General features: G+C 63.3%; 53 protein-coding genes and 1 tRNA gene (2 of these 54 cut by a window edge). 30 read left to right on the top strand and 24 right to left on the bottom strand.

Annotated features, from left to right (window positions below):
- The 9 genes from ftsW to lpxC all read left to right on the top strand — a co-directional run.
- On the top strand, nt 1–175 hold the 3' portion of the coding sequence (ftsW, locus tag AWB65_RS15635; RefSeq protein WP_087668015.1) for a putative lipid II flippase FtsW. The gene continues 1139 nt to the left of window position 1, outside the view; only the last 175 of its 1314 coding nucleotides appear in the window; its start codon lies off the left edge, out of view; its stop codon occupies nt 173–175.
- On the top strand, nt 172–1314 hold the full coding sequence (murG, locus tag AWB65_RS15630) for an undecaprenyldiphospho-muramoylpentapeptide beta-N-acetylglucosaminyltransferase (protein WP_087668014.1): 1143 nt from the start codon (nt 172–174) through the stop codon (nt 1312–1314). The genes ftsW and murG overlap by 4 nt, the downstream gene beginning before the upstream one ends.
- Nucleotides 1311–2702: a UDP-N-acetylmuramate--L-alanine ligase gene (gene murC / locus AWB65_RS15625; RefSeq protein WP_087668013.1), complete on the top strand. Its 1392-nt coding sequence runs from the start codon at nt 1311–1313 to the stop codon at nt 2700–2702. Before murG ends, murC begins: the two co-directional genes overlap by 4 nt.
- Before the next feature lie 29 nt (nt 2703–2731).
- Nucleotides 2732–3673: a D-alanine--D-alanine ligase gene (locus AWB65_RS15620; RefSeq protein WP_087668038.1), complete on the top strand. Its 942-nt coding sequence runs from the start codon at nt 2732–2734 to the stop codon at nt 3671–3673.
- A gap of 18 nt (nt 3674–3691) precedes the next feature.
- Complete coding sequence (locus AWB65_RS15615; protein ID WP_087654786.1) at nt 3692–4444, top strand: cell division protein FtsQ/DivIB; 753 nt, start codon at nt 3692–3694, stop codon at nt 4442–4444.
- 27 nt (nt 4445–4471) lie between these two features.
- The gene (gene ftsA / locus AWB65_RS15610; protein WP_087654785.1) at nt 4472–5704 is read left to right on the top strand and encodes a cell division protein FtsA; all 1233 of its coding nucleotides are present in this window, start codon (nt 4472–4474) and stop codon (nt 5702–5704) included.
- Between the two features lie 133 nt (nt 5705–5837).
- On the top strand, nt 5838–7037 hold the full coding sequence (gene ftsZ / locus AWB65_RS15605; RefSeq protein WP_087668012.1) for a cell division protein FtsZ: 1200 nt from the start codon (nt 5838–5840) through the stop codon (nt 7035–7037).
- A gap of 274 nt (nt 7038–7311) precedes the next feature.
- The gene (locus AWB65_RS15600) at nt 7312–7815 is read left to right on the top strand and encodes a peroxiredoxin (protein WP_087668011.1); all 504 of its coding nucleotides are present in this window, start codon (nt 7312–7314) and stop codon (nt 7813–7815) included.
- Between the two features lie 287 nt (nt 7816–8102).
- A complete protein-coding gene (lpxC, locus tag AWB65_RS15595) occupies nt 8103–9020 on the top strand; it encodes a UDP-3-O-acyl-N-acetylglucosamine deacetylase (RefSeq protein WP_087668010.1) in 918 nt (305 codons plus the stop codon).
- 54 nt (nt 9021–9074) lie between these two features.
- On the opposite strand, the gene AWB65_RS15590 is transcribed toward lpxC, so the two are convergent.
- Nucleotides 9075–9569: a DciA family protein gene (locus AWB65_RS15590; protein WP_087668037.1), complete on the bottom strand. Its 495-nt coding sequence runs from the start codon at nt 9567–9569 to the stop codon at nt 9075–9077.
- 262 nt (nt 9570–9831) lie between these two features.
- On the opposite strand from AWB65_RS15590, the gene secA reads away from it, so the two are divergent.
- From secA to AWB65_RS15570, 4 genes are all read left to right on the top strand, one after another.
- The gene (gene secA / locus AWB65_RS15585; protein ID WP_087668009.1) at nt 9832–12633 is read left to right on the top strand and encodes a preprotein translocase subunit SecA; all 2802 of its coding nucleotides are present in this window, start codon (nt 9832–9834) and stop codon (nt 12631–12633) included.
- 168 nt (nt 12634–12801) lie between these two features.
- The gene (gene argJ / locus AWB65_RS15580; RefSeq protein ID WP_087668008.1) at nt 12802–14043 is read left to right on the top strand and encodes a bifunctional glutamate N-acetyltransferase/amino-acid acetyltransferase ArgJ; all 1242 of its coding nucleotides are present in this window, start codon (nt 12802–12804) and stop codon (nt 14041–14043) included.
- A gap of 7 nt (nt 14044–14050) precedes the next feature.
- Nucleotides 14051–14914 (top strand): ATP-binding protein, encoded by an 864-nt coding sequence (locus tag AWB65_RS15575; RefSeq protein ID WP_087668007.1) that lies wholly within the window; start codon nt 14051–14053, stop codon nt 14912–14914.
- A complete protein-coding gene (locus AWB65_RS15570) occupies nt 14911–15327 on the top strand; it encodes an NUDIX domain-containing protein (RefSeq protein WP_087654777.1) in 417 nt (138 codons plus the stop codon). Before AWB65_RS15575 ends, AWB65_RS15570 begins: the two co-directional genes overlap by 4 nt.
- A 7-nt stretch (nt 15328–15334) precedes the next feature.
- On the opposite strand, the gene AWB65_RS15565 is transcribed toward AWB65_RS15570, so the two are convergent.
- The 7 genes from AWB65_RS15565 to AWB65_RS15535 form a co-directional block, all read right to left on the bottom strand.
- Nucleotides 15335–15526, bottom strand: a complete 192-nt coding sequence (locus AWB65_RS15565) for a DNA gyrase inhibitor YacG (protein WP_087654776.1) — start codon at nt 15524–15526, stop codon at nt 15335–15337.
- 28 nt (nt 15527–15554) lie between these two features.
- A complete protein-coding gene (gene zapD / locus AWB65_RS15560) occupies nt 15555–16310 on the bottom strand; it encodes a cell division protein ZapD (RefSeq protein WP_087668006.1) in 756 nt (251 codons plus the stop codon).
- Nucleotides 16311–16483: 173 nt separating this feature from the next.
- On the bottom strand, nt 16484–17101 hold the full coding sequence (coaE, locus tag AWB65_RS15555) for a dephospho-CoA kinase (RefSeq protein ID WP_087668036.1): 618 nt from the start codon (nt 17099–17101) through the stop codon (nt 16484–16486).
- 14 nt (nt 17102–17115) lie between these two features.
- The gene (locus AWB65_RS15550; protein WP_087668005.1) at nt 17116–18009 is read right to left on the bottom strand and encodes a prepilin peptidase; all 894 of its coding nucleotides are present in this window, start codon (nt 18007–18009) and stop codon (nt 17116–17118) included.
- Nucleotides 18010–18040: 31 nt separating this feature from the next.
- Entirely contained in the window at nt 18041–19237 is a 1197-nt protein-coding gene (locus AWB65_RS15545; protein WP_087668004.1) for a type II secretion system F family protein, read from the bottom strand.
- Nucleotides 19237–20424, bottom strand: a complete 1188-nt coding sequence (locus AWB65_RS15540; protein WP_087668003.1) for a GspE/PulE family protein — start codon at nt 20422–20424, stop codon at nt 19237–19239. Before AWB65_RS15540 ends, AWB65_RS15545 begins: the two co-directional genes overlap by 1 nt.
- 74 nt (nt 20425–20498) lie before the next feature.
- On the bottom strand, nt 20499–21788 hold the full coding sequence (locus AWB65_RS15535) for an HlyC/CorC family transporter (protein ID WP_087668002.1): 1290 nt from the start codon (nt 21786–21788) through the stop codon (nt 20499–20501).
- 428 nt (nt 21789–22216) lie between these two features.
- On the opposite strand from AWB65_RS15535, the gene AWB65_RS15530 reads away from it, so the two are divergent.
- Genes AWB65_RS15530 through AWB65_RS15520 form a run of 3 tightly spaced genes read left to right on the top strand, consistent with a single transcriptional unit; the run spans nt 22217 to nt 25081 of the window.
- Nucleotides 22217–22996: an acetoacetate decarboxylase gene (locus tag AWB65_RS15530; RefSeq protein WP_087668001.1), complete on the top strand. Its 780-nt coding sequence runs from the start codon at nt 22217–22219 to the stop codon at nt 22994–22996.
- 26 nt (nt 22997–23022) lie between these two features.
- On the top strand, nt 23023–23805 hold the full coding sequence (locus AWB65_RS15525; protein WP_087668000.1) for a 3-hydroxybutyrate dehydrogenase: 783 nt from the start codon (nt 23023–23025) through the stop codon (nt 23803–23805).
- Nucleotides 23806–23818: 13 nt separating this feature from the next.
- Nucleotides 23819–25081 carry a DUF3734 domain-containing protein gene (locus AWB65_RS15520; RefSeq protein WP_087667999.1) on the top strand — a complete coding sequence of 421 codons (1263 nt, stop codon included), beginning with the start codon at nt 23819–23821 and terminating at the stop codon, nt 25079–25081.
- 169 nt (nt 25082–25250) lie between these two features.
- Here the strand turns inward: AWB65_RS15520 and AWB65_RS15515 are convergent, their stop codons facing one another.
- From AWB65_RS15515 to AWB65_RS15505, 3 genes are all read right to left on the bottom strand, one after another.
- Nucleotides 25251–26126, bottom strand: a complete 876-nt coding sequence (locus tag AWB65_RS15515; RefSeq protein ID WP_087667998.1) for an SDR family oxidoreductase — start codon at nt 26124–26126, stop codon at nt 25251–25253.
- A gap of 132 nt (nt 26127–26258) precedes the next feature.
- Nucleotides 26259–26335 (bottom strand) — tRNA-Pro (locus AWB65_RS15510).
- A gap of 39 nt (nt 26336–26374) precedes the next feature.
- A complete protein-coding gene (locus AWB65_RS15505) occupies nt 26375–27367 on the bottom strand; it encodes a polyprenyl synthetase family protein (RefSeq protein ID WP_087667997.1) in 993 nt (330 codons plus the stop codon).
- Nucleotides 27368–27629: 262 nt separating this feature from the next.
- Here AWB65_RS15505 and rplU point away from each other — a divergent pair, with 262 nt between their 5' ends.
- The 4 genes from rplU (at nt 27630) to proB (ending at nt 30702) form a co-directional block, all read left to right on the top strand.
- Nucleotides 27630–27941: a 50S ribosomal protein L21 gene (rplU, locus tag AWB65_RS15500; protein WP_035927503.1), complete on the top strand. Its 312-nt coding sequence runs from the start codon at nt 27630–27632 to the stop codon at nt 27939–27941.
- 18 nt (nt 27942–27959) lie between these two features.
- Entirely contained in the window at nt 27960–28220 is a 261-nt protein-coding gene (rpmA, locus tag AWB65_RS15495; RefSeq protein ID WP_087632317.1) for a 50S ribosomal protein L27, read from the top strand.
- 202 nt (nt 28221–28422) lie between these two features.
- Nucleotides 28423–29529: an Obg family GTPase CgtA gene (gene cgtA, locus AWB65_RS15490; protein ID WP_087667996.1), complete on the top strand. Its 1107-nt coding sequence runs from the start codon at nt 28423–28425 to the stop codon at nt 29527–29529.
- Nucleotides 29530–29583: 54 nt separating this feature from the next.
- Complete coding sequence (gene proB / locus AWB65_RS15485; RefSeq protein WP_087668035.1) at nt 29584–30702, top strand: glutamate 5-kinase; 1119 nt, start codon at nt 29584–29586, stop codon at nt 30700–30702.
- Between the two features lie 49 nt (nt 30703–30751).
- Here proB and AWB65_RS15480 read toward each other — a convergent pair whose 3' ends face one another.
- Together AWB65_RS15480 and AWB65_RS15475 are read right to left on the bottom strand one after the other, a co-directional pair.
- Nucleotides 30752–31309 (bottom strand): CNP1-like family protein, encoded by a 558-nt coding sequence (locus tag AWB65_RS15480; protein WP_087667995.1) that lies wholly within the window; start codon nt 31307–31309, stop codon nt 30752–30754.
- Between the two features lie 124 nt (nt 31310–31433).
- Entirely contained in the window at nt 31434–32081 is a 648-nt protein-coding gene (locus AWB65_RS15475; RefSeq protein ID WP_087667994.1) for an RNA pyrophosphohydrolase, read from the bottom strand.
- A 217-nt stretch (nt 32082–32298) separates the two neighbouring features.
- On the opposite strand from AWB65_RS15475, the gene AWB65_RS15465 reads away from it, so the two are divergent.
- Both AWB65_RS15465 and AWB65_RS15460 read left to right on the top strand, forming a co-directional pair.
- Complete coding sequence (locus tag AWB65_RS15465; protein WP_087667992.1) at nt 32299–34035, top strand: proline--tRNA ligase; 1737 nt, start codon at nt 32299–32301, stop codon at nt 34033–34035.
- 1 nt (nt 34036) lies between these two features.
- Entirely contained in the window at nt 34037–34636 is a 600-nt protein-coding gene (locus AWB65_RS15460; RefSeq protein ID WP_087654759.1) for a MarC family protein, read from the top strand.
- A 46-nt stretch (nt 34637–34682) separates the two neighbouring features.
- Here AWB65_RS15460 and AWB65_RS15455 read toward each other — a convergent pair whose 3' ends face one another.
- Nucleotides 34683–35234, bottom strand: coding sequence for a hypoxanthine-guanine phosphoribosyltransferase (locus tag AWB65_RS15455; protein ID WP_087667991.1), 552 nt, complete (start codon nt 35232–35234; stop codon nt 34683–34685).
- 119 nt (nt 35235–35353) lie between these two features.
- Nucleotides 35354–36721 carry a signal recognition particle protein gene (gene ffh / locus AWB65_RS15450; protein ID WP_087667990.1) on the bottom strand — a complete coding sequence of 456 codons (1368 nt, stop codon included), beginning with the start codon at nt 36719–36721 and terminating at the stop codon, nt 35354–35356.
- Nucleotides 36722–36823: 102 nt separating this feature from the next.
- Between ffh and AWB65_RS15445 the strand changes: the two genes are divergently transcribed.
- The 4 genes from AWB65_RS15445 (at nt 36824) to AWB65_RS15430 (ending at nt 42218) form a co-directional block, all read left to right on the top strand.
- Entirely contained in the window at nt 36824–37735 is a 912-nt protein-coding gene (locus AWB65_RS15445; protein WP_087667989.1) for a cytochrome C assembly family protein, read from the top strand.
- Nucleotides 37736–37765: 30 nt separating this feature from the next.
- Complete coding sequence (locus AWB65_RS15440; protein ID WP_087667988.1) at nt 37766–38089, top strand: PP0621 family protein; 324 nt, start codon at nt 37766–37768, stop codon at nt 38087–38089.
- Nucleotides 38086–38688: a 1,6-anhydro-N-acetylmuramyl-L-alanine amidase AmpD gene (gene ampD / locus AWB65_RS15435; RefSeq protein ID WP_087667987.1), complete on the top strand. Its 603-nt coding sequence runs from the start codon at nt 38086–38088 to the stop codon at nt 38686–38688. The genes AWB65_RS15440 and ampD overlap by 4 nt, the downstream gene beginning before the upstream one ends.
- Nucleotides 38689–39233: 545 nt before the next feature.
- A complete protein-coding gene (locus tag AWB65_RS15430) occupies nt 39234–42218 on the top strand; it encodes a ribonucleoside-diphosphate reductase subunit alpha (RefSeq protein WP_087667986.1) in 2985 nt (994 codons plus the stop codon).
- Nucleotides 42219–42721: 503 nt separating this feature from the next.
- On the opposite strand, the gene AWB65_RS15425 is transcribed toward AWB65_RS15430, so the two are convergent.
- From AWB65_RS15425 to AWB65_RS15410, 4 genes are all read right to left on the bottom strand, one after another.
- Complete coding sequence (locus AWB65_RS15425) at nt 42722–44455, bottom strand: two-partner secretion domain-containing protein (protein ID WP_087667985.1); 1734 nt, start codon at nt 44453–44455, stop codon at nt 42722–42724.
- 249 nt (nt 44456–44704) lie between these two features.
- Entirely contained in the window at nt 44705–46363 is a 1659-nt protein-coding gene (locus AWB65_RS15420; protein WP_159907642.1) for a two-partner secretion domain-containing protein, read from the bottom strand.
- Between the two features lie 108 nt (nt 46364–46471).
- Complete coding sequence (locus tag AWB65_RS15415) at nt 46472–48061, bottom strand: ShlB/FhaC/HecB family hemolysin secretion/activation protein (protein WP_159907637.1); 1590 nt, start codon at nt 48059–48061, stop codon at nt 46472–46474.
- 323 nt (nt 48062–48384) lie between these two features.
- On the bottom strand, nt 48385–49782 hold the full coding sequence (locus AWB65_RS15410) for an MFS transporter (protein ID WP_087667982.1): 1398 nt from the start codon (nt 49780–49782) through the stop codon (nt 48385–48387).
- A 150-nt stretch (nt 49783–49932) separates the two neighbouring features.
- Here AWB65_RS15410 and AWB65_RS15405 point away from each other — a divergent pair, with 150 nt between their 5' ends.
- The 4 genes from AWB65_RS15405 to AWB65_RS15390 all read left to right on the top strand — a co-directional run bounded on the left by AWB65_RS15405 (nt 49933) and on the right by AWB65_RS15390 (nt 53089).
- Nucleotides 49933–50145, top strand: coding sequence for a DUF3820 family protein (locus AWB65_RS15405; RefSeq protein WP_087654751.1), 213 nt, complete (start codon nt 49933–49935; stop codon nt 50143–50145).
- Between the two features lie 501 nt (nt 50146–50646).
- Nucleotides 50647–51888: a ribonucleotide-diphosphate reductase subunit beta gene (locus AWB65_RS15400; protein WP_087667981.1), complete on the top strand. Its 1242-nt coding sequence runs from the start codon at nt 50647–50649 to the stop codon at nt 51886–51888.
- A 101-nt stretch (nt 51889–51989) separates the two neighbouring features.
- Entirely contained in the window at nt 51990–52304 is a 315-nt protein-coding gene (locus tag AWB65_RS36940; protein ID WP_087654749.1) for a hypothetical protein, read from the top strand.
- 29 nt (nt 52305–52333) lie between these two features.
- Complete coding sequence (locus AWB65_RS15390) at nt 52334–53089, top strand: histone H1-like repetitive region-containing protein (RefSeq protein ID WP_087667980.1); 756 nt, start codon at nt 52334–52336, stop codon at nt 53087–53089.
- Between the two features lie 206 nt (nt 53090–53295).
- Here the strand turns inward: AWB65_RS15390 and AWB65_RS15385 are convergent, their stop codons facing one another.
- The 5 genes from AWB65_RS15385 to prmA form a co-directional block, all read right to left on the bottom strand.
- Entirely contained in the window at nt 53296–53772 is a 477-nt protein-coding gene (locus AWB65_RS15385) for an outer membrane lipoprotein (RefSeq protein ID WP_087667979.1), read from the bottom strand.
- Nucleotides 53773–53788: 16 nt separating this feature from the next.
- The gene (locus tag AWB65_RS15380) at nt 53789–54727 is read right to left on the bottom strand and encodes a carbohydrate kinase family protein (RefSeq protein ID WP_087668034.1); all 939 of its coding nucleotides are present in this window, start codon (nt 54725–54727) and stop codon (nt 53789–53791) included.
- A 143-nt stretch (nt 54728–54870) separates the two neighbouring features.
- Nucleotides 54871–55371 carry a thiol peroxidase gene (gene tpx / locus AWB65_RS15375; RefSeq protein WP_087667978.1) on the bottom strand — a complete coding sequence of 167 codons (501 nt, stop codon included), beginning with the start codon at nt 55369–55371 and terminating at the stop codon, nt 54871–54873.
- Nucleotides 55372–55471: 100 nt separating this feature from the next.
- Nucleotides 55472–56938 (bottom strand): DUF3426 domain-containing protein, encoded by a 1467-nt coding sequence (locus AWB65_RS15370; RefSeq protein ID WP_087667977.1) that lies wholly within the window; start codon nt 56936–56938, stop codon nt 55472–55474.
- 47 nt (nt 56939–56985) lie between these two features.
- On the bottom strand, nt 56986–57671 hold the 3' portion of the coding sequence (gene prmA / locus AWB65_RS15365) for a 50S ribosomal protein L11 methyltransferase (protein ID WP_087667976.1). The gene runs 217 nt beyond the window's last position; 686 of the gene's 903 nt are visible here — the last part of the coding sequence; its start codon lies beyond the right edge, outside the window — the gene reads right to left on this strand; its stop codon occupies nt 56986–56988.

Below are 57671 nucleotides of genomic sequence, written 5' to 3'. Positions count from 1 at the left end.
CGCGCAGACCTTCATCAACATGGGCGTGAACCTCGGCCTCCTGCCGACGAAGGGCCTCACGTTGCCGCTCGTCAGTTACGGCGGCTCGGGCATCTTGCTGAATTGCGTCGCGCTCGCGGTGCTGATGCGCGTGGACTACGAGAATCGAGTGCTGATGCGCGGAGGGAAGGTATGAGCGCATCGGGCGCACGCGGCTCGCGCACGCTGATGGTGATGGCGGGCGGCACCGGCGGACACGTGTTCCCGGGGCTCGCGGTCGCCCACTGGATGCAGGCGCGCGGCTGGCGCGTGGTCTGGCTCGGCAACGCGGCGGGCATGGAAGCGACGCTCGTCCCGAAGCACGGCATCCCGATGGAATACGTGCGCTTCGGCGGCGTGCGCGGCAAAGGCATCACGACGAAGCTGATGCTGCCCGTGAACCTCATGCGCGCATGCTCGCAAAGCCTCGCGGCGCTGCGCCGCGTGAAGCCGGACGTCGTGCTCGGCATGGGCGGTTACATCACGTTCCCGGCCGGCCTGATGACGAAGCTCGCGGGCTGCCCGCTCGTGCTGCACGAACAGAATTCGATCGCGGGACTCGCGAACAAAGTGCTCGCGCATCTTGCGAAACGCGTACTGGTTGCGTTCCCGAACGCGCTGCCGAACGCCGAATGGACCGGTAATCCGATTCGTGCGGAACTTGCGCGCGCGTTGTCACCCAAAGAACGCTACGCCGCTCGCTCCGGGCCGCTTTCCGTGCTGATCGTCGGCGGCAGTCTGGGCGCGGCGGCGTTGAACGAAACGGTGCCTAAAGCCATCGCCCTGCTCGATCCTTCGATGCGTCCGCGCATCGTGCATCAGGCGGGCGCGAAGCATATCGAAGCGCTCGAAGCGAACTACGCGGCGGCCGGATTGCAGCGCGGCGAAGACCTGCAACTTGTGCCGTTCATCGAAGACATGGCGAGCGCCTACGCGGCCGCCGATCTCGTGATCTGCCGCTCGGGCGCGATGACGGTCTCCGAGATCGCGGCGGTCGGCGTGGCGGCGCTCTTCGTGCCGTTCCCGTTTGCCGTCGACGATCACCAGACCACGAATGCCGCGTTCCTCGAAAAGAACGGCGCGGCGCAACTGATACAGCAACGCGACCTCACGGCGGACACACTCGCCGGTTGGTTGCAGAGCCAGACGCGCGCATCGCTCGCCGAAATGGCCGTGCGTTCGCGCGAACTGGCGAAACCCGACGCGACCGAGCGCGTCGCCAAGGTATGCGCCGACGTCGCCGGCATGAGCATGGGCGTGGGCGAAAGCGCCGAAGCGCTGAAGGATTCGAAATGAAACACATCGTCAAGCATATTCACTTTGTCGGAATCGGTGGCGCGGGGATGAGCGGCATCGCCGAAGTGCTGCTCAACCTCGGCTATCAGGTGAGCGGCTCCGATCTCTCGAAGAACGCGGTCACCGAGCGGCTGATCGGGCTCGGCGCGCGCGTCGCCGTCGGGCATGACGCGCAGAACATCGAAGGCGCGAACGCGGTCGTCGTGTCAACGGCCGTGCGGTCCGACAATCCCGAAGTGCTCGCCGCGCGCCATCGCCGGATTCCGATCGTGCCGCGCGCAGTGATGCTCGCTGAACTGATGCGCCTGAAGCAGGGCATCGCGATCGCCGGCACGCACGGCAAGACCACGACGACCTCGCTCGTCGCGAGCGTGCTCGCGGCGGGCGGGCTCGATCCGACCTTCGTGATCGGCGGGCGCCTGATCAGTGCGGGCGCGAATGCGCGGCTCGGCACGGGCGACTTCATCGTCGCGGAAGCCGACGAGTCGGACGCATCGTTCCTGAATCTCTTTCCGGTGATCGAAGTAATCACGAACATCGACGCCGATCACATGGACACCTACGGCCACGACTTCGCGCGGCTCAAGCAGGCGTTCATCGAATTCACGCACCGGTTGCCGTTCTATGGCATCGCGGTGCTGTGCGTCGACGATCCGAATGTGCGCGAGATCCTGCCGTTCGTGTCGAAGCCGATCATTCGCTACGGTCTCGGCGCCGAGGCGCAGGTGCGCGCGGTGAACGTCGAGGCGCGCGACGGCCGCATGCACTTCACGACGCTGCGCGAAGACGCGCCGCCTCTCGACATCACGCTGAACCTGCCGGGCACGCACAACGTGCAGAACGCGCTGGCGGCGATCGCGATCGCGACCGAACTCGAAGTCGCGGATGCCGATATCCAGCGTGCGCTAGCGGAATTCAACGGCGTGGGCCGGCGCTTCCAGCGCTACGGCGAAGTGAAGGTGAACGGCGGCGCGTACACGCTGATCGACGACTACGGCCATCACCCGGTCGAAATGGCCGCGACGGTCGCGGCGGCGCGCGGCGCGTTTCCCGGCCGGCGGCTCGTGCTTGCGTTCCAGCCGCATCGCTTCACGCGCACGCGCGACTGTTTCGAGGACTTCGTGAAAGTGCTCTCCACCGTCGATGCGCTCGTGCTCACCGAAGTCTATTCGGCGGGGGAAGCGCCAATCGTCGCCGCCGACGGCCGGGCGCTCGCGCGCGCGATTCGCGTCGCGGGGAAGGTCGAGCCGGTGTTCGTCGAAACGGTCGATGAGATGCCGGACGCGCTCGCCACTATCGCGCGTAACGGCGACGTGGTGATCACGATGGGCGCGGGGTCGATCGGCGGCGTGTGCGGGCGCATCACGCAAGAACAGCAATCGCAATAACTGAAATGAACGAAACAACGGGCCAAAGCGTGAATCAGATCGATCCGAAAGCATTCGGCAAGGTGGCAGTGCTCCTCGGCGGCAATTCGGCCGAGCGCGAGGTGTCGCTCAATTCCGGACGCCTCGTGCTGCAAGGCCTGCGCGACGCAGGCATCGACGCGCATCCGTTCGATCCGGCCGAACGTCCGCTCTCGGAACTGAAGGCTGAAGGTTTCGTGCGCGCGTTCATCGCGCTGCACGGCGGGTATGGCGAGAACGGCCAGTTGCAGGGCGCGCTCGATTTCTACGGCATCCGCTATACGGGCAGCGGCGTGCTCGGCTCGGCGCTCGGCATGGACAAGCTGCGCACCAAGCTCGTGTGGCAGCAGACCGGCGTGCCGACGCCGCCGTTCGAAACCGTCCTGCGCGGTGACGACTACGACGCGCGCGCGCATGAGATCGTCGCGAAGCTTGGCCTGCCGCTCTTCGTGAAGCCGGCAAGCGAGGGATCGAGCGTCGCGGTCATCAAAGTGAAAAGCGCCGAGGCGCTGGCGCCGGCGCTCATCGAAGCGGCGAAATTCGACAAGATCGTGATCGTCGAGAAGAGCATCGAAGGCGGCGGCGAGTTCACCTGCTGCATCGCGGGCGATCTCGATCTGCCGGTCATCAAGATCGTGCCGGCGGGCGAGTTCTACGACTACCACGCGAAGTACATCGCGAACGACACGCAATATCTGATTCCCTGCGGCCTCACGCCTGCCGAGGAAACGCGCATGAAGCAACTGACGCAGCGCGCCTTCGACATGCTCGGCTGCACCGACTGGGGCCGCGCCGATTTCATGCTCGATGCGGACGGCAATCCGTATTTCCTGGAAGTGAACACGGCGCCTGGCATGACCGATCACTCGCTGCCGCCGAAGGCAGCGCGCGCGGTCGGGATCAGCTATCAGGACCTCGTCGTGAAGGTGCTGTCGCTGACGCTGAAAAACTGAAAGGACTGAAGCCGAAACATGTGGAACAACGCTCGCCAACTCAACCTCGCCGCCAATGCGCTGCACGTGCTGCTCGTGCTCCTGCTGCTGGCCGCCGCGGGGTACTGGGCGATCCAGCGTCCCGAGTTTCGCCTCCGCGAGATCCAGATCGACGGGGATACGTCCCACATCAATTCGCCAACGGTGCGCGCGAGCGTCGTCGGGCGGCTGAAGGGCAACTTCTTCACCGTCGATCTCGATACGGCGCGCACCGCGTTCGAACAGATGCCGTGGGTGCGTCACGCGAGCGTGCGCCGCGTGTGGCCGAATGCGCTCGCCGTGACGCTCGAGGAATTCAAGCCGCTCGGCACGTGGGGCAGTGATCAGCTCGTGAGCGTCGACGGCGAGCTTTTCACGGCGAACCAGGGCGAGCTCGACGACGACTTGCCCGCGTTCGACGGCCCGGAAGGCACGGCGAAGGAAGTGGTCGCACGGTATCGCGATTTCACGAAGTGGTTCGCGCCGCTCGACGCGCATCCGGACGAAGTGATCCTGTCGCCGCGTTTCGCGTGGACGGTGAAGCTCTCGAACGGCACGCAGGTCGAACTTGGCCGCGAGCGCAATCAGGACACTTTATTCGACCGCAGCCGCCGTTTCGTGTCGGCGTGGTCGTCGGTGACGGGGCGGTGGGGAAATGACATCGAATACGCGGATTTGCGCTATCCGAACGGCTTCGCAATACGGGCTGCCGGCATGCGTTTCATCAGCGACACCGACAAAGCCAAGAAGTAAGCAGACATCACAGGCAATGAGCACGCTATGAGCAAAGACTACAAAGACCTGCTGGTCGCCCTCGACATCGGGACGTCGAAGGTGGTGGCGATCGTCGCCGAATTAAAGGGCGAAGGCCACTACGAGGTGATCGGACTCGGCCAGAACGATTCGAAGGGGTTGAAGAAAGGCGTCGTGGTCAATATCGAGGCCACGGTGCAGTCGATTCAGCGCGCGCTCGAAGAAGCGGAACTGATGGCCGATTGCAAGATCACAAACGTGTTCACCGGCATCGCGGGCAGCCATATCCGCAGCTTCAATTCGAGCGGCATGGTCGCGATCAAGGACAAGGAAGTCACGCAGACGGACGTCGCGCGCGTGATCGAGACGGCGAAGGCCATCAACATCCCGACCGATCAGCAGGTGCTGCACATCCTGACGCAGGAATTCATCATCGACGGCCAGGAAGACGTGCGCGAGCCGATCGGCATGAGCGGCATCCGGCTGGAAGTGAAGGTGCATATCGTCACGGGCGCGGTGAGCGCGGCGCAGAACATCGTGAAGTGCGTGCGCCGTTGCGGGCTCGAAGTGAACGACCTGATTCTGCAACCGCTCGCGTCGTCGCTGGCGGTGCTGACCGAGGACGAGAAGGAACTGGGCGTCGTGCTCGTGGATATCGGCGGCGGCACGACCGATATCGCGATCTTCAGCGAAGGCGCGATCCGTCACACGGCCGTGATCCCGATCGCCGGCGACCAGATCACGAGCGACGTCGCGATGGCGCTGCGCACGCCGACGCCCGACGCGGAAGACATCAAGGTGAGCTACGGCATCGCGAAGCAGGCGCTGGCCGACCCGGACGAAATGATCGAAGTGCCGGGACTCGGCGAGCGCGGTCCGCGCACGCTGTCGCGGCAGGCGCTGGCGGCGGTGGTGGAGCCGCGCGTCGAGGAGCTGTTCTCGCTCGTGCAGCAGGTCGTGCGCGAGTCGGGCTACGAGGAGTTGCTGAGCAGCGGCGTCGTGCTGACCGGCGGTGCATCGATGATGCCCGGCATGGTCGAGCTCGGCGAAGACATTTTCCTGAAGCCGGTGCGCATCGGCGTGCCGGAGTACGCGGGCGGTCTCGCGGATGTCGTGCGCAATCCGCGTTATTCGACGGCAATGGGCTTGCTCGTCGAAGGACGCTCGCAACGCATGCGCGGCCGCAAGGTCGCGGTGCAGTCAGGATCGATGGGACAGGTGTTCACGAGGATGAAGGACTGGTTCCTCGGGAACTTCTAAAAAAAAGCATCACTGAGAGTTGTAACGAAAAACGCAGCAAAAAAATACGCGCTGGTGCCGGCGGCTGGCGCGCGACAAGGGGTTGCCCGATCCCTCGCCGAATAACGCCGCTTTTCATCTTGACGGAGGCAACATGGATTTCGAAATGCTGGAAACGGAAACCAACGGAACGATCATCAAGGTCGTCGGAGTTGGTGGCGCTGGCGGCAATGCCGTGCAGCATATGATCAACCGCGGCGTGCAGGGCGTCGACTTCATCGTCATGAACACCGACGCGCAAGCGCTCGCCCGTTCGCGCGCGACCACGGTAATCCAGCTCGGCAATACGGGTCTCGGAGCGGGCGCCAAGCCGGACATGGGCAAGGCCGCGGCTGAAGACGCACGCGAGCGTATCGCCGATGCACTGCGCGGCGCGCACATGGTGTTCATCACCGCCGGCATGGGCGGCGGCACGGGCACGGGCGCCGCGCCGGTCGTCGCGCAGATCGCGAAGGAAATGGGGATTCTGACGGTTGGTGTCGTCAGCAAGCCGTTCGAGTTCGAAGGTGGCCGCCGCATGCGCGTCGCTGAAGCGGGCTCGCAGCAACTGGAGGATCACGTCGATTCGCTGATCGTCGTGCTGAACGACAAGCTGTTCGAGGTGATGGGCGACGACGCCGAGATGGACAAGTGCTTCCAGTGCGCCGACGACGTGCTGAACAACGCTGTGGCCGGCATCGCGGAAATCATCAACGTCGACGGTCTGGTCAACGTCGACTTCGAAGACGTGAAGACGGTGATGGGCGAGCAGGGCAAGGCGATGATGGGCACGGCGACGGTCGCCGGCGTCGATCGCGCGCGTCTGGCTGCCGAGCAGGCTGTCGCAAGCCCGCTGCTGGAAGGCGTCGATCTGTCGGGTGCGCGTGGCGTGCTGGTGAACATCACGTCGAGCCGTTCGTTGCGTCTGTCGGAAACGCGCGAAGTGATGAACACGATCAAGAGCTATGCTGCTGAAGATGCCACTGTTATTTTTGGCGCGGTCTACGATGACGCAATGGGCGACGCTCTGCGCGTGACGGTGGTGGCGACGGGTCTCGGCCGCGCGGCGAAGAATAAGCAGCAAGCCGCACCGATGACGCTGCTGCGCACCGGCACCGACAACCAGCCGATCTCGCATTCGCCGCAGCACAGCTACGCGCCGCAGCAATCGCACGCGACGGATTACGGCGCGCTGGATACCCCGGCGGTGTGGCGTTCGACGCGTGAAACGGCGGCTTCGCACGTTCAGGCGCTGCAGGAAAAGGGCGTCGATACGTATGACATTCCGGCGTTCCTGCGCAAGCAAGCCGACTGAGAAAGCTGAAGAAAGCTGCACGTTTCTTGCTGACTCGGTGTGGTGCGGCGCACTGCACGCGTGAAGCGGAACGCGGAGCCTGACGAATCGGGCTGATGGGGCGACTGTCCAAGGCCGCGTCCTTTTCTGGACGCCAGGCCGTGGCCAGCCGACCTCCACGGATGGCGCTTGATTTGCACGACGAGCGTTTGATCTGAAGCCGATTCCGTCTCGCTCTTGCGGCATAAAGTTGTTTCGCGAGGTTGCGAAAGCACTGACGAGCTAAGGACCGAGCATGATCAAAGTGGGTGACACGTTGCCGGATGCACGCCTCTTCGAGTTTGTCGAAGTCGCGGGCGAAGGCTGCGCCGTGGGACCGAACGGGTTCCAGGTGCGCGAACGGACAGCAGGCAAACGCGTGGTGATCTTCGGATTGCCGGGCGCGTTCACGCCAACCTGTTCTGCGAAACACGTACCGGGTTATGTCGAAGCGGCGGAGCGGTTGACCGCCGCTGGCATCGACGAAATCTGGTGCGTTTCCGTCAACGACGCGTTCGTGATGAGCGCGTGGGGACGCGATCTTCAAACCTCGGGCAAGGTGAAGATGATCGCCGACGGCGCCGCGCGTTTCACCCAGGCACTCGGTCTGGATCAGGATTTGTCGGAGCGTGGCATGGGAATCCGTTCCCAGCGCTACGCGATGGTGGTCGACAACGGCGTGGTCAAGACGCTCAATGTCGAAGCGCCCGGCAAGTTCGAAGTCAGCGACGCTGAAAGCATCCTGGCGACGTTGCGCTGATCGCAGCGGTGTCTCGTTGGCCTGCGTTGTAGCGGGACAACAAAAAATGACACCCTCGTCATCATCGTGACTTTGGGCCGATGACCGGAAATGCCTCCATTCCGGTCATCGGCCCGTTCTGCTTCCTCAATCCGCGCCGTTGGGCATTAGCGGGCGTAACACAGGGAAACAGATTCACACGCTCCCTTTCAAGACGCGCCGCAGCGGATGGAGTATAATTCGTGCTATTGAATGCATATTTACGATTAATTCTCTTTATAGGGAAAGTTAATCGAAGCGGAAAAATCATGTTGAAGCAAAGAACAATCAAAGCTGTCGTGAAGACTGTCGGTATCGGCCTGCATTCGGGCCGGAAGGTCGAGTTGACGCTGAAGCCGGCGCCGGCTGGCACCGGTATCGTGTTTTCGCGTATCGACCTGCCTACGCCGGTCGATATCCCCGCGTCGGCCATGGCGATCGGCGATACACGTCTTGCGTCCGTGCTGCAGAAAGACGGCGCGCGCGTTTCCACGATCGAGCATTTGATGTCGGCGTGCGCGGGTCTCGGCATCGATAATTTGTATGTCGATGTGACTGCTGAAGAAATCCCGATCATGGACGGAAGCGCCGCTTCGTTCGTGTTTCTGATTCAATCGGCAGGAATCGAAGAGCAGAATGCTCCGAAAAAATTCATCAAGGTGACGAAGCCCGTCGAAATTCGCGACGGCGATAAATTCGCGCGCCTCGAACCGTATTTCGGTTTCAAGCTGCAATTCACGATCGATTTTCGTCATCCGGCCGTCGATAAAACCGGTCAGGCGCTGGAGGTCGATTTTGCCCATACGTCATATGTCCGTGAAATCGCGCGTGCTCGCACATTTGGTTTTGCGCATGAAGTCGAGATGATGCGCGAGCTGGGCCTCGCGCGCGGCGGCAGCATGGATAACGCGATCGTGCTGGACGAATACCGCATTTTGAATAACGACGGCCTGCGTTACGACGACGAATTCGTGAAGCACAAAATGCTCGACGCAATCGGCGATTTGTATGTGGTTGGTCATCCGCTGCTTGCGTCGTACACCGCTTACAAGGGCGGTCACGCGCTGAACAACATGCTGCTGCGCGAATTGCTGGCGCATGAAGACGCCTACGAAATCGTCACGTTCGACGACACGCAAAAAGCCCCGCGCGGTTTTGGCTTCGACACGCAGACGGCATTCGCCTGAATTTGAATCTAGCTGGGAAGTCAGTCGAGGAATGAGCGGCAGCGAAAGCGCCGCTCATTTTTTTTGCGCTTTCGCCTGATGACGCGCGGCCATCTTCGCGAGCGCCTCCTGAAGCGGCGACGGTTCGAGCGTCTCGGCGAGGTGCTGCAGGGCGTCGGCGCCAGCCGCCGACATGCGCGCCTGCTTCGGCGGCGCGCTCTCCTTCATCGACTGCGGACGCACACGAATCTTCAGCGAATCCACCGCCCAGCCGCGCTGCTGCAAGTCGGCGAGAAGACGCGGTTCGATATGCCGCAAGCGCGCCGCGAGTGCGTTGTGGCCTGCAAAGAGCGCCAGAACGCCGTCCTTGATAAACCCCGGCTCGACGCTCGACGCCAGATAATCCGGCAGCAGCGTCGATAAGTCGCGCTGCAGCGCCGCCATCTGCTCGACGCCCGCGCGCAAAGCGCGAAACGCGTCAGTCCGGCCGAGCAAATCCGACACGGCTTGCGGTTTGCGGGGATCGAATCGCTGCGGCGGCGGCCTTGAATTCGGCGAAAAACGGCTCATTTTCTGGGTCTGTGGGCGCGAGCGCGACCCATCGATTGTAACGCGCGGGGCAATCGCAAAGCGCTCGGCCATCCGAAGCTTTCGAGCCTCTGACGGCGGCGGCCCGCTGGACGCGCCGCCCCACGCGGACACAGGCTCCGCCGGGCTCGCGTGCTAAAATCCCCCGTTAAATTTCACTAATGGACTTAAGCCGCCGAGGTCCGCCGTACTCGGGCGCACCCCGCGTGCGCCCAGCCGACACCGCGACGCAGACACTGATCCGATGACCACCGGTTTCCTTCAAAAGATTTTTGGCAGTCGCAACCAGCGGCTGGTCAAGCAATACCAAAAGACCGTTGCGGCGATCAATGCGCTCGAACCGACGATCGAAAAGTACACGGACCAGCAACTACGCGCGAAGACCGACGAATTCCGTCAGCGCGTCGCAAGCGGCGAATCGCTCGACGTTCTGCTGCCAGAAGCATTCGCCGTCTGCCGTGAGGCCAGCAAGCGCGTGCTGCACATGCGCCACTTCGACGTTCAGCTCGTCGGCGGCATGGTGCTGCACTACGGCAAGATCGCGGAAATGCGCACGGGCGAGGGCAAGACGCTCGTCGCCACGCTCGCCGCGTATCTGAACGCGCTTTCGGGGCGCGGCGTGCACGTCGTGACCGTGAACGATTACCTCGCGCAGCGTGATGCCGAATGGATGGGCCGGCTCTACAACTTCCTCGGGCTGTCGTGGGGCATCAACCTGTCGCAGATGGAGCACAGCCAGAAGCAGCAGTCCTACTCCGCGGACATCACCTACGGCACGAACAACGAATTCGGCTTCGACTACCTCCGCGACAACATGGTCTACGAGACCGAATCGCGCGTGCAGCGGCCGCTGAATTTCGCGATCGTCGACGAAGTGGACTCGATCCTGATCGACGAAGCGCGTACGCCGCTGATCATCTCCGGCCAGGCCGAGGATCACACTGACCTCTACGTGCGCATGAACGCGCTGCCGCCGCTGCTGGAAATGCAGATCGGCGAGGAAAAGGCGGACGGCACGGGCGTCGAGAAGGCGGGTGACTACACGCTCGACGAAAAAGCCCGTCAGGTCTTCCTCACCGAACAGGGTCACGAAAAGGCGGAACGCCTGCTCGCCGAGTGGGGCCTGATCGGCGAGGGCGAGAGCCTCTACGCCGCGCAGAACATTACGCTGATGCACCACGTGTACGCCGCGTTGCGCGCGCACACGCTGTTTCATCGCGACCAGCATTACGTCGTGCAGGGCGGCGAAGTCGTCATCGTCGACGAATTCACCGGGCGCATGATGACCGGCCGCCGCTGGTCGGACGGGCTGCATCAGGCCGTCGAGGCGAAGGAACACGTCAAGATCCAGAACGAGAACCAGACGCTCGCGTCGATTACGTTCCAGAACTATTTCCGCATGTATTCGAAGCTGTCCGGCATGACCGGTACGGCCGATACCGAAGCGTACGAATTCAACGAGATCTACGGCCTGGAAACGGTCGTGATCCCGACGAATCGTCCGCCGAAGCGAAGCGACAAGCAGGACCAGATCTACAAGACCGCGAAGGAACGCTACGACGCGGTGATTCGCGACATCCACGATTGCGTGAGCCGCGGCCAGCCGACGCTCGTCGGCACGACGTCGATCGAGGCGTCGGAATTGCTGTCGGGGCTGCTCACGCAAGCCGGCATCAAGCACGAAGTGCTCAACGCGAAGCAGCACGCGCGTGAAGCCGCGATCGTCGCGGAAGCGGGGCGGCCGAGCGTCGTCACCATCGCGACAAACATGGCTGGTCGCGGTACGGATATCGTGCTCGGCGGGAACGTCGAGAAACAGGCGTCGTTCATCGAAGCCGATTTGTCGATTCCCGAAGACGAAAAACAGCCGCGCATTCAGAAGCTGCACGACGAATGGCAGGCGCTGCACGATCAGGTGAAGGCTGCGGGCGGGCTGCACATCATCGGCACGGAACGCCACGAGTCGCGCCGGATCGACAACCAGTTGCGTGGCCGTGCGGGCCGTCAGGGCGACCCGGGTTCGTCGCGCTTCTATCTGTCGCTGGATGATCCGCTCCTGCGCATTTTCGCCGGCGACCGCGTGCGTTCCATCATGGACCGCCTGAAGATGCCGGAAGGCGAGCCGATCGAAGCGGGCATCGTGACGCGTTCGATCGAAGGCGCGCAGCGCAAGGTCGAGGCGCGCAACTTCGATATCCGCAAACAATTGCTCGAATACGACGACGTTTCGAACGATCAGCGCAAGGTGATCTACCAGCAGCGCAATGAACTGCTCGAAGCCACCGACGTGCAGGAAACGATCGCCGCGATGCGCCATAGCGTGCTCAGCGAAGTCGTGCGCACGTTTGTGCCGGCGGGCAGTATCGAAGAGCAGTGGGACGCGCCGGAACTCGAGGAAGTGCTGCGCAACGAGTGGTCACTCGATCTCGCGATCCAGGAGATGATCAACGAGTCGAATTCGATCGACGCCGATGAAATCCTCGAAGCCGTGCTCGCCGCTGGCGACGAAGCCTACGAGGCGAAAGTCACGCTGGTGGGTCGCGAATCGTTCAGCGCGTTCGAGCGCTCGATCATGCTGCAAACGCTCGACAGCCGCTGGCGCGAGCACCTCGCCGCGCTCGATCACCTGCGCCAGGGCATCCATCTGCGCGGCTATGCGCAGAAAAATCCGAAGCAGGAATACAAGCGCGAGGCGTTCGAACTCTTCGCAGCAATGCTCGATTCGGTGAAGCAGGAAGTCACGCGCGTCGTGATGAACGTGCAGATTCAATCTCCGGAGCAACTCGAAGAAGCCGCCGAGCAGTACGAGGAAAAGGGCAGCCACCTCGAAAACGTCGCGTTCACGCACATGGACTTCGCCGAGGCCGCCGCGGCGCCCGCACCGGCCGACGCAACCGCGCAAATGGTCAACCAGGCGATGGCCTACGGCGACGACACCACCGTCGCCACGCGCGCCGGTGACGACGTGCCGAAGGTCGGCCGCAACGATCCGTGCCCGTGCGGCAGCGGCAAGAAGTACAAAAACTGTCACGGCAAGCTGGTTTAATCGCCGACGGTTCACGGTTGGAACAAGCGACGCAGCGATGCGTCGTTTGTCTTTGCAGGACCGGTTTTTCCTGGCGTCTGTCTTAAGGCGTCTGTCTATTCATCTCGCGCCGACGCAGCGTGTCTCACAACAAGCGCCGGCGCGCGCCACATTCAGCGAGTCGCGAACATGGCCGTCAATTTCCCCTCGATCGATCCCGCAGCGCTTCATCCCATCGCCGGCGTCACGCTCGGCTGGGCCGAAGCCCACATTCGCAAGCCGAATCGGAAGGATCTGCTCGTCATCCAGCTCGAAGAGGGCGCGGCCGTCGCGGGCGTGTTCACGTTGAACCGGTTTTGCGCGGCGCCCGTCACGGTTTGCCGTGAGCATCTCGACGCGGTGCGCGCGGGCGGCAAGGGTATTCGCGCGCTCGTCGTGAATACGGGCAACGCGAATGCGGGCACCGGCGAGCCGGGCATGGCGCACACGCGCGAAACCTGCGCGGCGCTCGCGCAGCTTCTCGGCCTCGACGCGCGGCAAATCCTGCCGTTCTCGACCGGCGTGATTCTGGAGCCGCTGCCGGTCGATCGTCTGAAGGCGGGCTTGCCGGCCGCGCTCGCCAACCAGAAGGCCGCGCACTGGTTCGACGCCGCGCAGACCATCATGACCACCGACACGCTGCCGAAAGCCGCGTCGCGCCAGGTGCAGATCGATGGCCACACGGTGTCGCTGTCGGGCATCAGCAAGGGCGCCGGGATGATCAAGCCGAACATGGCGACGATGCTCGGCTTCCTCGCGTTCGATGCAACCGTCGCGCAGCCGGTACTCGATCAGCTCGCGAAGCACGTCGCGGACCGCTCGTTCAACTGCATAACCATCGACGGCGATACGTCGACAAACGATTCGTTCATCCTGATCGCGTCGGGCAAGTCGAGCCTGCCGGCGATCACGTCGACGGATTCGCCCGCGTACACCGCGTTGTGCGACGCCGTGACAGCCGTCGCGCAGGAACTCGCGCAATTGATCGTGCGCGATGGCGAAGGCGCGACGAAGTTCATGACGATCACGGTGGAAGGCGGTGCGAACGTCGCCGAATGCCGTCAAATCGCTTACGCGATCGGCCATTCGCCGCTCGTGAAAACGGCGTTCTACGCATCCGATCCGAACCTCGGCCGCATTCTCGCGGCGATTGGCTACGCGGGCGTGTCAGACCTCGACGTGGACAAAATCGATCTCTATCTCGATGACGTGCTCGTTGCGAAAGCAGGCGGTCGCAATCCGGAATACCGCGAGGAGGACGGCCAGCGCGTGATGAAGAAGAGCGAGATCCTGATTCGTGTGATGCTCGGCCGTGGCGACGCGCAGGCGACCGTCTGGACCTGCGATCTCTCGCACGACTACGTGAGCATCAACGCCGACTATCGCTCATAAAAACATCATGGACAAACTTGAACAATTTCTGACTCGCGCCGAAGCCGTTCTGGCGCGCATCGAAGGCATGCTGCCGCCGACGGCGCCGCAGATCGACTGGAATGGCGCCGTCGCGTTTCGCTGGCGCAAGCGTCAGGGGCGCGGCTATCTGCAACCCGTGCCGTCGATTTCCCTCATTTCCTTCGACGATTTGCAAAACATCGATCGCCAGAAGGGTCTGATCGAGCAGAACACGCGGCAATTCGTCGCGAAGCTCCCGGCGAACAACGTGCTGCTGACCGGCGCGCGCGGCACCGGCAAGTCGTCGCTGATCAAGGCGTGCCTGAACGCGTATTCGAAGGACGGCCTGCGCCTGATCGAAGTCGACAAGGACGATCTCCACGATCTCGGCGATATCGTCGATCTGATCTCGGCGCGGCCGGAGCGCTTCATCGTGTTCTGCGACGATCTCTCGTTCGAGGAAGGCGAATCGGGTTATAAGGCGCTGAAAGTCGCGCTCGACGGCTCGGTCGCGGCGCAGTCCGACAACGTGCTGATCTACGCGACGTCAAACCGGCGGCACCTGATGCCCGAGTACATGAGCGAAAACGAGACCTACAAGCATACGTCCGATGGTGAGATTCACCCGGGCGAAGTGGTCGAGGAGAAGATTTCGCTGTCGGAGCGTTTCGGGCTGTGGGTCAGCTTCTACCCGTTCAAGCAGGACGACTACCTGTCGATCGTCGGCCATTGGCTGAAGCACTTCGGCTGCGAGCAAAGCGAAATCGAAAGCGCGCGCGGCGATGCGCTTGTCTGGGCGCTGGAGCGCGGGTCGCGCTCGGGACGCGTCGCGTGGCAGTTCGCGCGCGACTGGTCGGGGCGCAAGGCATGACGGAAATCGCCGCGAACGGGCGCAAGGTCACCGAGGTGGCCGTCGGCGTGATGGTGCAGCCGGACGGGCGCTATCTGCTCGCGCAGCGGCCGGAAGGCAAGCCGTACGAGGGCTACTGGGAGTTTCCGGGCGGGAAGATCGAGGCGGGTGAGAGCGTGGAAGCGGCGCTCGGGCGCGAACTGCATGAGGAACTCGGCATCGATGTCACCGCGAGCGAACGCTGGCGCACGCTCGAACACGATTATCCGCACGCGTATGTGCGGCTTCATTTCTGCAAGGTGACGCACTGGACCGGGACGCCCGCCGGTCGCGAGGGTCAAGCGCTCGCCTGGCAACACTTGCCAGCCGACGTCGGGCCGCTGCTTCCGGCGACCATTCCCGTGCTGGAATGGCTCGCAGCGGAAGCAAGCTAGAAACTCTTTAGTTCAGGCCGCCGCGCGAATCGTCGTCGGGCGGCGTTTCCTGCTGATTGCCAGCGATGCGGTATTTCCCCGCCGCCCAGGCGCCGAGATCGATCTGCTTGCAGCGGTCCGAGCAGAACGGACGAAAGCGGTTTTCCGGGACCCAGCGGACTTCTTTATCGCAGGTCGGACATTTGACGACGGTGGTCATACGGTCTGACGTTATCGAAGGTTCTTGATCAAAGACTGCACAGCGTGAGGTGGAACGGCACGTCGACATCGACGGCGCGCGGCCGCAGATCGCCGTCCTGCACCGTGAAACGCACCCACAGCATGTACTTGTTCGCGCTCGCCTCGGGAATCACCCGTACTTCCGGCGATACGCGCACCTGCATTAACTGATACGTCCGTCCCGACAGCATCTGCTGATAGCTGCCCTGCATCGCCATCACCTTCGACGCCTGCCCCGATTCCCGCGCGAGCCGCAGCACAATGATGGCGGCGTCGCGCAGCGCGAGCATCGGCATGACCCATTTCGCGATGTCATGACGACGCTGCTCGACCGGCAATTGCTGCCACGCGAAATACGACGGCAAGTCGAACTTGCAGGTGCCGCCCGGAATGATCGTGCGGCTGCGGATGCTGGCGAGCCACTCGTTATCCGCGAGATGCTGGCCTGTCTTGCCCTGCATCTGCGAGAGCCCGGCGAGCGTCTGTTCGATTTCGCCAAGCACCGCTTCGAGTGCGTCCTGTTCGATGCCGGGATTGCCGCGAAACGGCGCAAGCGTCTGACGCTGGCGTTCCAGTTCCTTCATCAAATCGGCTTTGAGATCCGTGCGGCCCGCGACTTCGGCGATTTCGAAGAGCGTTGTCAGTGCGACGTGATGCTCTCGCGGGTCTTCCTGGGTCAGAAAGAACGTGAAGCGCTCGAACAGGTCTTCGAGTCGCAGCAGCGTCCGAATTCGCTCGTTGAAGGGATACTCGTAAAGGATCAAGCGCGCTCGCCTCGGCGTTGGTCGGTGCTTCGTGGGACGGAAAGTCAGGACATTCTAATGCCGCAGCACTACCCTAGCAAATCGACGCAAAATGAGCCTGCCGCAGAGCTTTTTCGTCGCTGTTAGCGGGAGTTTTCAATCTGCGGTTCCGTGGTTACGTGTGAACTTTACGCTTACGCGCTGTCCGCGCCGCTTGCGAGTGACAGATAGCGCGCGTGCAATGCATCGACTTGCTGCTTGAGAGTGTCGAGCGTCGCGTGTTCATCGTTGACGACGACGTCGTCTGCTGCCACGAGCCGCGCCTCGCGCGTCGCCTGGCGCGCGATGATCGCGAGCACCTGTTCGCGCGAGAAGCCGTTGCGGCGCATGACGCGCGCGATCTGCGTCTCGACCGGGCAATCGACGACAAGCACCCGGTCCGCCCGCGACGACCAGTTCCCCGATTCCACCAATAGCGGCACGACGACGATGTGATACGCGCCGTCCGCGACGCTTCGCTGCCGTTCGGTCTCCGCGCGGATCAGCGGATGCGTGATCGCTTCGAGTTGCGCCTTGGCGGTATCGTCGGCAAAGACGCGCTCGCGCATCTTCGCGCGATTCAGCGACCCGTCCGCCGCGACGTACTCCGGCCCGAAGCGGCTCGCAATCAGTGGCATCGCGACGCCGCCCGGCGCTGTGATCTGATGCGCGATGAGATCGGTGTCGATCAGCGGCACGCCGTGCGCGGCGAAGCAATCCGCGACCGTGGTCTTGCCGCTGCCAATGCCGCCGGTCAGGCCGATGCTGTACATCCACGACTCCTTGTTCATCCGAACAGTCCGTAAAGCGGGGTGCCGAAGTAGAGCGTCAGCACGCCACCGATCGCGAGGAACGGGCCGAACGGCAGCGGTTCCTCGAAGCGCATTCGTCCGCGCCATGTCGCGACGAGCCCGACCAGTGCTCCGGCGATCGCGGAAACCAGCACGATCTGCGGCAGCGCCATCCAGCCGAGCCATGCGCCCAGCGCGGCGAGCAGCTTGAAGTCGCCGTAGCCCATGCCTTCGACGCCGCGCACCAGCCGGAAGATCCAGTAGACGCACCACAGGAAAAGATAACCGCCAATCGCGCCGATCACCGCATCGTGCAGTTGTACGAAGCCGCCGTCGCTGAGATTGACGATCAGACCGGCCCAGAGCAGCGGCAGCGTGAGCGAGTCGGGCAGATAGCGCGTGTCGAAATCGATGAGGCTCGTCGCGAGCAGCGTAGCGCATAAACCGAACGCGGCGAGTGCGAGCCAGTCCGGCCCGAACGCATACAGCGACGCGGCGGCGAAGAGCGCGGTCGCGAGTTCGATCAGCGGATAGCGCGCGCTCACCGACGCGCCGCATTTCGCGCAGCGTCCGCGCAAGAGCATATAGCTGACGACGGGGATGTTTTCCCACGCGCGCAGGATGTGTCCGCAATGCGGGCAGGCGCTGCGCGGAACGGCGAGGTTATAGCGCTCGGCGGGCGCGGCGTCGCCCGTGGTTTCGGCGTCGATTTCCGCGCGCCACGCACGCTCGAGCATGATCGGCAGCCGGTGCACGACGACCGTCAGGAAGCTGCCGATCACGAGTCCGAAGACGATCGCAAAGCCGTATTGCGCGGCGGCGGGCAGCGCGGCGAATGCCTGCGTGAAGAGGCTGGACCGCGCGACGTACGGTTCGAACGAAGGCTGCATGGGCTGAGTCAGGGTGAATTCGGCACGGATGCTACACCACGTTGCCGAGTTGGATGATGGGAAGATACATCGCGATCACGAGTCCGCCCACGAGCGCGCCCAGCACGACGATCACGACCGGCTCGCAAAGACTCGCGAATGCGCCGATCTTTTCGTCGACCTGTCGGTCGCCGAGCGTCGCGAGATCCATCAGCATGGAGTCGAGCGAGCCGGATTCCTCGGCGACGGCGATCGGCTGAACGACTTCCGGCGGGAAGCAGCCGAGCGCGCGCATCGCGGCCGCGAGCCGCTCGCCGTGGCGAAGGCGCGTCGCGATCTCGACGGTCGCGCGGTCGAAGATGCGGTTGCCGGTGGCGTTGGCGAGCGAATCGAAGGCGTCCGAGAGCGGCGTGCCGGCCGCGAGCAGCGTGCCAAGCGCGCGGCTCCAGCGTGCGACCGCGAGCGAGCGCAGCAACGCGCCGACGAGCGGCAGTTTCAGCGTCGCGCGATCGGCGGCCTCGCGCGCCGACGGCGAGCGCTTCAACAGCCGCGCGCAACCGACACCACCAAGGAAGCACCCAATCGCGAACGGCACGCTCCAGCGCGCCACGCCGTCGGAGAGCGCGAGCACGAAGCGCGTCGGCGCGGGGAGCGCGGCGCCGAAGCCGTCGAAGATCGTCTTGAACGTCGGCACCACGCCGACCAATAAGCCAGCCGTGATCAGCAGCGAAAGAAGCAGAACCATGAGCGGATACGTCAGCGCGCCTTTCAGCTTCGCGCGCTGCGAGGCGGCGCGCTCGCGGTCGTCGGCGAGGCGGGCGAGCACGGTCGGCAGCGCGCCCGCCAGTTCGCCGACCGATACCAGTTGGCAATAGAGCGGCCCGAAGCAGGCCGGATGGCGCGCGAGCGCATCGGAGAACGGCACGCCCTGCGTGATGTCGCGGGCGACGCTCTGCACGATACGCGGCAGGCCGCCGCGCATCGGCGTCTGCGCGATCAGTTCCAGCGACGGCGCGAGCGGCAGTCCCGCGCGCAGCAAGCCCGCGAGCTGGCGGGTGAAGAGCGTCACGTCTGCGGCGCCCGCTCTTGGTGGCGGAGCGGGGCCGATGGCGTCGAGTTCGAGCACCGTCCAACCTTCGCGCTTGAGCGCGGCGCGCGCGCCGGTGGCATCGGCGGCGATGGTTTTGCCGCGTTTCGCGGCGCCGTTCGCATCCACGCCGCGCCATGCAAAACGCGAATCCGTGCTCATCACGCGATCTCCGTCGCTTCGACCGCTTCCGCGACGCTCGTCACGCCCTCGCGCACGCGCTGGAACGCGGCGTCGCGCAGCGCGGGCATGCCCTCGGCCTGCGCCTGACGCGTGATCGCGTGCGTGGCGGTGCGCGCGACGATCAGTTCGCGCAACGCGTCCGTGACGGGCATCAGTTGATGCACGCCCACGCGCCCCCGATAGCCGATGCCGTGACATTTCACGCAGCCGCGCGGCTCGAAGGGGCGCGTGCCGTCGTCGAGCGCGAGTTCGGACGGCGCGCGGCAGGCGTCGCAGAGCTTCCTCACGAGCCGCTGCGCAGTCACGAGCCTGAGCGCCGACGCCAGGTTGTACGGCGCGATGCCGATGTCGATCAACCGCGCGATCGCGGCGGGTGCGTCGTTCGTGTGCAGCGTCGAGAGTACGAGATGGCCGGTCTGCGCGGCTTTCACGGCGACGTCGGCGGTTTCGGCATCGCGGATTTCGCCGACCATGATCACGTCCGGGTCCTGTCGCATGAACGCCCGCAACGCGACCGCGAAGGTGAGCCCGGCCTTGTCGCGCACGCTGACCTGATTGATGCCGTCGAGCTGGATTTCGGCGGGATCTTCGACCGAGCACACATTGCGCGCTTCGGCGTTCAGCATCTGGAGGAAGCAGTAGAGCGAGAGCGTCTTGCCGCTGCCCGTCGGCCCGGTGACGAGGATGAGTCCGTGTGGCGCATGGATCGCGGATTCGACGGCCTCGCGCTGTTTAACGTCGAGTCCAAGCGCTGCGAGCGACAAATCCGCGGGCAGCGCATCGAGGCGCCGCAGCACGAGCTTTTCGCCGAAGAGCGTCGGCAGCGAGTTCACGCGATAGTCTTCGAGCTGGCCGTTCGCGAGCGGCAGGCGCAGGCGTCCGTCCTGCGGCACGCGCCGTTCCGCGATGTCCATGCGCGCCAGCACCTTGACGCGCGTGATGAACGCGTCGCGCAGATGCAGCGGCGGCTTTTGCAGAACGTGGAGTGCGCCGTCGATACGTAATCGGATGCGCCACGCGTGTTCCGCCGGTTCGACGTGGATATCGGACGCGCCGCGCGCTGCGGCGGCGCGCAAGGTTTCGGCGAGCAGGGAGACGGCGGGCGCGTCGTCGGTCGGGGGCGGTTCGGCGGAGCGCGCGAACACAGGGCGGGAAGTGGCTGGCATGGCGTCGGGCCGTTCGTAATCAGGATGACCCGATCATCGCGCCGCGCCGCGCGCCTTCCAATTCGGCCGAACGGCTAACGCTGCAAGCGCGGTTTCGTGACAGGCGGCCGGAAAATTTTCACCGTGCGGATCGCCTGATCGTCGCTGCGCATCACTTCGAAGCGCACGCCCGCGATCTGTACCGATACATCGCCGTCGGGAATCTCTTCGAGCGTCTCTAGGATCAGCCCGTTGAGCGTCTTGGGACCGTCGGTCGGAAGATTCAGATGCACCCAGCGGTTCAGTTCGCGCAGCGGCATGCTGCCCGCCACGATCACCTCGCCGTTGTCGTCCCAGCCGCCGCGTGACGCGGTGCCGCGCGGAATCGTCGTCGTGAATTCGCCGATCAGCTCTTCGATGATGTCTTCCGGCGTCACAAGCCCCTGCAACTCGCCGTATTCATCGACGACGATCGCGATCCGGTGACGGCTTTCCTGGAAGTACTGCAACTGCTGGAACACGGGCGTCCCGGTGGGCACGAAATAAGGCTCGGTGAGCAGTTCGCGCAGCGTCTCGCGCTCCAGTTCCTGGTTGTGCAGCGCCGAGAGCGTCTTTCGCACGTGAAGAATGCCGAGCACGCGATCGATATCGCCCTGATACACAACGAGCTTGTTGTGATAGCAGGTTTCGAGCTGCTGCATGATCTGCTCGAACGGCGCATCGAAATCGAGCGCTTCGATGCGGCGGCGCGGAATCATCACGTCGTCGACGGTAATGTTTTCGAGATCGAACAGGTTCAACAGGATGCTACGGTGCTTCGTCGGCATGAAGCTGCCCGATTCCAGCACGACAGTACGCAATTCTTCCGGTGACATGCGCTGGTCGCGGCCGCCCTTAGTATTAATGTGCAGCGCGCCCAGCACGGCGTTCGCGAACAGGTTGACGAACCACACGAGCGGCCGCGAGATGCGCATCAGCGGCGCGAGGATCAGGCTCGCCGGCAGCGCGACTTTTTCCGGATAGGTCGCGCCGACGATCTTCGGCGCGATCTCCGCGAACACGATGATCAGGAACGCGACCAGCCCCGTCGCGATCGACAGCACGAGGTTGTCATGCCCGAACGTGCGCAGCGCGATCGACGTAGTAAGAACGGGGATGATCGTATTGATCAGGTTGTTGCCGATCAGGATGACGCTCAGGAGTTGATCGGTCTTGGCGAGCAAACCTTGTGTGGTGCGCGCGCGCAGCGACCCCTGGTTGGCGAGGTGCTTCAGACGATGGCGATTCAGCGCCATCATCGACGTTTCGGAGATCGAGAAGAAGCCGGACAGGAAGAGAAGAAGAAAGATGGCGCCAATTTGCGCCCATAAGGGAAGGTTGTCCACGCGACCGATGAATGAGGGGGAGGGATGGGGACGACTATAACAGACCCTTCCCCAAAGCTGCCGGGACCGGCCGATCGGCCGATGGGCGGGCGTTTGGCGGCTTTTTTGCGGCGCTTTCAGAGCACGATCGTGCGAGGATCGAACGGCTTAAGTGAACGCCCTATTTGCTAAGGATCGCTGGTTAAGTATCTGGTGCAACGTCTCGAATATGCGTCGATCGGTATAGGAGCCCGTGGTGCAACAATATTTTGCGAAATGGGCGACGATACACTGGACCCACTCGATGAACCCGCTGAGAGCCAGGCAGGACGGCCGTTTCAGCGCTTCACGGTGAGCGTCGAACGCATCAAATGTCGGCTTGGCGTAAAGCGCCGCGATAGAAGAATGCCGCTACCATCGTGCCTTCCTCATCCCAAGGAATCGATGCAGTGACAGCCGATGAAATCCGCAATAACGCTTATGCCATGCCCGTGCATAACCCCGCTTATCCGCGCCCGCCGTTCCGCTTCATCAATCGCGAGTACTTCATCATCACGTACGAGACCGACCTCGACGCCCTGCGCGCCGTCGTCCCCGAGCCACTGACGGTGGACAACGGCCTCGTCCACTACGAGTTCATCCGCATGCCGGATTCGTCGGGATTCGGCGATTACACGGAGAGCGGCCAGGTCATCTCGGTGATCGACGAGGAAGGGCGCAAGGCCAGCTACACCCACGCGATGTATCTCGACGACGAAGGCCCGATCGCCGGCGGCCGCGAAATCTGGGGCTTCCCGAAGAAGCTGGCGTCGCCGCGTCTCAGCGTGGACGGCAAGGACACGCTGCTAGGCACGCTCGAATACGGCACGCAACGCATCGCGACCGGCACGATGGGCTACAAGTATCGTCCGCTCGACATCGAAACCGAGCGCCGCAAGCTCGCCGATACGCCGAACTATCTGCTCAAGGTGCTTCCGCACGTCGACGGCTCGGCGCGCGTCTGCGAACTCGTGCGCTTCTTTCTGCACGACGTCGCCGTGCTCGGCGCGTGGGAAGGCCCCGCCGCGCTCGAACTGCACGCGCATGCGCTCGCGCCGGTTGCCGATTTGCCCGTGCGCAAGGTGGTGGGCGCGCGGCACGTTATCGCGAATCTCACGCTCGATATCGGCGAAGTCGCCTATGACTATCTCGCCCCGCCGGAAGCACTGAAACTCGCCGTCAATCAATAACTCACCGGAAAGAAGGAACCACACTCATGTCATTGCAAGGAAAAGTCGCGCTCGTCACGGGCGCAGCAAGCGGTATCGGTGAACAATGCGCGCGCAAGCTCGCGGCGGATGGCGCGGCCGTCGTCATCGCCGACCTGAATCTCGTGAACGCACAGAAAGTCGCCGACGACATCGTCGCCGGCGGTGGCAAAGCGCTCGCCGTCGCGATGGATGTGACGAACGAAGACGCGGTGAACGCGGGCATCGAGGAAGCGGTGGCGAAACTCGGCTCGCTCGACGTGCTCGTGTCGAATGCGGGCATTCAGATCGTCAACCCGATCGAAGACTACGCATTCGCCGACTGGAAAAAGATGCTCGCGATCCACCTCGACGGCGCGTTCCTCACCACGAAGGCCGCTATCAAGCACATCTACGCGGGCGGCAAGGGCGGCTCGATCATCTACATGGGATCGGTGCATTCGCACGAGGCGTCGAAGCTGAAGTCCGCTTATGTCACCGCGAAGCACGGCTTGCTCGGCCTGGCGCGCGTCGTCGCGAAGGAAGGCGGCTCGCGCGGCGTGCGGGCGAACGTCGTATGCCCCGGCTTCGTGCGCACGCCGCTCGTCGACAAGCAGATCCCGGAACAGGCGAAGGCGCTTGGCATCAGCGAGGCGCAGGTGGTCAAGGACGTGATGCTGAAGGAAACCGTCGACGGCGAATTCACCACTATCGACGATGTCGCGAACACGGTCGCGTTCCTCGCCGGCTTCGGATCGGCTGCGCTGACGGGACAGTCGATCGTCGTCAGTCACGGCTGGTTCATGCAGTAAGGAGCTGACGACGATGCATCGCAAGTCACGTAACAAATCTTGTGGGCCGAAGTGCATCGAACTGCCTTCCTACGATGAGATCGGCCTGGTCCTGCAGGGCGGCGGCGCGCTGGGCTCTTATCAGGCGGGCGTCTATGAAGGCCTGGCCGAAGCAGGCATCGAACCGGGCTGGGTGCTGGGTATTTCGATCGGTGCGCTGAACACCGCGATCATCGCGGGCAACGCGCCAAAGGATCGCGCCGCGGCCTTGCGCGGCTTCTGGCAGACGATCTGCCAGCCGGCGGACTTGCTGGGGCACGTCGGCAACGTCGTTCCCGCGATGTTCGGATTCCCCGACATCGGCCGCAAGTGGTCGAGCATGTGGTCGGCCGCGCGCACGCTGACCGAAGGGCAGAAGGGATTCTTCTCGCCGCGCGTGCTGCTGCCCGTCACGGCGCCGTTCGCGGGCGCGTCGGCGAACTTGCCGAACGAGGTCAGCTTCTACGACACGGGCGCCCTGCGCGAGACGCTCCTCAAATACGCCGACTTCGATCGCATCAACGACGGCAATGTGCGCGTGTCGGTCGGCGCGGTCAACGTGCGCACCGGCAACCTTGTCTACTTTGACAACACGAAGATGCGCCTTGAGCCGGAGCACTTCATGGCGTCTGGCGCGTTGCCGCCGGGCTTTCCGGCAGTCGAGATAGACGGCGAGTATTACTGGGACGGTGGCCTCGTCTCCAACACGCCGCTCACTGAGATCATCAACGAGTCGCAGCACAAGGACACGCTGATCTTCCAGGTCGATTTGTGGAGCGCGAAAGGCACGCTGCCGACCGATTTTCTCGACATCTCCGAGCGCACCAAAGACATCCAGTTCTCAAGCCGCACACGCGCGGTGACGGATTTCGTGTCACTGAGCCAGAAGCACGCGCGGATGATCAAGGAGCTGCTCGAGCACATTCCGGAAAAGGTGCGGCGCACGCATCCGCTGGTGCGCGCGGCGCAGAAAACCGCGGATGGCGGGGCGGTCAACATCGTGCATCTGATCTACAAGGACAAGTTCTTCGAAGGCCATTACAAGGACTACGAGTTCAGCAACGACACGATGGGTGAGCACTGGGCGAGCGGTCTGGAGGATATCCGTCGGTCGTTTGAGCATCCAGAGTGGTTCGCGATCCCGAGTCACGAACTGGGATTCGTCACGCACGATGTTCATCGGTATGAGGCGGCGCCGGTGTCGGTGGCGGAGTCGCCGCGCGAAGCGGAGGAGGCGGACGAAGTCGACGCGAGTTGAGTCTTGTGTGAGGGATTTCAAAGCGCCACTGCCGGTTATACCGACAGTGGCGCTTCTTATATCAGGACTTCAGAAGCGCGTTCATCTCGTCGATGCTCGTCGGTACGACGGCGGTCGGTGCTATACCTTTAGGCCGGACGGCATTTTCTCGCGTTCTGCCCGAACGAAGTCACGGACCGCCGCGGCGCTTCGTCATGCCGTCGGAGCGCAACATGCCGGGCAACGCCTCGATGAAGAAATCGGCCTGCAGCGGAGCACCCGGTTGCATGTCGTACTGGGCGAAGTCGCGTACGCCCGCGGCGAGCAGAACTTCATCGTCGAGAAAGAAATTACCGGAACATTCCTTCGCGGGACGCGTGAGAATGAAGTGCGCGGCGTCGGCGACGATCTCGGGTTTGCGGCACGCCGCGAGCATCCCCGAGCCGCCGATTTCGTTGCGCACGGCGGCCGTCGCAATGGCGGTGCGCGGCCACAGCGAATTGACCGCCACGCCGCGCTCACGGAATTCGCCAGCGAGCGCCAGCGTGAAGAGACTCATGGTGTATTTCGCGATGGTGTAGGCGGGGAAATCCTTGAACCACTTGACATCGGTGACGAGCGGCGGTGAGAGCGTCAGGATGTGAGGATTCGCGGCTTCGAGCAGATGGGGCAGGCAGGCCTGCGCGCACGCGAACGTGCCCCGGCCGTTGACGCCGTGCATCAGGTCGTAGCGTTTGACGGGGGTATCGAGCGTGCCGGTCAACCGGATCGCGCTCGCGTTGTTCACGAGAATATCGATGCCGCCGAACGCGCGCGCGGTTTCCGCGACGGCGCTCTGCACGCGCTCCTCATCGCGAATATCGACGATCAGGGGAAGCGCCTTGCCACCGGCTGCTTCGATTGCGGCGGCCGCGGTGTGAATCGTGCCTTCGAGGCGCGGATCGGGATCGGCGGTTTTGGCAGCGATCGCGATATTGGCGCCGTCCCGCGCCGCCCGCAGTGCAATCGCCAGGCCGATGCCGCGACTGCCACCGGAAATGAAGAGGGTCTTGCCGGCGAGGCTCATGGTCGTCTCCCGAGTTTTTCGATGCCAGCATACGCCTGGTTCGAATCGGATGACTTCATGCAATCAGCGCCCAAAAACAAAAAACCGCCCAGCAAGCTGGACGGTTTCGGCCTTGATTGAACAAGAAAAATCTGGTCGGGGTGAGAGGATTCGAACCTCCGGCCTCTACGTCCCGAACGTAGCGCTCTACCAGGCTAAGCTACACCCCGAGTTTTTACTGCTGGACTCTTACGCCAATGCAGTCCCGTTTAAGACTGTCTCGCCGTCGAGTAAGAACATAATTCTAGCAGGCTATCTTTAAAAATGGAATCAGGAAAAGAAGAAATCGCTTTCGCCGCCGCCTGCGCTTCGCCGCGCGCGCATTCCAAAGTGTGATCGAGCGCGCCGGAGCGCGTGATCGCCGCGAAAATCGTGTCGAAACGGTCCGTGCCGCCCTGTTCGATCGCTTCCCGCGCGAGCGCCGCCTCTTCCACCGTGCCGTGTTCCATCAGATAGATCAGCGGCAGCGTTGGCTTGCCTTCGCGGAGGTCGTCGCCGGCGTTCTTGCCCATCGATTCCGCCGTGCCCGTGTAGTCGAGCCAGTCGTCCATGATCTGGAACGCCGTGCCGATGCGCCGACCGAACTCGGCGGCGGCCGCCTCCGTCTTCGCATCCGACCCCGACAGCACCGCGCCCAACTGTGCCGCGGCTTCAAAAAGCTTCGCCGTCTTATAACGAATGACCTGCATGTAACGCGCTTGATCGACGTCCGGATCGTGCATGTTCAGAAGCTGCAGAACTTCGCCTTCGGAAATCACGTTCGTCGCGACCGACAGAATTTCCATCACGCGCATCTTGCCGACGCCGACCATCATCTCGAACGAGCGCGAGTACAGGAAATCGCCGACCAGCACGCTCGCCGCGTTGCCGAAGAGCGCGTTGGCCGTCTTGCGGCCGCGGCGCAGATCCGACTCGTCGACGACGTCGTCGTGCAGCAGCGTCGCCGTGTGGATGAACTCGACGACAGCCGCCAGTTCATGACGATGCCCGGTCGTATCGCCGAGCGCGCCCGCGACGAGCAACAACAGCGCGGGCCGCAGACGCTTGCCGCCGGCCCCGATGATGTACTCCGAAATCTGGTTGATGAGCATCACTTCGGATGCCAGGCGCTGCCGGATGACGCGATTGACCTGCTGCATGTCCTCGGCGATCGGGGCGAGCAGAGTGGCGGCGTTGGGGGATGAAGTGGCGGTGGACGACATGATCGGCAATTAGGATAGTGCCGCGAATTATAAGGCGAATCGGCCTCTCGACGGAGTTTCCGCAGCCGATGCGACGCGGCGCGCGGCCGGTTTCGGCGGATATATTGCGATATTCAACGAAACAGCCATTCGTCTGGCGATCGGTCGGGCTGCGGCATGGAAGCCAATGTCAACGGCCTTTGACGTCGATCCTAACTCTCTGTATAATCACGCGTTTTCCCCGCACGGTGCGCGGAAAAATGAATTCAGAGTGAGGTTCTCAATGTACGCGGTCATAAAAACCGGTGGCAAGCAGTATAAGGTTGCTGTCGGCGAAAAATTGAAAGTAGAACAGATACCGGCAGACATTGACGCTGAAATCACGCTCGACCAGGTTCTCGCAGTAGGCGAAGGTGAATCGATTAAGTTCGGTGCACCGCTGGTGAGTGGGGCTTCCGTCAAGGCTACCGTCGTGTCCCAGGGTCGTCACAAGAAGGTCACGATCTTCAAGATGCGTCGCCGGAAGCACTACCAAAAGCACGCTGGCCATCGCCAGAACTATACCGAACTGCGTATCGACGCGATCAACGCGTAAGCGGCAAGGAGTAATCACATGGCACACAAAAAAGCAGGCGGGTCATCCCGCAACGGCCGCGATTCCGAATCGAAGCGCCTCGGCGTAAAGGTTTACGGCGGCCAGGCAATCAACGCGGGCGGCATCATCGTTCGCCAGCGCGGCACGCGCATGCACCCGGGCGAGAACGTCGGCATCGGCAAGGATCACACCTTGTTCGCGCTGACCGACGGCCACGTCACGTTCACGACGAAGGGCGCAGCGAAGAAGCATCTGGTCAACGTCGTCCCGGCAGCCTAAGCCTTACTGCACGGGCTTCAGGACCGCAAAAGGCCCCGCGAAGTTCGCGGGGCCTTTTTTATTTGGTTTTCAGGACATTTGGCTTATATCGTTTGCACGTTGGCCGGCATTGGCCGGTCGCGGCAAAATAGGGTGTTTGCTGGTGTAACGCCTCGGCGCTTACGCTGGCCCCCACGGCACGAAATACGGGACGGAGCAACGCATGAAGTTCATTGACGAAGCGAGAATTGAAGTCATCGCCGGCGACGGAGGGGATGGCAGCGCGTCGATGCGCCGCGAGAAGTTCGTCCCGTTCGGCGGACCGGACGGCGGCGACGGCGGCCGGGGCGGCAGCGTCTATGCGGTCGCGGACCGCAACATCAACACGCTGATCGACTATCGGTACGCGAAGAAGCATCAGGCGCGCAACGGCGAAAACGGCCGCGGCGCGGACTGCTACGGCAAAGGCGGCGACGACATCACGTTGCGCATGCCGGTCGGCACAATTATCGCGGACATGGAAACCGGCGAGTTGATCGCCGATTTGACCGAGCATAACCAGGAAGTGCTGATCGCAAACGGCGGCGCGGGCGGCCTCGGCAACCTGCATTTCAAGTCGAGTACGAATCGCGCGCCGCGTCAGAAGACCGAAGGCAAGCCCGGCGAGCGCCGCATGCTCCGGCTCGAACTGAAGGTGCTTGCGGACGTCGGCCTGCTGGGCATGCCGAACGCGGGGAAATCGACGTTCATTTCGTCGGTTTCGAACGCGCGGCCGAAGATTGCCGATTATCCGTTCACCACGCTCGCACCGAATCTCGGCGTGGTGCGCGTCGGTCCGAGTAAGAGCTTCGTGATCGCGGATATTCCAGGCCTGATCGAGGGCGCGGCGGAAGGCGCGGGCCTCGGTCACCGGTTCCTGCGGCATTTGCAGCGTACCGGCGTGCTGCTGCATCTGGTGGATCTGGCGCCGTTCGACGAAAACGTCGATCCGGTCGCGGAAGCGAGGGCGATCGTCAACGAATTGCGCAAGTACGACGAGGCGCTATATGAAAAGCCGCGCTGGCTGGTGCTGAACAAGCTCGACATGGTGCCGGACGACGAGCGCGAAGCGCGCGTGGCGGATTTCCTTGATCGGTACGAGTGGAGCGGCCCGGTATTCGAAATCTCGGCGTTGACGGGCCAGGGCTGCGAAGCGCTGACCTACGCGATCTTCGATTACATCTCGAAGAATTCGGATGCGTCGCGCGCGGCCGAGGCGGAAGATCTTGCAGCAGACGTGCGTTTTCGCGATGAAACTGCTGCCGTGCCGAAGCAGGAAGAGGAAGAATAACTACACATCTGCGCGGCCCGCGCAGTCAACGACCACCCGAGGAGAATGCGCACGATGCGTTCCGTCATCGCTGCTTCGAAGCGTCTCGTAGTGAAAGTGGGATCGAGCCTCGTCACGAACGACGGGCGCGGGCTCGACCACGCGGCGATCGCCCGCTGGGCGTCGCAGATCGCGGCCTTGCGCGAGCAGGGCAAGGAAGTCGTGATGGTCAGTTCGGGCGCGATCGCCGAGGGCATTCATCGGCTCGGCTGGACCAAGCGTCCACGTGAGATCGACGAATTGCAGGCGGCCGCGGCCGTCGGGCAGATGGGGCTCGCGCAGGTGTACGAGAGCAGCTTCGGCGCGCACGGCATCCGCACGGCGCAGATTCTTCTCACGCACGCCGATCTCGCCGATCGCGAGCGCTATCTGAACGCGCGCTCCACGCTCTTGACGCTGTTGCGTTTGGGCGCCGTGCCGATCATCAACGAAAACGACACCGTCATCACCGACGAAATCAAGTTTGGCGACAACGACACGCTCGGCGCGCTCGTGGCGAACCTGATCGAAGGCGACGCGCTCATCATCCTCACCGATCAGCGCGGGCTATTTACCGCCGATCCGCGTAAGGACCCGACGGCCACGCTCGTCGAGCAGGCCGACGCCGGCATGCCGGAGCTCGAAGCAATGGCGGGCGGCGCGGGCTCGAGCCTCGGGCGCGGCGGCATGCTGACCAAGATCCTCGCCGCGAAGCGCGCCGCGCACAGCGGGGCGAACACGGTGATCGCGAGCGGGCGGGAATCGGACGTTTTGACGCGGCTTGCATCGGGCGAGATGATCGGCACGCAACTCATAGCGCGCACGGCGCGGATCGCGGCGCGCAAGCAGTGGATGGCCGATCACCTGCAGGTGCGCGGCCACGTCGTGATCGACAACGGCGCGGTCGAAAAGCTGACCGAAGGCGGCAAGAGTCTGCTGCCGATCGGCGTGATCGACGTGAAGGGCGCGTTTGCGCGCGGTGAGGTGATCGCGTGCGTGAATCCACAGGGCCAGGAAGTCGCGCGCGGCATCACGAACTACAGCAGTTCGGAGGCGCGGCTGATTCATCGGCGGCCGAGTGCGGAGATCGAAACAGTGCTGGGCTATATGCTCGAACCCGAATTGATCCACCGCGACAATCTGGTGCTGGTGTGAAAAAAGCCCGCTGACCTCGAAAGTCAGCGGGCTTTTTCAACGAATAACCTCACCGATACTGCGAAACCGCCGATCGCTTGTACTGAATCGCGTTGACGATCTGCTTGGCATCGCCGGTCGGCAGCTTGTTCGCGCAGAAATAATCCTGATAGAGCGCCGCGTGATACGCGTTCAGCTCGCCGTTCTCGATGCGCCGGAAGTCGTTCGCGACAGTGCGGTCCCAGGCGTTCTGATCGTCGTTGATGCTCGCGTACAGGCGCCACTCGTAGTTATCGCAGCGAATGCCTTCGTAGTTTACGTTGCGCGCACCCGCCGGACTCGTCACGACCACGGTGTACCGCACGACACCATCCGTCCCCACAGACACCGAGGTCCTGTCGATCAAAAAATTCAGCGGCGTGTTTTGCGAGACATTGAACGCCAGCAGATTCGACGCCTGCGGCAACGGCGGCAGGTTATCGACCTTGTTTTCGGTCCATTCCGGTTTTCTGTCGAGCAGGTAGGCGAACGCGCTGTCGTCCTGGTTGGACGGGCCCTTCGTACTGGAACAACCGGCGAGCACGGCAAGCGTTGCCGCGGATGCCGCAAATAAGGCGATGGCTTTCAATTAGGTCTTCCCGGAAACATCCGCGTGCAATAAAAGCAAGCTGCTGCGCGGAAAAAAGCGGGACACGTTGCCGTGTCGCCGCTTGAGTCGTACTGAGTGGAAAAATTTGCAAGAAAGGGCGGTGTCAGTCGTGCAACGGACGCTGCGCGAAAACATGCACTTCCTCGATCGAGCATTCTGCCTCAACCGCGGTGCCGGCCGCGGAAACCGAGGGTGCTTCGATCGTCATCGTCTGGATGACGCGCGGGTAGCGCGGTCCATGATGTGCGACGCGCTCGCCGCGTTCGCTTCTGGCGGCGGTTCGCCGTAAGAAGCGCGACAACTCGGTGAGCGCCAGTTGATAAACGTCACGCTTGAACTCGATCACCGCATCGAGCGGGACCCAATACTCGTTCCAGCGCCAGGCATCGAACTCCGGATGATCAGTCGCACGCAGGCAGATGTCGCAATCGCGGCCTACCATTCGCAGCAGAAACCAGATCTGTTTCTGGCCACGATAATGGCCGCGCACCTCGCGCTTGATGAACTTGTCCGGCACCTCATAACGCAGCCAGTCGCGGGTTCGACCCACGACCTTGACGTGCTCCGGAAGCAAACCGGTTTCTTCGTGTAACTCCCGATACATCGCTTGCACAGGGGTTTCGCCGTACTTGATGCCCCCTTGCGGAAACTGCCAGGAATGTTCACGCAGCCGCTTACCCCAAAACACTTCGTTGTGCGCGTTCAAGAGGATGATGCCGACGTTCGGGCGAAAGCCTTCACGATCGAGCATACAACCACCTTCGAATCCTTTAAAATTGCTTTGATTATAAACAGATAACGGGCCTGGCGCACCGGCACGAACCCGAATCCGGGTACGCCTTTCGCCGAGCATTCCGGCCAGCGGCAGATTCTTCTTTCCGCCGGCCATCCCGATTTCACCCGTCTTGCACGCCTTCACGCCGCCTTTCCGGCAGTCCGGCGCGCTCCGCTTTTGGAAAATTTCCTCAATGAAAGCATCACGTTTCTTCATCGGCACCCTGAAAGAAGCTCCCGCCGACGCCGAGATCGTCAGCCACAAGCTGATGATGCGCGCCGGCATGATCCGCCGCGTCGCGGGCGGTATCTACGATTACCTGCCGATCGGGCTGCGCTCGATCCGCAAGGTCGAGGCCATCGTGCGTGAAGAGATGAATCGCGCAGGCGCGCTCGAGTTGCTGATGCCTGCGGTGCAGCCGGCCGAGTTGTGGCAGGAATCGGGCCGCTGGGAGCAATACGGCCCCGAACTGCTGCGCATGAAGGACCGTCACGAGCGCGATTTCGTGGTCGGGCCGACGCACGAGGAAGTCGTGACCGACATCGCGCGTCGCGAGATCAAGAGCTATCGGCAGTTGCCGGTGAATTTCTATCAAATTCAGACGAAGTTCCGCGACGAAATCCGTCCGCGTTTCGGTGTGATGCGCGGCCGCGAATTCATCATGAAAGACGCGTATTCGTTCGACAAGGACACGGGCGGTCTCGCCGAGTCGTATCGCAAGATGTTCGACGCATACGTGCGCATTTTCACGCGCATCGGGCTCGAATTCCGCGCGGTCGCGGCCGATAATGGCTCGATCGGCGGCAGCGGCTCGCACGAATTCCACGTGATCGCCGATACGGGCGAGGACGCCATCGCGTACAACCCGGACTCCGATTACGCGGCGAACGTCGAAGCCGCCGACGCATTGCCGCTCTCCGCGACGCGCGCCGCGCCCGCAGAAGAGCTGAAAAAGACCCCGACGCCCGGCAAGGCGAAGTGCGAGGCGGTCGCGGAATATCTGAACATTCCGCTCGAGCGCACGATCAAGTCGATCGTTCTCGCCACCGAAAACGAAGGCGCCGAGCCGACCATCTGGCTCCTGATGCTGCGCGGCGATCACTCGCTCAACGACATCAAGGCGAACAAGCAGCCCGGCCTTGCCGGCTACCGGTTCGCGACCGAGCAGGAAATCATCGATTGGTTCGGCACGCCGCCGGGCTATCTCGGCCCGATCGGCACCAAGAAGCCGGTGAAGGTGATCGCGGACAGCACGGTCGCGAACATGAGCGACTTCGTCGTCGGTTCGAACGACGTCGATTTCCACACGACCGGCGTGAACTGGGGCCGCGACCTGCCGGAGCCGGTGGTGGCGGATATCCGCAATGTCGTCGAGGGCGATCCGTCGCCGGACGGCAAGGGTACGCTCGCGATCTGCCGTGGGATCGAGGTCGGTCACGTATTCCAGCTCGGCACGAAGTATTCCGATTCGATGGGCGCGACGTTCCTCGACGAAAACGGCAAGCCCGCGCCGATGCAGATGGGCTGCTACGGCATCGGCGTGACGCGCGTGCTGGGCGCGGCGATCGAACAGAACTTCGACGACAAGGGCATCATCTGGCCGGAAGCGATCGCGCCGTTCGAAGTCGTCCTGTGCCCGATGGGTTACGACCGGAGCGACGCGGTGCGCGAGCAGGCCGACAAGCTGTACGCGACGCTGCAGGAAGCCGGCATCGACGTGATCCTCGACGATCGCGGCGAGCGGCCGGGCGTCATGTTCGCCGACTGGGAACTGATCGGCGTGCCGCATCGGCTCGTGATCGGCGACCGGGGCTTGAAGGAGGGCAAGCTCGAATACCAGGGCCGCCGCGACACCGAAGCCACGCTGCTCCCGGTGGATGACGCGGCGGGCGTGGTGATCGAGAAGGTGCGCGCGGCCCTGGCCAAGTAACGTGCAATACAACTTCCTGTCGGCGACCGTCCTGCTGATCCTGATCACCGACCCGCTCGGCAACATCCCGATCTTCATCAACGCGTTGCGCGGGGTGGCGGCCGAGCGGCGGCGCATCGTGATCTTGCGGGAAATCGCGATCGCGTTCGGCATCCTGCTGCTGTTCATGCTGGTCGGAGACCGCTTTTTACGCGCGATGAGTCTCACCGACTTGTCGCTTCGGATCGGCGGCGGGATCGTGCTGTTTTTGATCGCGCTCAGGATGATCTTTCCGCATCCCGACGGCCCGATGGGCGGCGATTCGCGCGGTGGCGAGCCGCTGATCGTGCCGCTCGCGATTCCTGCGCTCGCGGGTCCGTCGGCGCTGGCGACGGTGATGCTGCTGACGTCGCAGGCGCCGGGGAAGATGATGGAATGGATCGGCGCGCTGACGGTCACGATGATTGTCTGCGCGATCGTGCTGATGCTCGCCGAGAAGATCCAGCACTGGCTGGGCGAGCGCGCGGTTACCGCGTTCGAGCGGCTGATGGGGCTGGTGCTGGTCGCGATATCGGTCGAGATGATATTGACCGGGATACGGACTTTCGTGCATCAGTTGTAAAAAAAGCGGCCGCGGCCGCTTTTTAATTGCGCGACTAGAAGCGCTATCAGGCGCCTTCGGTCAGCGCGCGAATGGTCGGCAGGTTGCGCCAATAGCCTTTCGCATCCATCCCGCAGCCGAACACGTAGCGATCCGGCACTTCGAATCCGCAGAAGTCCGGACGCAGCGGCTTCGTCTTCGGAATGATCTTCTCGCACAGCACGGCCGACAGGAACTGCTTCGCGCCCATCGCCATGATGCGGTCGCGGATCGCGGCCATCGTTTCACCTTCGTCGAGGATGTCGTCGAGCACGAGCACCACGCGATCCTTCACCGATTCCGCCGGCGCCACGCGCCATTGCATTTCGCTGCCGCCCTTGATCGCATTGCGATAGCGCGTCAGGTGGATGTAATCGAATTCGAGCGGGAAATCGAGATGTGGCAGCAGCATGCCGGTGAAGACCGCCGCGCCGCCCATGACGGAGAGCACGAGCGGAAACTCCTCGCTCGTCGCCGCCCGGATGTCCTGCGCCATGCGCCCGATCGACGCGTTGACCTCGGCCACCGAAACGATCTCTTCGGAGTGGCTGAAAATGTGGAGAGCTTCTTCGCGATTCATAAGGGAAACGGCGCGGTGGCGTGAATACTTAGTGTGGGAAAAAACGGCGGCGAGCGCCTTATGATAAACCCGCGCTTGCCGCAGTTCGGCTGCGGGGCGCGGGTTCCGAAAAACGCTGCTTAACGCATGCCCGGCATCATGCCTTTCATGCCGCGCATCATCTTTTGCAGATTGCCGCCCTTCAGCTTTTTCATCATGCCGCGCATCTGCTCGTACTGATTGAGCATCCGGTTGACGTCCTGCACGTGCACGCCCGCGCCCGCCGCGATCCGGCGCTTGCGCGCGGCCTTGATCAGTTCGGGCTTCGCGCGCTCCTGAATCGTCATCGAATTGATGATGCCTTCCATGCGGCGCATCTGCTTCTCGGCGACGCCCATGTCGGCGCCTTGCGCGGCTTGCTGGAACTGGGCGGGCAGCTTGTCCATCAGCGACGAGAGGCCGCCCATGTTCTTCATCTGCGAAAGCTGCGCCTTGAAGTCGTTCAGGTCGAAGTCGCCGCCTTTCTTGACCTTGTCGGCGAGCTTCTGCGCTTCCTTCGTATCGACGCCTTTCTGCGCCTCCTCGACGAGCGCCATGATGTCGCCCATGCCGAGGATCCGGTTCGCCATCCGGTCCGGGTGGAAGACTTCCAGCCCGTCGAGTTTTTCCGCGACGCCGACGAACTTGATCGGCTTGCCCGTCACGTGACGCACGGAAAGCGCCGCACCGCCGCGCGAGTCGCCGTCGAGCTTGGTCAGGATGACGCCGGTAAGCGGCAGCGCGTCGTTGAACGCTTTCGCGGTGTTGACGGCGTCCTGGCCGAGCATCGCATCGACGACGAAGAGCGTTTCAGCCGGTTTCAGCAGCGCATGCAGTTCGCTGATCTCGTTCATCATCGCTTCGTCGATGCCGAGCCGGCCCGCCGTATCGACGATCAGCACGTCGTTGTAGTGGCGTTTCGCCCAGTCGACGGCCGCGCGCGCGATATCCGCCGGCTTCTGGTTCGGCTCCGACGGGAAGAAGTCCGCGCCGACCTGCTCGGTCACCGTTTTCAACTGCTGAATCGCGGCGGGGCGGTAGACGTCGACGGACACCGTCAGCACTTTCTTCTTGTGCTTTTCGCGCAGGAGCTTGGCGAGCTTGCCGGTGGTCGTGGTCTTGCCGGCGCCTTGCAGGCCGGCCATCAGGATCACGGCCGGCGGCGCGACGGCGAGATTGAGCTCGGCGGCCTTGCCTTCGTAATCGCCGCCGATCACGGCCGTCAGCTCGCGCTGCACGACGCCGACCAGCGCCTGTCCCGGCGACAAGCTGGAGATGACTTCTTCGCCGAGCGCCTTTTCCTTCACCTTCGCGATGAATTCGCGCACGACCGGCAGCGCGACGTCCGCTTCCAGCAACGCGAGGCGCACTTCGCGCAGCATTTCCTGCGTGTTAGCCTCGGTGAGCCGGGCCTCGCCGCGCAGCGTCTTGACGACGCGCGCCATCCGTTGAGTCAGATTGTCGAGCATGGGGAGCGGTAGAGAGTGCGGCCTCGTCGTGGCGCCCGGTCCCGCCCTTGTCGGCGGGAGGGGAAGACGTCGTGAGTTCGGGGCCTAGTGTAAACTTCGAACATGGATATTGTACTGTATGCCCTCACTGCGCTTCTCTACGGCGGACTTGCCGTAGCGGGCTGGCGCGCGCATCGCCACACGGCCATCGGGCCCGCGCTGGCGGGCATTCCAGCGGGCGCGCCGGTGCCGAGCGCGCGGGCCTCGAAGGCGTCGGGCATGAGCGGAATCGGGCGCGCTCTGTTATTCATAGCGCTGCTCGTGCATGGCGTCCTTCTGCACACCACCATCTTTCCCCAGAACGCGATGGTCTTCGGCTTCGCGTTCGCGCTCTCGGCCATGTTCTGGCTGGGCGCGGGCATCTATTGGATCGAAAGCTTTTTCTTTCCGCTCGATGGCCTGAGACTCCTGGTCCTGCCGCTCGCGTGTCTCGCCTCGCTGATGCCGCTCGTCTTCGGCGGCGTGCGCGTGCTGCCGTATTCCGCCGCGCCGATGTTCAAGCTGCACTTTCTGATCGCCAACATCGCGTACGGCTTGTTCGCGATCGCCGCGCTGCACGCCATCCTGATGATGATGGTCGAGAAGCGTCTGCAAGGCATGCGTGGCACGGCGGCGCGCCATACGTCGAACGGCTGGCTTTCGAGCTGGCTCGACACGCTGCCGCCGCTTCTCACGCTCGAAAAGCTGCTGTTCCGGCTGATCGCGGCAGGCTTCGTGCTGCTGACACTAACGCTCGTGTCGGGAATCGCCTTCAACGAACAACTCGTCGATCGCGCATTCAAGCTCGATCACAAGACGGTGTTTGCGTTCCTTTCGTGGCTCATGTTCGGCGCGCTCCTGACCGCGCGCCGCGTTTCCGGCTGGCGCGGACGTGCCGCGCTGCGCTGGGTGCTCGCTTCGTTCGTCGCGCTGCTGCTCGCTTATGTCGGCAGCCGCTTCGTGTTCGAAGTGCTGCTGCACCGTGCCGTCGTCTGAGCCGGACAGCCTACTTATATTAGTCACGCCATGCGACAAATCCTGCTTCTGATCTTCCTGTTCTTCGCGAGCCAGTGGGTGTTCCGCAAGCTGCGGCGCGCCACCGAGCGCACCGCGCAAACCGGCCCGCAACCGGGCGCGGGCAACAGCACGGGCACGGCGGGCGCCACTTACCGCCGCAGCGGCCGTGCGCCCGGCGACGCACCGCAACTCACCGATCCGCTGGTGCGCTGCGCCCAGTGCGGCGTGCACACGCCGAGCAGCGAATCGCTCGTGGTAGCGGGCAAGCGCTTCTGCTGCTCCGATCACGCGCATCGTTACGCGGCTCGCCCGACGGGCCGCGACGCCCGATGACGCCAGCGCCGCACGCCGGAGCCCAGGCTTCGGTCGATGCCGACGGCTGGCTTTCCACCGCGACGCGCCTGCCGTCGCCGAATTTCGAGGCGCGACCCGGCGCGATCCTGCCGACGCTGATCGTCGTCCACAACATCAGCCTGCCGCCCGACGACTTCGGCGGCAACGCGATCCGCGATTTCTTCCAGAACACGCTCGACCACGGCGCGCATCCGTACTTCGATCAACTGCGCGGCATGCGCGTATCGGCGCATTTCGTGATTCGCCGCGACGGCGCGGTCGAGCAATATGTTTCTTGCAACGAGCGCGCGTGGCACGCGGGCGTCTCGACGTTCTGCGGGCGCGAGCGCTGCAATGATTTTTCGATCGGCATCGAACTGGAAGGCAGCGACCACAGCCCGTTTGAATCGGCGCAATACGGCGCGCTCGCTGCACTGGTGACCGTGCTCGCAGCCCGCTATCCGATCGATGCGCTCGCCGGCCATTCCGACATCGCGCCCGGCCGCAAAACCGATCCTGGCCCTCACTTCGACTGGCCGCGCCTGCGACAGGCGAGCGGCCTTGCGCCGCGCTTCTTCCCGTACCTCGATCACGCGTAAGGGCATTCTCGTTGCGTCGCAGCACGAGGAAGCCCGAGGCCTTGCCGTGCTTTGGCGAAGCAAAAGTCAACCCCGCCCGCGCATTCGACAGGCAAATAAATCTTTTTGAGACTGCGCCGAGGTCCACTATACTTGGTGCCTAGAGACGCAATTTGCACTACATCTTGTGTCGTTCAAGCGGCGCCCTTCCCAAAAGTCGGCGCCGTTGGCTTTACGGGGTAGTGATTGTTGGCGGCCGCGCGGTCATGAAATCAAACCAGAACCGGGCGCGGCTGCGAGCAGAAGCGTAGCAACGGCGTCCCGCGAATCCGCCGGCAACACGGCCGGCAATACCGCGAGCACGCAGCACCGAGAAGGCCACACAGTCGATGAAAGCCACCCATCGCAGAAAAGCGTCGGGCAAAAACGGCGCAGCCCGAACAAAATCTGTTGCTCCGGCTGACCGTTTTCAGTTTCCAGAGGTCCGCACCGGTGACGCACCCGGCGCGAACTTGAACCAACCCATCGCGGACGTTCCGCACCATCGAACACCAGGAGTTTTGCACATGCAAACCACCGACAACGCCACGACCTCCTACGAAGGCGCATCCGCGCGCGCCGCGGGCGGCCAGCAACAGCCGGGCGCCCAGGCGCTCGCGCCGAACACGACGCTCGCCGACTACAAAGTCATCCGTCGTAACGGGACCGTGGTGTCGTTCGAGCCGTCGAAGATCGCGATCGCCGTAACGAAGGCGTTCCTCGCCGTGAACGGCGGGCAGGGCGCGGCATCCGCGCGCGTGCGCGAACTCGTCGAGCAACTGACGCAAAGCGTCGTGCGCGCGATGGTGCGCAGCCGTCCGAACGGCGGCACGTTCCATATCGAAGACATTCAGGATCAGGTCGAGCTTGCGCTGATGCGCGGCGGCGAGCACAACGTCGCGCGCGCCTACGTGCTGTATCGCGAGAAGCGCACGCAGGAACGCGCGCACGCGCCGGAAGTGAAGGCGAATGCGCTCGGCATCAACGTGATCGACGGCGGGATCAGCCGTCCGCTCGACCTCGATGCGCTGAAGGCACGCATCGTCGAGGCGTGCGCGAACCTGGGCGATGTGGTCAACGCCGATCCGATTGTCGCGGAAACGGTGAAGAACCTGTACGACGGCGTGCCGATGAGCCAGGTCTACGACTCGGCCATCCTCGCCGCCCGCACGATGATCGAGAAGGACCCGGCATACAGCCAGGTCACGGCGCGCATCCTGCTGCACACGATCCGTCGCGAAATCCTGGAAGAGGAGGTTCCGCAAGGCGCAATGAGCGAGCGCTACGCCGAATATTTCCCGCTGTTCATCAAGCAGGGCGTGGAAGCGGAACTGCTCGACGACAAGCTCCTGCAGTACGACCTGAAGCGCCTGGGCGCCGCGCTCGACGCCGATCGCGACCTGCAATTCGGCTATCTCGGCCTGCAGACGCTGTATGACCGCTACTTCCTGCACACGGAAGGCAAGCGCATCGAATTGCCGCAGGCATTCTTCATGCGCGTCGCGATGGGTCTGGCGCTCAACGAAATCGACCGCGAAGCGCGCGCCATCGAGTTCTACGGCGTGCTGTCGAGCTTCGACTTCATGTCGTCGACGCCGACGCTGTTCAACTCCGGCACGCGCCGCTCGCAACTGTCGTCTTGCTACCTGACGACCGTCGCCGACGACCTCGACGGCATCTACGAAGCGCTGAAGGAAAACGCGCTGCTGTCGAAATTCGCGGGCGGCCTCGGCAACGACTGGACGCGCGTGCGTGCGCTCGGCTCGCATATCAAGGGCACGAACGGCAAGTCGCAGGGCGTGGTGCCGTTCCTGAAAGTGGTGAACGACACGGCCGTCGCGGTGAATCAGGGCGGCAAGCGCAAGGGCGCGGTCTGCGCGTACCTGGAAACGTGGCACCTGGACATCGAGGAATTCCTCGAACTGCGCAAGAACACGGGCGACGACCGTCGACGCACCCACGACATGAACACGGCGAACTGGATTCCCGACCTGTTCATGAAGCGCGTGCACGAAGGCGGCGACTGGACGCTCTTCTCGCCGGCGACCTGCCCGGACCTGCACGACCTGTTCGGCGCTTCGTTCGAGAAGGCTTACACGGCTTACGAAGAGAAAGCGGCGCGCGGCGAGATCAAGCTGTTCAAGAAGCTTCCGGCGGCGCAACTGTGGCGCAAGATGCTTGGCATGCTGTTCGAAACCGGCCATCCGTGGATCACGTTCAAGGACCCGTGCAATATCCGTTCGCCGCAGCAGCACGTCGGTGTCGTGCATTCGTCGAACCTGTGCACGGAAATCACGCTGAACACGAGCGACACGGAAATTGCTGTCTGCAACCTGGGCTCGGTGAACCTCGTCGCCCACCTGGCGAAGCAGGCCGATGGCACGCTCGCGCTCGATCACGACAAGCTGAAGCGCACGATCAGCGTGGCGATGCGCATGCTCGACAACGTCATCGATATCAACTACTACGCCGTCGCCAAGGCGCGTAACTCGAACCTGAAACATCGTCCGGTCGGCATGGGCATCATGGGCTTCCAGGACTGCCTGCACCTGCTGCGCACGCCGTATGCGTCGCAGGAAGCGGTCGAGTTCGCGGACCGGTCGATGGAAGCGGTTTGCTATTACGCTTACTACGCGTCGACGGAACTGGCGCAGGAGCGCGGCCGGTATTCGAGCTATCGCGGCTCGCTGTGGGATCGCGGCATCCTCCCGCAGGATTCGCTGAAGCTGCTGGCCGAAGAGCGCGGCGGGTACGTGGAAGTCGACGAAAGCGAAACGATGGACTGGGCGACGCTGCGTTCGCGCATCGCGACGCACGGCATGCGCAACTCGAACTGCGTCGCGATCGCGCCGACGGCGACGATTTCGAACATCATCGGCGTCTCCGCGTGTATCGAGCCGACGTTCCAGAATTTGTATGTGAAGTCGAATCTGTCGGGCGAGTTCACGGTGGTGAACGACTATCTGGTGCACGACCTGAAGGCGCGCGGCCTGTGGGACGAAGTGATGGTCTCCGACCTGAAGTACTTCGACGGCACGCTTTCGCGCATCGACCGCATCCCGGCCGACCTCCGCGCGATCTACGCGACAGCGTTCGAACTCGACGCGAAGTGGGTCGTGGAAGCAGCGTCGCGGCGCCAGAAGTGGATCGACCAGGCGCAGTCGCTGAATATCTATATGGCGGGCGCGTCGGGCAAGAAACTCGACGAGGTGTACAAGCTGGCGTGGCTGCGCGGTCTCAAGACGACGTACTACCTCCGCACGATGTCGGCGACGAGCGTCGAGAAGTCGACGGTGGCGCACGGTGCGCTGAATTCGGTGCCGTCGGGGGAATCGGGTGCGGGCGGAGGCTCGGGCGCGGGATTCGGCACGGGCGGCGGCGTTGGCGGCGTGTCGGCGACGGGCGGATTCAATGCGGCTGCGGTTGCAGCGGCTGCGCCAGAAGCCGATGGTCCGGTCTGCATGATGCGGCCCGGCGATCCGGGCTTCGATGAGTGTGAGGCTTGTCAGTAAGCGAAGTTGTTTGATGGGGGCGCGGTTCTGGCGGATCGGGCGGCGCTTTTTACAGAAGTGAAATGAAGTGATCGGCCCGGTTGGGCGCCGTGTGGGTCGAGCGTGTGTTGCGCTGACCGAGCGAAGTCTTGCCGGCCGATAGGGGGCCTCGCGCGCGCCTTGTCAGGCGCGTCTCGCAGCCGCAGCGTCGCGCTCCAGAAACGCGAATTCGACGCTACGGTGCGACTAGACCGCGCGGGCATGAGCTACCGCGAAGCGCACTTTTAGTCCGGCGAACCTCAGTCGATGAAGGCTTCCCCGATTTGGCCGACATGCCCGCCGACGGGGTTCTGAATCCGGAGCTTGTTTCCGTACTCGAAAATTCCATTCTAGTTGGCGGCGTCGGAGGCGCTCTCCCGTACTCATTGCGTCATGGCAAGAAAATGAGGCTGATGCGTAACATCAGCCTCACATTGATACTCAACGCGAGCCGCCGGTCACGCGGCGACGCGCCCGCTTGCTCATCATCTGCTGGCGGTAGTGACAGGCTTGCTGCTCACGGGAGGCATCGGACGGATATCGACCACCACGGGCGGAACGGGGCGAGTCGCGGGCGTTCCCACAGGCGCCGGACGGATATCGACCACCACGGGCGGAACGGGGCGAGCTGTCGGCGTTCCCACGGGCGCCGGACGCGTATCGACTACGACGACCGGAGCGCCAGTCACCGGGCGACCGGTCGGGATGAACTGGAAGCCATCCTGCGCAACCGCCACCGGCGCGTCACCAGTCACAGAAGGCATGGAAATGCCTCTGCCAACCAGATGCTTGATGCTCACATCGCGGCCGACGAAGATACGCCCGCCTTCATTCCATGCATAGCCACCGACCTTGAGTGACCCCTTCGTCGCGACCGTGCTCTCCTCATTCATCAGATCGCCGCCAATGCCGATATCGCCGGTGGTGTTGATCGAACCGTGGAAGTTGTCCAGGTCCCGCGCCACCTTGAGCGCGCCATTCGCCCGAACCTCACCCGAGCGGTTCTCGAGCGATTGCGAAAAAGTGCCCGAGCCGATCGTCATTTTCCCGTTGTCGCTGTTCAGCGCTTCGCCCGACACCGCGAGCGTTCCTTGTCGACCGGTCGTCAACTGGCCGCCGCGATTGTCGAGCGCGCCGTTGACGGACATCGCCGTATTCGCCGAAAGCAGGCCTTCGTTCCTCACATCGCCGGCGATCGAAAGGTTCTGGCCGGTCGCGGACAACACGCCGGTTTTGGCAATGTTCACTTTGCGGCCAGAAACCGCCGCCGATGAGTTCGCCACCACCTTACCGCCGATATTGACCGTACCGCCGATCATGCCTTGCTGGGGTGCGACGATCGAAGTGCGCGCCGCGCCGTTGCCGTTCACGCCCAAGCCATCGGCCGAGCCGACAAGGCGGATCGAATCGGCGTACATGCTGCCGAGCTGCGACACGTCGATCGCGACGACCGGCGCCGGGCCTTCCCCCTTCAGGCCGATGTTCGAACCGATGGTCGTCGTGTCGGTGCCGAGGTTTTGCCGTGTGACACCTGCGACGCCGACCAGCTTCCTGGCCTGCACGGCCGCATTCACTTCGATGCTGCGCGCGATCAGGTCGAGCTGGTCGACGTTGCGTGCGTTGAGTCCCTTGCCCTGAATGTCAATGCGGCCCGTCGTCGTGTCGATGCTCGCGATGTTGCCGACGGCGTCGAATCTGGCCTGACCGGTCGTGAGCGTAGCCCGCGTTGCGTTGATGAAGCCCGCGCCGTTGGCCGTGATGCCGTTCGGGTTCGCGACGATAAGATGCGCCGCGCCCCCCGCGATTTCGGTCGCGCCATTGAGATTCGAGGCGTTCGCGCCCGTCACCTCGTTCAGGATGACCTTGGCGGGCGTCGCGCCGAGTTGCGTATTGCCCGCGACGCGGCCCGCCAGCTGTGACTGGACGATCTTGTTGCTGTTATTGAGCACGAGGCCCGCCGCGCCGACGTTGTAGTCGGTGAACTTGTTGTGCGATACACCTGCGGCGTTCGGCGCGACAATGTTGACAACCGGCGTGCGGTTCGCCGCCACGGCAATGGCCGGGCGGTTGCCGGCACCGCCGGCAGCGGTGAGCGCCTGGGCGCTCGCGATCGGCGCGTGGAACGCCAGGATCGCCGGGCCCGCCGCCAGCATCAGGGCGGCCGTTAGCTTGGTGCACTTCGAAGGTGCGAGGTGGTGTGCGTTGGACGAATGCTTCATTGTTGTTCTATTGACTCTGAAAAAGTGAGTTGGATGCGGGTGCGGACCATGGCGCGCTCGGTCCGCCCCCGGTATTTCACAACCAGTCTGTGTTTCAGCAATCTATGGCGACCGCGCAGTCGATGTATTGGCTCCCCGTTGCTTTCAACTGGCGGGCAAAGGGGGCGCCGCATCGGCCACGGCGGCTACGTAATGCAAAGGATTCTTCAACGAGGCCTCATGTCATGCGCGGGTCGCCAGCAGTCAGGCTCAGCTCTTGACCTTGGTAACGGTGCCGCCCGTTTTGCCGTTGGCATTGAATGCCTTCACGTATTCAATCGTTCCCGCGTTGTTTTTCGCGCTGCCGCTGATGTCGATCGACGCGCCCGAGTGGACTCGTCCGGCGGTGTTGTTCAGCGACCCGGCTACGGCGATGCCCTTCGCGTCGATTTCACCGTTCGTGTTGGTCGCGCTGCCGGACACATTCAGCTTGCCCGCCGACTTGATCGTGCCGCCTGTGTTGTCGAGCGAGCCGGAGAAGGCCGCCGAACCGACATCGAACGAACCGCCCGCGTTCCGCGTCGAGCCTGAGACGGTCGTCTTGCCGCTTGATCGCACGATGCCGCTGCTGTTGTCGAGCGAACCTGCGACTGAAACGGTCGTCGCGGAGATAAAGCCTTGGTTGCGAGCGCCGCCGGAAACCGAGACGCCGTTCGTCGCCGATACGGTCGCGCCCTTTGCAATCGCGACTGATCCGCTCGAGAGCGACACATCACCGGCCTGTGCGGCGATGCGGCCCTGTACGCTGATCGCGCCACCGTTGCCACCGTTGCCACCGTTGCCACCGTTGCCACCGTTGCCACCGTTGCCACCATTGCCACCGTTGCCACCGTTACCACCGTTACCACCGTTACCACCGTTACCACCGTTACCACCGTTACCACCGTTACCCGAGTTGACGATGGTGCCGCTGTTGTTGCCGATGATGATGGTGCCGCCATTGCCGCCATTGCCGCCATTGCCGCCATTGCCGCCGGTGCCGTTCGCACCATTAGCACCATTAGCACCATTAGCGCCATTCACGCCCATGCCGCCTTGTCCCCCCACGAGTCGGATCGAATTGGCGTACATGCTGCCGAGCTGCGACACGTCGATGGCGACAGACGGTTCGGCGCCTTGGCCAACGAGGCCGGAGTTCGATCCGCTCGTCGTGTCCGTGCGCAGGTCTTGCCGGCTCACGCCTGCCACGCCGACCAGCTTTTTCGCCTGCACCGCAGCATTGACCTCGATCCCCCGCGCAATCAGGTCGAGCTGGTCGATATTGCGCGCGTCGAGACCGGCGCCCTGAATGTCGATGCGGCCCTTCGTCGTGTCGATGCTTGCGATATTGCCCGCGGTGTCGAACCTGGCTTGGCCCGTCGTGAGCGTGGCACGGGTTGCGTTCACGAAATTCGCGCCGTTTGCGGTGATGCCGTTCGGGTTGGCGACGATCAGATGAGCCGCGCGTCCGGCGATCTCGGTCGTGCCGTTAAGGCTGGACGCGCTCGCGCCGGTCACTTCGTTGAGGATCACCTTGGCGGGGGTCGCGCCGAGTTGTGCGTTGCCGGCGATTGAACCGCCAAGCTGTGTTTGTGCGGCCGTGCTGCTGTTGTTGACGATCAGGCCGGCGAGGCCGACGTTGTATTGCGTGAATTTATTGTGCGACACGCCTGCGGCGTTCGGCGCGACGATATTGACGATCGGCGTTCCGTTCGCCGCAGCGCCGATGGCCGGACGGTTGGCGCCCGCTGCGTCGGCGCTGAGCGCTTGCGCCGCAGCGGCCGACGCGTAGAGCCCGACAAGCGCAGGCGCCGCGAACATCAGCGCGATGGCGATTTTGTTGCGGCTGATCGCCGGTACATTGTTTTCGGACTGTCGAGTGTTTTTCATAAGTTTCCTAAAGCTGAAAATGAGTGAGTGCGCCCTTGATAGGGCGAGAAAAGCCATTGACGATTTACTGGAAGACAGTCTCCGGTTGGAAAAGCGCCGCAAGACAGCTCAAAAGCGGCTAGTGAGCGAAACGTTGAGCCAAGGTGTCCGTGTCCCGAATGACGGCGGCTTGACGAGGGGCAGGCCGAGTGCGACGTCGTAGCCGACTTTCCGGTATGCACCGCGCACGCCGAGCGCAGTGCCGACGAGTTCGTGGTTGCTCAATTGCGCGGCCGACGTGCCGTGGACGCGTCCGGCATCGAGCGCCACGTACGCTTCTGCGCCTGCAGCCACGCCAGTCGCGACCTCGTTGCGCCAGATCCACCCGCTTTCGGCGGACAGCGTCGAATCGCCATCGAAGCCACGCACCGTGTAGCGGCCGCCGATCTGCAGGTATTCGGTCGAGGGCACGGGAGTCGGCGAATATTGAAAAAGAAAGGACCCGCGGTAGGCGAAGCTGCGCTCGCCGATGCTGAACGGCGCGTCCACGGACGCGCTCATGGTGGCGATCCGGTAGCGTCCGTTCCAGTCGGTTTGTCCATAGACGTACCCGGGCGAGCGGCTCACCCCGGCAAAGCTTCCCCTCACGCCCGCGCCGGCGACCACTGAAGCGTGCGCAAGCGCCTGCTGATGGCTGAAGCTCACGTCGTAGCCCGTGATGTCATGCTTGAGGACGCCGATCTCGGCGCCGCCGAGCGTCGCGTTGTCCTGGCGGCGGACGACCTTGAATTGCAGCGTTCCTTTCTTGTCGCCCGAGCGGTAGGGTGCGAAGCCGATGCCGGCTTCCATGCGGCGCGTGCGGCTTTCGTAGGGATAATCCGGACCGATGGCATCGAGGGTCTGCTTCGACGACCATTCGCTCACGCCAATCGAAAACGACGCATAGCCGATGGGCACGTTCCACGCAGCGCTCCTGGCCTGCGAGCCGCGCGTGTGGTCGTTGAGCTTCGCATCGGTGCTCGCGCTGACGATCAACTGGTCGTAGAGATGCAGTGGTGAATCGAGGGCCACGATCGCGCCGAGCTGATTGCGCCCGGTCGCGTCGATGCCCGAGTTGTCGGCACTTAGCACCACGTGCCAGCGCTTCGAGTCTGGATGCTGCACGACGATATCGCTCTCGCCGAAGTTGGCGCCCGGCACCACGTCGAAAGCCACGCCGCTTTGTCCTGGCAGGCGGCGCATGTTCTCGAGCGCCTGGTCGAGATCGCGCACGTTCAGCAGATCACCCGTGCCGGCGGGGAAGGCGGCGCGGTGCCAGCCGATGCCGCCTTCGTCTCGTACTTTGCCAATCCGGCCGGGAATGATCTCGACCACGATGCGCCCGTCTTTCAATCCGGCTTCCGGGACGTTCACACGTGAAGTGACGTAGCCGCGTGCGATCAACGCCCGCGCGAGCCAGTCATGCAGGACGCGTGCGCCTTGCGGCCCGATGCACGCGCCTTCGAGCGGCGTTTGCGCAACGAGCCACGCGAATTCGCCGGAGCCTCGCCACTCGACTTCCTGGATGGTTTCGCAGGGCACTTCGAGCGGAAATTGAAGTTGCGCGGATGGCTCGGATGCGCTGGGAGCAAGGACGGTCGGACGCGCAGTCGCGGCGTCCTGCGTAGCGTTGAGTTGCTGTTCCTGGAGCCTTTGGGCGCCTCCGGGCAGAGCGCGCAAGACCTCCTGAGCGGACGCACGAGCGACGGGCAGGCAAAGAAGGGCGGCGATGAGGACTCGCCTTTTGTCGATCATGAACGGAGCGTCGCGGTGGTGCAGCACAGGTTGGACCGCGAGCGGGACTGAAGTACCTTGATGCGGCGGGCGAGCGCCGAGACGGCGCGGACACGCACTATTGGCGATTGGCAAACCCGTTGAAATACGAGAATTCCTACTTCTGTGCCTTTGTTGCCGCCTACTTCAGCGAGATGTTCTTATATTTGCTTGTATCAGCGCCTATAAAAGGCAGGCACGGGAGTTCGCCGCGTGACATCGATACCGACTCAGCCCCGCGAGCCGCGCGAGATTTCCAATCCGGCATTGCGAGGGAGCCGCGCCGTCACCGGAATCGAGAAGAACGAGAACGCACCGACGACAAAGAACGCCGGCCAGAAATCCGCCCAGAGCAAGGTCGGGTGTCCGTGCATGCTCTGCGACATCTCCAGCGCGATTCCTGCGATCGTCACGCCGAGCCCGAGCGACACCTGCTGCACGAAGCTCGCGAGGCTCGTCGCGCGGCCGACGTCGCGCGTCTCGATCTCGGCATAAGCGAGCGAGTTCAGGCTCGTGAATTGCAGCGCCGGGAAAAACCCGCCGAGCAGCACCACCGCCCAGATGACCCAGGTCGGCGTGCCGGGAAAGAACATCCCACAAGCCGCGATCGCAATACCCGAGAGCGCCGCGTTCACCATCAGCGTCTGCCGGAACCCGAACCGATGCAGCACCCGCGACGCCAGCGAACGCATGAACATCCCGCCGAACGCCGACGCGCACGTGATCGATCCGGACTTGAACGCCGTCATCCCGAGCCCTTCCTGCAACGCGAGCGGCAGCAGGAACGGCACCGCACCGAGCCCGATGCGAAACAGCGACCCGCCGAGCACGCTTGCCTGAAACGTCGGCACGCGAAAGAAGCGCAAGTCGAGCAGAGGCCGCAACGCGCGCCGCGAGTGCAGCCAGTAGAGCAGGACCATCACCGCGCCGCCCGCGCACATCGCACCGGCGACGCTGTTCGGCACCAGCTCGCCGCCCACCAGCGACAACCCGAGCAAGAGCAGCGTGCCGCCCGTCGCCGAGAGGAAGAAGCCGAACCAGTCGAGCGGACCCGGATGCTCCTCGCGCGAGTTGGCGATATAGCGGTTCGTCAGATAGATGCCCACGATCCCGATCGGAATGTTGATGAAGAAGATCAGACGCCAGTGCAGGTACGTCGTGATGAAGCCGCCGAGCAGCGGTCCGACGGCGGGGCCGAGCATCGCCGGGACGCTCAGGTAGTTCATCGCGCGGATGAACTCGGAGCGGCGCACCGAGCGGAAGATGATGATGCGGCCAACCGGCACCATCATCGCGCCGCCGACGCCCTGCACGAAGCGCGCGAGCGTGAAGGTCGCAAGCGAATTGGAGGCCGCGCAAAGCAGCGAGCCGATGACGAAGATGCCGATGGCGGTGCGAAAGACGGTGCGGGCGCCAAAGCGGTCGGCGACCCAGCCGCAGATTGGGATGAACACGCCGAGGCCGAGCACGTAGCTCGTGACGGCGATCTTCAGCGTGACGGGGTCTCGTCCGAACGCGCGGGCCATCGCGGGAATGGCCGTCACGATGACATTCGCATCCACGCTTTCCATGAACATCGCGCACGCGACGATGAGAGGGGCAACGAAAGCTTTGATGGCGAGCGGCATGGAGAATCGAGGGACGTCTCTTCGCGGCGGGAGCGGCGATTATGGCATCGATATGGAGCAGCCGCTGAGGGATGGAGCACGCTCCGCGAGCGCATGGGCGATACTGCGCGGCTCATCGACACGAAGCATCGACATGAAGGATCGAACGACATGGACCCGGAAGATTTGCAGCGCCTCGTCACGCAGACGATGCCTTACGGAAAGTTCAAGGGACGCGTGCTCGCGGACCTCCCCGGCAACTACCTCGCGTGGTTCGCGCGTGAGGGTTTTCCGCAGGGACAACTCGGGCGACTGCTCGCGCTCATGCACGAGATCGATCACAACAATTTGCGCTCGTTGCTGGAGCCATTGAGGAAGCGATGAGTGCTCCGGCAGGGCTTGACAGGGCACGCTGACGTCTACTATAGCTAGTGGTTCAACCGAAAAACAGCCCAATATCTAGTGGAATTTCGAGGCTGCCGATGCTAAACTTCGGCAACGCATCGGACGCGGGAAAGCGGGTTCGCAGGCACTGAAACGAACGCTTCGATGCAGCATCAACCGCCTTGCAAGCGAGGTGCATCGCACGCTGCGCGACATGCGTCATCGAAGCGATGAACGCTTCATCGTCTCGCTCTCTTCAACGCACTCGAAGCAACGCATCACGAGGCAACAAGTCGACGCTTGAAGCATGCAACGAAGCTCGATGACGACCGCTTCGATCAAGCAGCGGCACACATCGCGAGAGCCTTCACACACGATGCGTTGAGCAAAGTGTTGTATGCAAGTAGCAACGCGAACACAAAACAGGAATTTTCATGAGCAAGGTCTTTTATCGCTCATGAAAAGATGGTACAAACCGATCTAAATTGATGGTGAGAATCTATGCTCAACTGGGATGACGAGACCACTGCCGTAGCTCCGTCGAGCGCTTCGCAACCTAACGTGTTGCGCAACGCCGCGAGTGCGGTTGCCGGCATGCAGGAAGCTTCGCGCACCGGTCATCAAGCTGCTTCACACGCCGCTCTCCACACACCTTCGGCAAGCAACATCTTCTCCAACGACTTCGTCGCTCCCGCAGCAGCCTCCGCCATCGCCGCCGCGAGCGAAGCCCGCGTGAACGTCGCCGACAAGCGCATCATCAACGGCAAGACCGACGTCAATCAGCTCGTGCCGTTCAAGTACAAGTGGGCGTGGGAAAAATATCTGGCGGGTTGTGCCAACCACTGGATGCCGCAGGAAGTGAACATGTCGCGAGACATCGCCCTGTGGAAAGACCCCAACGGCCTCTCCGACGACGAACGCCGCATCGTGAAGCGCAACCTCGGCTTCTTCGTGACGGCCGACTCGCTCGCCGCGAACAACATCGTGCTCGGCACCTACCGCCACATCACCGCGCCCGAGTGCCGCCAGTTCCTGCTGCGCCAGGCGTTCGAAGAGGCGATTCACACGCACGCGTATCAGTACATCGTCGAGTCGCTCGGGCTCGACGAGAGCGAAATCTTCAACGCGTATCACGAAGTCGACTCGATCCGCGCGAAGGACGAGTTCCTGATTCCATTCATCCAGACGCTCACTGATCCCGCTTTCACCACTGGCACGCTCGAAGCGGACCAGAAATTGCTGAAGTCGTTGATCGTTTTCGCTTGTGTGATGGAAGGCTTGTTCTTCTACGTCGGCTTCACGCAGATCCTGGCGCTCGGCCGGCAGAACAAGATGACGGGCGCGGCGGAGCAGTACCAGTACATCCTGCGTGACGAGTCGATGCACTGCAATTTCGGCATCGACCTGATCAACCAGATCAAGCTGGAAGAACCGCAACTGTGGACGCCGGCGTTCCGCGCGGAGATCCGCGACATTTTCAAGCAGGCAGTCGAACTCGAATATCGCTACGCTGAAGACACCATGCCGCGCGGGGTGCTCGGCCTGAACGCGTCGATGTTCAAGAGCTACCTGCGCTTCATCTGCAATCGACGTTGCCAGCAGATTGGCCTCGATCCGCTCTACCCGAACGAGGAGAATCCGTTCCCGTGGATGAGCGAGATGATCGACTTGAAGAAGGAACGCAACTTCTTCGAGACACGCGTGATTGATTATCAAACGGGCGGCGCGCTGACCTGGGAATAACAACAAGCCAGGACGTGTTGCAGACGGAAATCGATGGGATGCAGGTGCCGCCGCGACCAACGCGAGCATCTGCAGTCAAGGTTTAGGAGAACGGTCGCCTGATGCAAAGTGCGCCTCGAGGGCCAATGGCCCGACTAGAAGACAGGCGTTTTGCGAACCCTTCAGTGGGACGGGCAAACTTCCCCCCGGAAAATGCCGGCGGCTTAGCCGCCGGTTCGATCAAGCGATTGCCGGCACCGGTGTTAGGTGTCGACTCAATTTGGCGCGCGGTGCCTCGGGGCACGGCGCGCCTTGCCGTATTCATTAGCGTAAGCGGGCTCCATCAGCGTACGCCGATGAATAATCCGCTTCGTAGCGTGGGTCGTGAGAAGCCCATGCGGGAAGCGGGTTTTGACGAAGGGTGTTGTTTGAACTGACTCTCATCTGAAACCTGAAGGAGAAAATGATGGCACTTGCCAAGAAAAAACCCGCCGCCAAGAAGGCTGCAGCCAAGCCGGCCGTGAAGAAAACAGCCGCCAAGAAGGTAACCGCGGCGAAGAAAGTCGCTCCGGCGAAAAAGGTAGCCGCGAAGAAGGTGGCACCGGCCAAGAAGGTCGCAGCAAAGAAAGTAGCAGCGAAAAAAGTCGCGGTGAAGAAGGTCGCGGCGAAGAAGGCAGCTCCGGCGAAGAAAGCCGCTGCGAAGAAAGTAGCCGCCAAGAAGGCGCCGGCGAAGAAGGCCGCAGCGAAGAAGGTCGCGGCCAAGAAAGTCGCGGCGAAGAAGGTAGCCGCGAAGAAAGCGCCGGCGAAGAAGGCCGCAGCGAAGAAAGCCCCGGCCAAGAAGGCGGCGGCGAAGAAGGCGCCTGCGAAAAAGGCCGCTGCCAAAGCCCCCGCGAAAAAGGCTCCTGCTGCGAAGAAGGCCCCTGCGGCGAAGAAGGCTCCCGCTGCCAAGAAGGCGCCTGCTGCGAAGAAGGCTGCGGCCGCACCCGCAGCGCCCGCTGCTCCTGCTGCTACCAAAAGCGCAGCTCCCGTCGCAGCCAAGAAAGCTGCCGCCCCGGCTTCGAAAAAGGCGCCGGTCAAGAAGGCCGCTGCCGCGAAGAAGACCCCTGCTGCAGCTCCGGCAACCACCGCCACGACTCCGGCAGCTCCGGCTCCGGCTTCAGCGGTCAAGACGGCGTTGAACCCGGCTGCCGCATGGCCGTTCCCGACGGGCAGCCGTCCGTAAGCGATAGCAGCACGAAGCACCGCGACACACTCGATGTGTCTCAGGACCGGGTAGTGCTACCCGGTCAAGACCCGCCGCCAGGGAAATCAGCGGCGGGTTTTTTATCGCCATCGCGTGGCGTACGGACGCAAAAAAGCGCATGTGCCGTCCGGCACATGCGCGATGTAGGTCTCCAAGCCAACCGGCGACGATGCCGGCCAGAACCCTCAGTGCGTGACGCGCGTGACGCCGCCGCTCGACAGCAGACGAACGCGCTCGCCCGCCTGGAACACCTCGCCGGTGGACGTTTGCGTGATGGCGCGCATGTCGCCGTTATCGAGCCGCACGGTGATCTCGAGACCGTTCTTGACCGCCGTGGAGTTCTCCACCGCATTGCCCGCCACCGCGCCCGCCAGACCGCCCACGATGCCGGTCAGAATCGACCCGCGTCCGCCGCCGAGCGCGCTGCCGGCCACCGCGCCGAGTGCGCCGCCACCGATCGCGCCGAGGCCGCTCGGCTGCCCGTTGTTCGAGCTGATCTTCACGCCGCGCACGCTTTCGACCGTCGCCATGCGGACGGTCTCCTCACGTTGCGCCTGCGATGCCGTATAGACGTCGGGCGAACTGCTGTTGTAGGCGCAGCCCGACATGGCCACTGAGCTGACGAGTGCCGCTGCCAGCACGATACGACTGATGAATTTCATTGCCTTGCTCCACTAATTACGACAGGCTGCTTCCGAAAGCCTGTTTGAAACGTTCTTCGATGTCGGTGCGCGTGGGCGCGTAAGTCTGCGGTCCCTGATGTTCGATTTTGAGTGACCCCATCAGGCTGGCAAGACGACCGGTCTTCTCCCAGCCAAGCTTGTTCTCGATACCGTACAGCAAGCCGCCCCGGAACGCGTCGCCGCAACCGGTCGGATCGACGATCTGCTGCGCCTTCACCGCCGGAATCTCCTCGACCCCTCGCTCATGATGAATCTGCGCACCGTGTTCGCCGCGCGTGACGACCAGCGCCTCGACGCGGCCCGCAATCTCCTCGATGGACCAGCCGGTCTTGTTGCTCAACAACTTGGCTTCGTAATCGTTGACCGCCACGTAAGAGGCAAGTTCAATCATGTGACGAAGCTCCACACCTTCGAGGATCGGCAGCGCCTGGCCCGGATCGAAGACGAACGGCACGCCCTTCGCGGCGAACTGGTCGGCGTGCTGGCGCATGCCGTCGGCACCATCCGGGGCAACGATGCCGAGCGTGATGCCGGTAGTTTTGTCGACGTGGTTCAGGTGCGATTCCATCATCGCGCCGGGGTGGAAAGCGGTGATCTGATTGTTCCCGAGATCGGTGGTGATGAAGCATTGCGCCGAGTGCTGGCCGGGCAACACGCGCACGTAGTCCTTCGAGAGACCGAGCGCGTCCAGCCGGTCGATGTAGAGCTGCGCGTCGGCGTCGCCGAGCGTCGCCATGATCTTCGCGTCGCCGCCGAGCAGATTCAGCGCGTACGCGATGTTGCCCGCGCAGCCGCCGAAGTTGCGGCGCATCGTCGGGACCAGGAAGCTGATGTTCAGCATGTGCACCTGGTCCGGCAGGATGTGGTCGCCGAAGCGCCCCTGGAAGGTCATGATGTTGTCGTAGGCGAGCGAGCCGCAGATGAGCGTAGCCAAGGCAAACGTCCTTTGAATCGAATAGGTGAGAAAGAATTGCGCGTTTCGATGGCGCATTCATCAGGCGGCGGCAGGTTCGACCTGATGAGCGAGGTCACCGCTTGATGAATGCGCGGACCGCGAACGGTCCGCACACAGATCGCTTACTTCAGTGCAGCGAGTGCCGCGTCGTAGTTCGGCTCGTCCTTGATTTCCGGCACGAGTTCCGAATGCACGACCTTGTCGTTTTCATCGATCACGACAACCGCGCGCGCCGTCAGCCCTTTCAGCGGGCCGCTCGTCACGTCTACACCATAGGCCTTCGCAAAATCGGTGCCGCGAAACGTCGATGCCGTCACGACGTTCTCCAGGCCTTCCGTCACGCAGAAACGCTTGGCCGCGAACGGCAGATCGCCTGAGACGACCACGACGACCGTGTTGTCGAGCTTGCCGGCGGATTCGTTGAACTTGCGGGTCGACGTGGCGCAGGTCGGCGTGTCGAGGCTCGGCACGATGTTCAGCACCTTGCGCTTGCCGGCGAAATTCGCGAGCTTGAGGTCGCCGAGATCCGCGCCGACCAGCGTGAAGTCGGCAGCCTGCTGGCCCGCCGACGGGAACGTGCCGCCTACATCGATCGAGTTGCCGCCGAGGGTGACTTGACTCATGTTGCGCTCCTGATTGCGTGTGATGTTCAGAGGAATGCGCGCGCCCGGGACCGGATGCGCGCGGGGAAAGAAAGCGAAGGGTGGGCGTGGCGTGCGGTCATCACGGATAAAAAACCTGCACGCGATAGTTCGCGGCCACCGCTTCGCCGGTATCGAGCCGCACGATCACGGCTTGCGTGCTGCGCGGCGCGAGGCCGTTCACGAACACCGTGCCGGGCCGCGCGTAATCTTGCGGCCACAGCACGCGGCGAATCGCGATGTTGTTCTTGTCGTCGAGGAGGGTGAGTTCGAGCGCCGGGTACGCGAGCGCGACGTCGAACCGGTTGCGCAGCGCGAGTCGCAGTTCGAGCCGGTGAGGGCCGTCGACCTGGCGTAGATTCGAGTTCTCGATCTGCAAGCCGTCGATGTCGCGCGGCGGCGTGACGGCGCAATCGAACGCCTCGCACGCTTTCGCGTAGAGCGACTGCGCGGGCGGAAAGTAGACCATCACGCTTTCGCGCTGCCACCACAGTATTTGCAGCACGAGCGTGATCGCGAGGACGACCGCGATCACCCGGCCCGCGACGCGCCAGAACGCCGGCGAGCGCAGGAGCGAGGGTTTGTCGCGAAGTGGCGGGTAGGGCTCGGCTTCGCCGCTGTGTGTACCGGCGTAGGGCGGCGCGTTGAAGCGCGGCTCGGGATCGGAGGGCCAGGGGGCGCTGGCGGGCGGCGGGGTCGTGGCCTCGGCTTCGGGCGTCGCGGTGCGAGCGTGCGCGGACGGCCCGACGAACGGTTCGCTGCGCGTATCGTGTGCTTCGTGGACTTCGGCCTTCGATTCAGGTTCGGCTGGATGATCCGCGAGCGGGCCGGTGCGAGCGCGTACGAATCGCTTGCCTTGTTGGGTATCGGCTGGGGATGTGGCGGCATACGATTCCGCAGACGCCTTCGCCGAGGTTTCCAGCGATGGCTCGACGCGTTCGCCATTCATCGATTCTGTGCTTCGGCTCGTCGCCGGTTCGGCGGGCGATTCGCTTCGCGCCGGGCTCTCATCGACACGATGCCCAAACGCTGCGAATACGGTTTTCTCTTCGTCGAAGGTTGCGGCGGGCGCGGCTGACGTTGCTGAAGTCGCAACTCCGCTCGCGATAAAGGATTTCGTATGCGGCTTGCCGAAGGAGTCGAGTGCGGGCGTCTGAGCGGGTGCGGCTTGCGGTTGTTCCAGTTCGGCGGCGGCGTCGTCCGAGCCTTCGTTTGAGAAGGCCGATTCGTTTTTGACCGGTGGGGTCGCTGCCGCGATTGGCTCGCTTGCTGGAACCGGCGCAATGGGCTCCGTCTTGATTGCCGCGTGCTCGACGGCCGTGCCGTTCACCGTTTCCGCCCTGGATGCTGCCAGCGACGAAGCGGCAGCCGCCTGCCCAACGTCAGCAGCAGCCTTGACCCCTTCCGGCGCCAACTCGAACTGATAATGCGCGGCGTCGAAGACTTCCTGGCAATGCCCGCAACGCACGCGGCCATCATGCGGCGCGAGCAGATGCGGATCGAGTCGGAATACGGTGTCGCAGTGAGGACAGCGGGTTGCCAGCGCCATGTTTGAGCCGCAGGCCCTGAGGCCGGTTCGTGGACGATGGCGCTATTCTAAAGGCTTTCGCGTCGAATCCCGGCGAGGCATACCCAGCCTTCGTGTTCGCGCCAGACGCCGATGTCGATCCAGCGCGCATAGACCGCCGCGACCTCGTCGGCCTGTCGCGCGAGGATGCCCGAGAGCGCGATCCGACCGCCCGGTTTCACCTTCGCGGCGAGCATCGACGCCATCAGTTTGAGCGGATTCGAAAGGATATTCGCGACAACGATATCGAATTCGCCGGCGGGGCAATCGGCGGGCAAGCCGTAGGTGACTTCCGCGTGATTGCGCTCGCTGTTCTGGCGCGCGGACTCTACCGCTTGCGGATCGATGTCGATGCCGAACACCGGATTCGCGCCGCACTTCTTCGCGAGGATCGCGAGAATGCCGGAGCCGCAGCCGTAGTCGAGCACCGACTGGCCTGTCTGAACCGATTGCTCCAGCCATTCCATGCAAAGCCGCGTCGTCGGATGACTGCCGGTGCCGAACGCGAGCCCCGGATCGAGTTCGAGAATCAGCGCGTCCGGATCGGGCGCGGCGTGCCACGAAGGCACCACCCAGATTCGCTCGCCGATCGGAATCGGATCGAACTGCGACTGCGTGAGCCGCACCCAGTCCTGTTCCTCGACGTCGCGCACGGAGAAAGTCGGCGCGTGCGCCAGGCCGATTTCGTTCGATGCCGCCGCGAGCAGGACGGCCG

It is taken from the genome of Caballeronia humi (assembly GCF_001544475.1).
Classification (GTDB): Bacteria; Pseudomonadota; Gammaproteobacteria; order Burkholderiales; family Burkholderiaceae; genus Caballeronia; species Caballeronia humi.
This window is presented reverse-complemented; position numbering and strand designations above follow the sequence as displayed.

Coding starts and splice junctions, on each gene's coding strand:
- AWB65_RS15515 (WP_087667998.1), bottom strand. CDS start 26,126: ATGAGCCTCGCCGGCAAGACCCTCTTCATTTCCGGTGGCAGTCGCGGC.
- AWB65_RS15600 (WP_087668011.1), top strand. CDS start 7,312: ATGATCAAAGTGGGTGACACGTTGCCGGATGCACGCCTCTTCGAGTTT.
- AWB65_RS15425 (WP_087667985.1), bottom strand. CDS start 44,455: ATGAAGCATTCGTCCAACGCACACCACCTCGCACCTTCGAAGTGCACC.
- secA (WP_087668009.1), top strand. CDS start 9,832: ATGACCACCGGTTTCCTTCAAAAGATTTTTGGCAGTCGCAACCAGCGG.
- murG (WP_087668014.1), top strand. CDS start 172: ATGAGCGCATCGGGCGCACGCGGCTCGCGCACGCTGATGGTGATGGCG.
- rpmA (WP_087632317.1), top strand. CDS start 27,960: ATGGCACACAAAAAAGCAGGCGGGTCATCCCGCAACGGCCGCGATTCC.
- ampD (WP_087667987.1), top strand. CDS start 38,086: ATGACGCCAGCGCCGCACGCCGGAGCCCAGGCTTCGGTCGATGCCGAC.
- AWB65_RS15475 (WP_087667994.1), bottom strand. CDS start 32,081: ATGCTCGATCGTGAAGGCTTTCGCCCGAACGTCGGCATCATCCTCTTG.
- AWB65_RS15570 (WP_087654777.1), top strand. CDS start 14,911: ATGACGGAAATCGCCGCGAACGGGCGCAAGGTCACCGAGGTGGCCGTC.
- AWB65_RS15445 (WP_087667989.1), top strand. CDS start 36,824: ATGGATATTGTACTGTATGCCCTCACTGCGCTTCTCTACGGCGGACTT.
- AWB65_RS15400 (WP_087667981.1), top strand. CDS start 50,647: ATGCTCAACTGGGATGACGAGACCACTGCCGTAGCTCCGTCGAGCGCT.
- AWB65_RS15520 (WP_087667999.1), top strand. CDS start 23,819: ATGCATCGCAAGTCACGTAACAAATCTTGTGGGCCGAAGTGCATCGAA.
- ftsZ (WP_087668012.1), top strand. CDS start 5,838: ATGGATTTCGAAATGCTGGAAACGGAAACCAACGGAACGATCATCAAG.
- AWB65_RS15410 (WP_087667982.1), bottom strand. CDS start 49,782: ATGCCGCTCGCCATCAAAGCTTTCGTTGCCCCTCTCATCGTCGCGTGC.
- AWB65_RS15420 (WP_159907642.1), bottom strand. CDS start 46,363: ATGAAAAACACTCGACAGTCCGAAAACAATGTACCGGCGATCAGCCGC.
- AWB65_RS15370 (WP_087667977.1), bottom strand. CDS start 56,938: ATGGCGCTGGCAACCCGCTGTCCTCACTGCGACACCGTATTCCGACTC.
- AWB65_RS15545 (WP_087668004.1), bottom strand. CDS start 19,237: ATGAGCACGGATTCGCGTTTTGCATGGCGCGGCGTGGATGCGAACGGC.
- cgtA (WP_087667996.1), top strand. CDS start 28,423: ATGAAGTTCATTGACGAAGCGAGAATTGAAGTCATCGCCGGCGACGGA.
- ftsA (WP_087654785.1), top strand. CDS start 4,472: ATGAGCAAAGACTACAAAGACCTGCTGGTCGCCCTCGACATCGGGACG.
- AWB65_RS15465 (WP_087667992.1), top strand. CDS start 32,299: ATGAAAGCATCACGTTTCTTCATCGGCACCCTGAAAGAAGCTCCCGCC.
- AWB65_RS15565 (WP_087654776.1), bottom strand. CDS start 15,526: ATGACCACCGTCGTCAAATGTCCGACCTGCGATAAAGAAGTCCGCTGG.
- AWB65_RS15405 (WP_087654751.1), top strand. CDS start 49,933: ATGGACCCGGAAGATTTGCAGCGCCTCGTCACGCAGACGATGCCTTAC.
- AWB65_RS15390 (WP_087667980.1), top strand. CDS start 52,334: ATGGCACTTGCCAAGAAAAAACCCGCCGCCAAGAAGGCTGCAGCCAAG.
- AWB65_RS15525 (WP_087668000.1), top strand. CDS start 23,023: ATGTCATTGCAAGGAAAAGTCGCGCTCGTCACGGGCGCAGCAAGCGGT.
- AWB65_RS15455 (WP_087667991.1), bottom strand. CDS start 35,234: ATGAATCGCGAAGAAGCTCTCCACATTTTCAGCCACTCCGAAGAGATC.
- AWB65_RS36940 (WP_087654749.1), top strand. CDS start 51,990: ATGCAAAGTGCGCCTCGAGGGCCAATGGCCCGACTAGAAGACAGGCGT.
- tpx (WP_087667978.1), bottom strand. CDS start 55,371: ATGAGTCAAGTCACCCTCGGCGGCAACTCGATCGATGTAGGCGGCACG.
- proB (WP_087668035.1), top strand. CDS start 29,584: ATGCGTTCCGTCATCGCTGCTTCGAAGCGTCTCGTAGTGAAAGTGGGA.
- coaE (WP_087668036.1), bottom strand. CDS start 17,101: ATGTACAGCATCGGCCTGACCGGCGGCATTGGCAGCGGCAAGACCACG.
- AWB65_RS15505 (WP_087667997.1), bottom strand. CDS start 27,367: ATGTCGTCCACCGCCACTTCATCCCCCAACGCCGCCACTCTGCTCGCC.
- AWB65_RS15440 (WP_087667988.1), top strand. CDS start 37,766: ATGCGACAAATCCTGCTTCTGATCTTCCTGTTCTTCGCGAGCCAGTGG.
- AWB65_RS15540 (WP_087668003.1), bottom strand. CDS start 20,424: ATGCCAGCCACTTCCCGCCCTGTGTTCGCGCGCTCCGCCGAACCGCCC.
- AWB65_RS15550 (WP_087668005.1), bottom strand. CDS start 18,009: ATGCAGCCTTCGTTCGAACCGTACGTCGCGCGGTCCAGCCTCTTCACG.
- AWB65_RS15385 (WP_087667979.1), bottom strand. CDS start 53,772: ATGAAATTCATCAGTCGTATCGTGCTGGCAGCGGCACTCGTCAGCTCA.
- rplU (WP_035927503.1), top strand. CDS start 27,630: ATGTACGCGGTCATAAAAACCGGTGGCAAGCAGTATAAGGTTGCTGTC.
- lpxC (WP_087668010.1), top strand. CDS start 8,103: ATGTTGAAGCAAAGAACAATCAAAGCTGTCGTGAAGACTGTCGGTATC.
- murC (WP_087668013.1), top strand. CDS start 1,311: ATGAAACACATCGTCAAGCATATTCACTTTGTCGGAATCGGTGGCGCG.
- AWB65_RS15615 (WP_087654786.1), top strand. CDS start 3,692: ATGTGGAACAACGCTCGCCAACTCAACCTCGCCGCCAATGCGCTGCAC.
- AWB65_RS15590 (WP_087668037.1), bottom strand. CDS start 9,569: ATGAGCCGTTTTTCGCCGAATTCAAGGCCGCCGCCGCAGCGATTCGAT.
- ffh (WP_087667990.1), bottom strand. CDS start 36,721: ATGCTCGACAATCTGACTCAACGGATGGCGCGCGTCGTCAAGACGCTG.
- AWB65_RS15430 (WP_087667986.1), top strand. CDS start 39,234: ATGCAAACCACCGACAACGCCACGACCTCCTACGAAGGCGCATCCGCG.
- AWB65_RS15575 (WP_087668007.1), top strand. CDS start 14,051: ATGGACAAACTTGAACAATTTCTGACTCGCGCCGAAGCCGTTCTGGCG.
- argJ (WP_087668008.1), top strand. CDS start 12,802: ATGGCCGTCAATTTCCCCTCGATCGATCCCGCAGCGCTTCATCCCATC.